The organism is Terrabacter sp. Soil811 (genome assembly GCF_001429655.1).
Classification (GTDB): domain Bacteria; phylum Actinomycetota; class Actinomycetes; order Actinomycetales; family Dermatophilaceae; genus Terrabacter.
Map to the genome: position 1 here is coordinate 229048 of NZ_LMSX01000007.1, position 56881 is coordinate 285928.

Genomic DNA, 56881 nt, shown 5'->3' on the forward strand with positions numbered 1-56881 from the left:
GGCCAGCTCGAGACCCACCGACGAACTACGCAGCCGTCGCTGGAGTGAGAGATAAGCAACTCGCCGCGCGTAGGTCAGCGCACGTGCACGCGCACCGGCACGGATGCGATGACTTCGACTCAGCAGACCCGGATAGGTCTCAGCCAGGACTTGGTGGAAGGACACGATCTGGCGGTACTGCTGGTCTGCGAGGGCGACGCTCCACTGGCTGTCGCTGAGACGGAAACTGGCAAGGGAGTCCGCCAGTCCGACAAAATCACCATGCATCAAGACCTTGGAGTATGTGTATTGGTCGATGACATACGGGAACGACGCGTCCCAGCTTCCAACCTCCATCAGCACGCGCCGTCGCAGCATCACGCAGGCAGGCTCCCCGAAGGGATTGGTACCCGCAAGGACGCCACGGCGAGCCGCTTCGGAGCCAGAGACCGTCCCCACAAGGCCCGATAGTCCCCATGAACGAAGCACAACATCACCGCAGGCAGTGACCACGTCACGGCGCGAGGCGACCATCACGGCCGCAGGGTTGTCACGCAGAGCCGCGACCTGCCGCTCAATGCTGTCAGGCGCCAACAGATCGTCGCCGCACACGAGTTTGAGGAATTCGCCAGTCGCGGCTGACGTCGCGTTACGCCAGTTGTCCTCGGCCCTCCCTGAGGCCTTGATGCGCATCAGTCGGACGCGAGGGTCGACCGCGAACGGCTGCAGCGCCTCCCAGGTGCCGTCCGTGCTCGAGTGATCACTGACGATGAGCTCAAAATCCTCGAAGGTCTGCGACAAGATTGAGCGCATCGTCTCGCGGACGAACGCGGCGTTGTTGTACGTCGGGACGACGACGGAGACCAGGGGCCATGGCAGCTCCGCACTCACGCTGCGACCTCGTTGCGGTGGAAGCTGAAGCGGCTGTGCCCCAACCAGCTGACGAAGGCGTTGAGCGCCGTGATGGCGCCCTGGGCGACGAGAACCGGCAGCCCCGCGACCTCGACGGCGAGGGGCAGCAGCACGGCATTGATGCCGAGGGCCACGAGGTAGACCGACTCGAAGCGCCAGAGGTCGCGCAGCACCGAGCCCGCCACCTGGAAGACGAGACGTCGGTGTGTCATGAACGCGAAGAGGACCGTTGTGATGTGCGCAAGGATGAGCGTCCACATGTAGCCGAAACGCACACCGACGAGGTACTGGTAGGCCACGAAGCACCCGAAGCCAAAGGCGGTGTTGAGCGCGCCGGTGAGGACGAACTTCACGCGCTTGTCGGCGAGAGCCCGGCGGCCAAGAGCCGCCAGCCGGTCGACCGGCCTCATGGCAGCAGGTCGCGCGACGAGAACCTCCACCCCGCTGTCCGCCTGTGCCGTCATGTGCCCTCCCCAGAGCCGGAGACGCTCCCCTAGTCGGCGTCCACCGCCGCCCAGCATGCCTTGGCCGTGTCCGCTACGTCCGCGAAATCAGAAACTTCGCCGGACCGGTCGACTCAACGGATCGGCGCCAAAATGGTGGACATCGTGAACCGCTAGGAGGACTCCCAGAGGAGGTCGGCGGAGTCGACCCGGATGGCCACGACGGTTCGCTCGAGTTGCTGGTGCGAATGATCTCCATACAGGGACGCGAACTCGCGCGCCGAGGCGGTCACCTGGGAGAGGGGAACGCCGGCTTGGGCGCCATGCCGAGCGGCAGGCGCCAAGAGCGCTCGACACCATCCGCAGTCCAGACAGTCAGTCGCAATGACTCGTACTTGTAGAGGGCGAAGGCCGCCAGCCCAAATCGCGATGGTTCGATGTCGAACGTAACGAACCGCAGACCGTCGCTCGCGGGCAAAGCGACCTTCTCACCGTGTACCGAGGCGGGCTGCAATGGGTCACCACCGGCTGTTGGGGCCGCCGGTGAAAGACGAACCTTGTCACCGACAGTAGTCACCGGCTCAAGGCGATGGATCATCTCGACCCAGGACGGACCGTCTTCGACATTCGGGTAGCTGTCATCGATCGGCTGCGGCGCAAAGAGCACCCACTCGGGAGCCGCTGACCCCGAGAGGTACTCACGGTTGCGCCCTGCCAACCCCTCCGAGTACGCCGAGTAGCTCTGGAACACCGGCCGGGCGACCAGCCCAAAGAGCGAGCCAGAACAGCGGCCTGCTTGTGGGAGTACGTGTCGACTTTGTCGTCGAGCGTGGGCAAGTGGAGCCCACAACCACCGATGCGACAGCCTCCCTGTACTGATCCGACAGTGACGGAAGCGATGCAGTCACCCGTCTGGCGGCTAGGCCAAACTGACGCGATCCCGCTCACCTGATGAACCGGCAGGATGATCGCGAGCGCACCCGGACCGAATCCGATCGACGCCACTAACAGCACCGCTAGAAGTTCCGCCAGGGCCCCCGTGCGCCGAAGCTGGCTGGAGACGCCTATCGAAACCGCACCGAGGCCCACGAGGGCGGAGAACGCAATGAGCACGTGCTGATCTGCTCGCACAAACCCTTGCTTCATGGCTGTGGCGACGGTGACCGCTCCGACGATTGCGAGCAGCAGGGAAGCGCCTGGCCTGATGCCTCGGATCTGCGTCACAGCAGCGCACATCACCAGCCCAGCGATCCCCAGCAGTAGGTATGCCGGCAGGCCGCCCCGAGGGTCTCCAAGACTCATCGCGTCGGTGTACCCGCTTGCAAGCTCCACTACTCCATCAAGGAACGAAGCCAAGGAGCCCAATGGTTGTCCCAAGAGCAGCCATAGGGCTGCGAGGGAGAGTGGTGGCGGGGCCATACACAACAACCAAAGCAATCCTCGTCTGAGACAGAGGAGAACGCTTGTCACGTAGGCGGCCACCGCAACAGCCGTGATCGAAAGGACGCTGAGCATGCTGGACTTGCGCGCGAGCGAGGAGGCAAGCCCCATCACGTCGAGCAATGGCACCACGAGGATCAAACCGACTCGTCAGAAAGGCCTGCGAGGAGGGCGGTGACGAGAACCGCGTGCAACCAGCGACTGTCACCGTGGGTCAGGCGCAGGGACGCCCACGCGACGACAGCAAGAACCGAGCAGAGCAAGACTGACCATGCATAGGGTGGCCGTGTGGAACATCGTGGTCACGACGCTCGACGCGGGACCACCCGAGAAGACGATGTCGCGCCCGAAAGACAGACCATTCGCAGCGGCTGCGTTCAACGACCATTGCCACGACGGGTCGAGCGCCGGTCCGGTAGTGCTGGTTGAAGTGGGACCAGAAGCGAAAGCATGTTTCCCCCTCTGCCCCTGAGTCGCGGGCTTCGACCAGTTGTGCCGTCGGGCCTCTGCTCCAAAACCGCCCCTTCCCCGTGGCGTCACACACAAGCGGCAGTTCGGCGCATATTCCACCATTCACGACCAGTCCGTCTTGTAGGTTCGCGCACGTTGGTACTGCCCAGTTCGGAGAGGAATCAGTGAGTATTTCCGCGACGAAGAGCAAGCCAAGAGATCCACGGCTTCCGCTCGGGCTGCTGCTCGCGATCGGAACCGCTGTGCGCATCCCCCAACTCGGCCACTCACTCTTCGAGGCGCATTCCTTTCGACAGACCCAGACCGCTTTCGTCATCCGGGAGTACATGCGACACGGCACCGACCTACTGACGACCCCATTACCTGTCTTTGGCGCTAGCGCGAATGTGCCCATGGAGATGCCGCTCTTCCAAGGCCTGGCAGCCCAGATCGCCAGGGTCGGTATCAGTGCGGAGATGGCGGGACGAATACTTGGGCTCATCGGTTTCCAGGTCGCCGCTGTGCTGTTGTGGGTGCTCGTCAGACGTTGGTTCGCAACCACGGCGGCGACCTTGGCGGTGGCGTTGATGCAGTTCTTGCCTTTCGGGCTTGCTTGGGGGGCAAGCTCGCTCATCGACTTCAGCTCTGTGGCCCTGGGTCTGGGGATGGTCGTTTCCCTGGATGGCTACGTGCGAAGGGGCGGGGCAGTTGGGCTCGCGCTCGGAGCCGGCTCGGCGTGGATCTGCGCGCTCGTCAAGGTCACGACGGCCTTCCCGTGGTGCGTGCTCCTACTCTTCGCGTTCGCAGCCGTCCGCGGAACGAGGAGGCCACTCGGTCGAATCGTGACTGCACTGGCCCTCGGTCCCGGCGTGGCAGTTCTCGTTGCTGGTCTGTGGACCCGTTTTGCAGACAACGTTAAGGGAGGGCAACCGGCAACCCGCTTCCTGACCAGCGACGAGTTAGCAGTGTGGAACTTCGGCGATGTCTCCATGCGGACATCTGGGTCCTCCTATTCGAGCCTCGGGCTCCACGCGTTCTTGGAGGTCGGGGGCCCGCTGGGCGTCGGTGTGCTTGTCGCGGTCTTCGGGGCCTTGGCCGATCGTGGCTCTGGCTGGCACCGGTGGGGGCTGGTCACAGCAACGGCGAGCGGACCGATCGTGTTCTTCAACCTCTATGCCGTGCACTCCTACTACTGGATTGCCGTCTTTCCGATGGTCTGCGCTCTCATGGCGCTTGGCATCGTCACGGCTGCCGAGAGGCTTCCCACACCGGCAACAGGCAAGGCCAGGCTCACCGCTCTGCTCGCCGGATTGATGGTCGTCTCAGCTATCGCGATCCCGCTGGGCTCGTCAGAGGCGCTCCAGTTCGCACGCTCACCCTCGACACCGGATCTCTCAGCTCGGCTGGCCGCAATGACACACCCCGACGAGCAGGTGCTCGTGATCGGATGCGACTGGGACCCCACGCTCCTGTACGGCGCCGATCGGCACGGCTTCATGATTCGCGATGGCTTGGCCTCATCCCGGCCCTCGGCTGCTTCGATCACGAACTACCGCTATCTGCTGAGCTGCGACGATGCCCTCAAGCCAGAGGACTATCTCCCAGCCGGATGGCGGGCCTCACGGACGGCTGACCCCGCGATGTACTCCATCGAACCAGTGACTCCGTGAGCGCTGGGCCGTCGTCGTGAACTAGCCACACCGACCGGCGCGACCACCTGTTAGAGGATCCCCGACGCGATGGCCGAACGGATCCACGGGATGGTTTCGTCGAGCATGTCACTGAGAGTCGTCGTCGCCTCGAACCCCAGCACCTGCTTCGCCTTGTCGACGCAAGGGACGCGCTTCTGCACGTCGTGCTCGAACGCCGGGTCGTTGACGAGCGACATCGGTCGCTCACCGTTCACCTTGGTCCAGATCTCGTGGGCCAGCTCGGTGACGGTCGTGCCCACGGCGGTGGAGAGGTTGAAGTCCTCGTTGGTCGCCTTGGGGTGCCCGACCGCTGTCACGATGCCCCGCGCGAGATCGCCGCCGTAGGTGTAGTGCCGCACCTGGGCCCCGTCTCCCAGGATGTGCAGCGGGTCCTGGCCCTTGACGACCTTCTGGACGAGGTCAGGGACGACGTGGCTCATGGCCAGCGGGACGTTCCCCGACCACACCTCGAGGTCACCGAGCGCTCGGCGCTCGCCGATGCCGACGCAGTTGAACGGGCGCAGGATCGTGAAGGGCAGCTCGTACTGGTCCCACGCGGCCTGCGCGAAGTACTCGACGGCCAGCTTCTGGAAGCCGTAGCTCGATCGCGGCGGCGGAACGAGCCGCTGGTCGCCCTCGGCCGAGGGCCAACGGTCCGTCGACTCGAAGACCATCGACGACGACAGGTAGGTGACTTTCTGCAGCGGCGCGCCCTCACGTCGGACGGCGATGGCCGCGTCGCACGTCGACGCGATGATCCGTTCGTTCTGGGCGAGGAGGTCGTAGGCGTACTTGTGGAAGTAGGTGATGCCGCCGATGAGGGCCGCTCCCGCGATGACGTGGTCCACGTCGCCCATGAGTCGACGCATCAGGTCCGTGTCCTGCACGTCTCCTTCGACGAAGGAGTAGCGCTCGTGGTTGTCGTAGGAGTGTCGGACCGGACCGTACTTCGAGTAGTTGTCGATACCCACGACGTCCCAGCCCTGCTTGAGCAGCTCCTGCACGACGTAGCCGCCGATGAACCCGGCGGACCCCGTGACCAAAACCTTCATCGTGAACCTCTCACCTTGGAGCTGACACGAGCGCGCACGCTCTCCTGCGGGACAGCCGGACCGAAGGCAAAGGCATACCAGTAGAGGTACTTCGGCAGCCAAGCCCTGATCTTGAAGTTCGACGCCCCGACTTCCCGGTCGAGCCAGATCGTCGGGATCTCCGCCACCGGCCGTCGTGCCCGACGAGCCTTGGACACCAGCTCGATCGCGATCTCGAAGCCTGATCGTGAGTCGATCCCGACCTCCCGGACGAAGGCCGTGTCGTATGCCTTGAAGGCGTTCGTCACGTCGCGCGTGCCGACGCGTGCCAGCAGGTTGAGACTCCGCCCTGCGGTCTCCGACATGAGCCGCTTGCCGACAGGTCCGCCCCTCTGTGCTCCACCCGGCATGTAGCGCGATGCGGACGCGACGACGAAGCCCCGCTCCACGAGGCGCACCAGGTCGTCGATGACGCGGACGTCGTCAGAGCCGTCAGCCATGGTCACGACCACGCATGGCGCCTGCGCCTGGTCGACGCCGTAGCGGATGGCGTTGGCGGGTCCACGGCCGTAGTCCTGCACGACGACCCGGGCATGCGGCATACGGCTGACTTCTTCGCGGGCCGCCGCGATGGTCGTGTCGGACTCGGAGTCGACCACGACGAGGATCTCGTGGGACAGCGAGACTGTGTCGTCGATACGTCGGAGGGCCGTGACGATGGACTCGTGTTCGTTGTAGGCAGGCAGGACGATCGTGGCTCGAGGAGCCGTCATACGAGGGTTCCGTTCCCCTGCAGGTCCCAGACATCGACGACAGGCTTGTCGGTGAAGAGCGCCTTGTACTCCGGGTGGGGAGCGCCGATTACGAGGATGTCGGCCTGGTCGAGGACGACGTCGAGCGGGCTGAGCGCCAGATCGCTCGTGACGTACGGGTCGCTCGTGAGCACTCGCTTGGCCCTGAAGCGCAGGGTGCGCTTGAGCTTGTAGGACAGGCTCGAACGTGAGTCGTCGGACCCTGCCTTGAAAGCCATTCCGAGGATGCCGACGGTCATGTTCTCGAGGTCGAACCGCGCGGCAAGTCGGTCCACCACGTAGAGGGGCATGCCCTCGTTCACGAGCATGGCCGAATGGCCGAGCGCAAAGGTGTTCTTGGCAAAGGCGGACAGCTGCATGGCGTCCTTGAAGAGACACGGACCAGCGGCAAATCCCGGGCCGGGGAGATCAGCAGCGCGGGGATAGTCGAACGTGATGGCCTCGCGAATCCGTGCGAAGTCGAGACCGGCGTCGTTGGCCATCTCCCAGAACTGGTTGGCTGCCGCGAACTTGATATAGCGCCAGGTGTTGGTGAAGAGCTTGGCGAGCTCGGCCTCCTCCGGCGTCACGATCATGCACTGGACGTCGAGGTGGTCGAAGACGGCAGTGGCTCGCTCAGCGCCCTCGAGCGACATGGCGCCCACGATCTGCGGCAGGGTGCGCAGCTCGCGGAGCGCATGCCCCTCGAGGATGCGCTCGGGGCAGAAGACGACCGGCGCCTTCACGCCGCGTTCCTCGAGCATGCGACCGACCGACCTCGTCACCCCCGGATAGATCGTGCTGCGCAGCATGACGAGCTGATCGTCGTTCAGGTAGGGCAGGCACTCCTCGATGGCACCGACGACCGCGTTGGGGTCGGGGTTGAGGTGGTCGTCGACCGGCGTGCCGATCACGACGACGACGACGTCCACGTCGGCGATGGCGCGAGCATTCGTCGTCGCAGAGAACCGGCCGGCGGCGCGAACCGCGAGGAGGGTGTCGTCAGCGCCCTCCTCCTGGAAGGGCATGACTCCCGAGTTGACCCGGGCGACCGCCTCGGCGTCAGTGTCCAGCGCCACGACGTCACAGTCCGCGGCCGCGAGCACCAGCCCCAAGGGCAGACCCACATGGCCGCAACCCCCAACGATGCAGATACGCATTCGTCCCCCTGAATCTCCCTGTAGAGGGATATTCAGCCCCTCAGCGGTGGAGTATTTCCCAGAGGTACTGCGGCGCGCAGGAGAATGCGGAGAATCGTGACGGCACAGAGGCGCGAACCGTCACGCGGACGCTCAGTGCGCTGCCTTGCGCCGCCGGAAGAGCGTGGTCACCCGAGAGCCACGGTGGGCGGCGGCCATCGACCGCGCAGCCTCGTCCTCACGCAACTGCTGGAGCAGCGTCTTGGGCTTCGGCGGCGGCCAGTCCTGGGCGCGCGGGTCCTTGGTGTCCATGTAGTACTCGGTCCACCCGTAGTCGTCGCGGTAGCGCAACGTGCCATCGCCGACGTAGTACCAACCCGCTGGCTTGTCGTTCATCGTCAAACCCCCATAACACTCACCCATGTGGGAGCCCCCCTCCCGAGCCATAATCTACGGCTGCCAACCGGCCGAATCCACCGATGTCTAATTAGTCCGATTTGACCGTGGCGCAGCGCGTTCCGTCCTGCGGCGCCGGCCGCCCGGCCACCTTCGGACCTCTGCATGCCACGCCGCCACCTCCGGCTCCCGGACGCCTCCCGTAAGGCCTCCCGGGCCGGCGGTCGCCGCCTCGCTAGAATCGAGGCGGCTCACGGCGACGACGCGAGTGGCCATGGTGTGCCGGGAAGTCTGGTCGGCGTCCCATGACCCATCCCCCGAAGGGACCCCAGGTGAGCGACCACGACCCCACCACGACCCCGCCGACACCCCCTCGAGACAGCGCCGGCAACCGGCTGCTCGGCCGAGGCAGCTGGCGTGAGGCCCGCTACGTCGCCGACCTCCTGCGCGCCGAGACGGTCGGCGGGGCGATCCTCCTCGCCGCAGCCGTGGCCGCCCTCATCTGGGCGAACTCGCCGTGGCGCGACGGTTACGCCGCTTTGCGTGACACCGTCATCGGCCCGCACGCCCTCCACCTCGACCTGTCGCTGGGGACCTGGGCGGCCGACGGGCTGCTCGCCGTCTTCTTCCTCGTCGCCGGCATCGAGCTCAAGCGCGAGTTCGTCGCGGGCGATCTGTCGGACCGACGTAAGGCGGCACTGCCCATCGCAGCCGCGGTCTGCGGCGTCGCGCTGCCCGCGATCCTGTTCGTCGTCACGGCCACGCTGATGAGCCGGGGCGACAGCGCGAGCGAGCTCAGCGGCATACTCCGTGGCTGGGCCGTCCCGACGGCCACCGACATCGCCTTCGCGCTGGCGGTGCTCGCCGTCATCGGCACGCACCTGCCGAGCGCGCTGCGCTCGTTCCTGCTGACCCTCGCCGTCGTCGACGACCTCATCGCGATCACGATCATCGCCGTCTTCTACACCGACACGGTCAGCTTCCTCTGGCTGCTCGCCGCGATCATCCCCCTGGCCGCGTGGCGCCTGCTCCTCAAGCGCAAGATCACCAACCCGCTCATCCTCGCGATCCCGGCCCTGCTCGCCTGGGTCTTCGTCCACTCCAGCGGCGTCCACGCCACCGTGGCCGGCGTCCTGCTCGGGCTCCTCGTCCCGGTCAACCGCGAGGTGGAGGACGACCCCGACCGCCACTCGCTCGCGGAGCGCATCGAGCACAAGATCCGTCCGTTCTCCGCGGGCTTCGCGGTGCCCGTCTTCGCGTTCTTCGCTGCCGGGGTCACGGTCGTCGGCGGCGGGTTCGGCTCCGCACTCGGTGACGCAGCCGCAGTCGGCGTTGTCGTCGGGCTCGTCGTCGGCAAGACGGTCGGCGTCCTCGGCGGCACCTGGGCGGTCGCCCGCTTCACCCGAGCCGAGCTCGACGAAGACCTGGCCTGGACCGACGTCCTCGGGCTGTCAGTGCTCTCGGGCGTCGGGTTCACGGTCAGCCTGCTCGTCGGGGAGCTCGCATTCGGCAACGGCTCGGAGCGCGACGACCACGTCAAGCTCGCCGTCCTCTGCGGCAGCGTCATCGCCGCGCTGCTCTCGAGCGTCGTGCTCCGGGTGCGCAACCGGCACTACGGGCTCGTGGAGGCCCGGGAGACCGCGGACCGTGACCACGACGGCGTGCCGGACGTCTACGAGACCGAGGGACGACTCGATCGGGCGTGATGGTGCCTGCCGTGCACGTTCGGGTAGGGACTGCGCAGTAGGGTTGCATCTGGTAGGCGCGACCGCGCAGTCACCGACGATCACCGAGGAAGTGAGCCGATGAGCACGGATCCCCGGCAGGAGCGGACACTCGGCCAGCTGGTCGCGTCCGCGACACAGGACATCTCGACGCTGGTCCGTAGCGAGATCGCCCTGGCCAAGGCTGAGGTCTCGGTGCAGGTCAAGAAGGCCGGAGTTGGCGGCGGCCTGCTCGCCGGAGCGGCCGTCATCGTCTTCTACTCGGTCTACTTCCTCTTCACGACGCTCGCCGAAGGCATCCAGGCCCTGGGACTGCCGCGCTGGGCGAGCTTCCTCATCGTCACCGTCTTCATGCTTCTCGTCGCGGCCGTCCTCGGCCTGCTCGGCGTGAGGAAGATGAAGACGGTCGAGCCCACCCCGGCGAAGACCATCGCCGAGGCTCAGGAGACGGTCGAGGCGATCAAGTCGGCGGTAGAGCACCCGGGCACGACGGTGCCGGCCCCGCGCCCCGAGTGGGACCGCCCCGGCCTCCCGGCCACCGTGCCGGCCGACACCACTGCTCCCATCACTCCCGCCGCGCCGCCGAGCAACGGGAGCGCGCCGACCACGCCTGACCCGTCTCGCGACGCCTGACCCGGGACCACCAGCCACACCCATGTCCGTCGACGCTGCCTTCGTCAACATCGACGGTCCGTGGGAACACCGCTACGTCTCCGCTAACGGCGCCCGCTTCCACGTCGCCGAGCTGGGCGACGGCCCGCTGGTGCTGATGCTGCACGGCTTCCCGCAGTTCTGGTACGTGTGGCGCGAACAGATGGTCGCCCTGGCCGACGCCGGCTACCGCGTCGCCGCCATGGATCTCCGTGGCTACGGCGGCTCCGACAAGCCCCCGCGGGGCTATGACACCTACATGGCGACCCTCGACGCCGCCAGCGTCATCCGCGCCCTCGGGGAGAAGGACGCCGTCGTCATGGGTCAGGGCCTCGGCGGCTGGATCGCGTGGTGCATGCCGATCCTTCGACCCGACGTCACCCGCGCCATCGCATCGCTGTCGATGCCACACCCGCGGATCCTGCGGCACGCGATGTGGTCCAACGCCAAGCAACGTCGCGCCTCGTCATGGATCGCCGGCCTGCAAAAGCCGTTCGTGCCGGAGCGCGAGATGGCGAAGTCGCACGACTACGTCGAGGAGCTCCTCCGCTCGTGGTCCTCACCCTTCGGCAGCTTCCCGACGCCCGAGGACGTCTCGCGCTACGGCGACGCCATGATGATCCCGTTCGTGGCCCACTCCGCCGCCGAGCACTACCGCTGGCTCGGCAGGTCGGCCGTGCGCCCCGACGGGCCGCTCTTCATGCGCCGCATCCGTCACGCGATCCGAGTGCCGGTGCTCCAGCTCCAGGGCAGCGACGACGGCTGCGTCATCGCCGCCGCCACCCACGGGTCGGGCGCCTTCGTGCCCGGCGACTACCGCCATGTCAAGGTCCCCGGCGCCGGCCACTTCCTCACCGAGGAAGCCCCCGACGAGGTGAACGCCGCCCTCCTCACGTGGCTCGGAACCCTTGGCTGACATGGAGCTCGAGCTTCCCGACGCCGGCGGCGTCACGTGGTCGGTGTGCGTCCGTGACGGCTTGGGTATGCCGTTGGCTGCCGCGGGTGCCGACGCGCCGTTGCGCACGGCGTCCGTCGGCAAGGTGCTGCTCCTCGTGGAGACGGCCCGACTCATCGCCGCCGGCGACCTCTCCCCCGACGAGCCGCTCACCCGCTCCGTCGACCTCTGGGTCGGCGACTCCGGCCTCTGGCACACGCTCTCGGTCGAGACGCTCCCCCTCATCGACGTCGCGGCCCTCGTCGGCGCCGTCTCCGACAACCTCGCGACCAATGTCCTGCTCCGGCGGGTCGGGCTCGCCGAGGTCGCGGCCCGCGCCACCTCCCTCGGCCTGCGTGCGACCGCACTGCACGACCGCGTCCGCGACGTGCGAAGCGCCGACCACCCCGCCACGTTGTCGACCGGAAGCGCCACCGAACTGAGCCAGCTCATGGCCCGGCTCGCCTCCGGCACAGCCGCCGGCCCAGACGCGGATCGCCTCGTGCGCCAGTGGCTCTCGGCCAACGTCGACCAGTCGATGGTCGGCTCGGCCCTCGTCGAGCAAGGTGGCCTAGATCCGATCGCCCACCACTCCTCGCTGGGCCTGCCGACGACGTTCTGGAACAAGACCGGGACGGACGCCGGGGTGAGGGCCGACGTCGGAGCTGTGACGTCGGCCGACCGGACGATCACCTGGGCCGCGGTCGCCAACTGGGACCCCTCCCCCGGCACGACGCTCGACCACCTCACGGTCTGGGCCGTCCTGCGCGGGATGCGCCACATCGGCGAGCAGGTCCTCACACAGCTCTGACGGTTCCCGGTGGGCCATCGGTGCGTGAACCGAAGCAACCGAGAGCAGACCGCGTCGATCTGAGGCAGTTGTCCCTCACTGAACGTCAACGACGGCGTCGTTGCGCGTGGGTTTCGGAGCGACTTCGGGGGACTTTGTCTCCCCACCGTATGACAAACCAGCCTAATTCGGACACAGCGAATTCTTATGGGCCCCAAAGGAACCCGGAAATGGGGATTCCGCAGACACATCGGTCGGGGCCGACCTAGTTTGTGCCTCACGTCGAGTCGCGGGGGCGAAGGTGTCGACGCTCTAAAGGGGAGAGGGACCCACCACCATGGCAACACGCCGACTTCTTGCTGCCCTAGCGGCAGCAATCACACTCACGGCCGCAGGCGCTCAAGCCGCACTGGCCGACGATGTCACCAACACTCTCGACGCGACGGTCGACTCCACTGCGGAGGTCATGACGCTCAACGCTGGCGGTGCCACTGGAAGCACGACGCTCGTTGTCAACCCGACCAACGGGGATGGCAAGAACGGCTGCAACCTGACGTCCTCGAGCACACTCGTGTTGTCGGTGAGCTCGAGCAGCGCAGCAGTGGCGGCGGTCTCGCCGTCCAGCGTGACCTTTGACAGTTGCGGTGCAGTACGGGTTCTCACCATTACACCCAAGATCGTCGGATCCACCACGGTTTCCTTGGGCCTCACGTCAAACAACACCGACGGAACCTTCAACTTGGTTCCCGCCACCTTCACCGTGAATGTCGCACCCGCGGCACCCTCCAACACGGCTCCCGTCGTCGCGGTCACGGGCGTCTCGGCCGGAGCCGACTACGAGTTCGGCAGCGTGCCCGTAGCTGCATGCTCGTTCACCGACCAGGAAGATCCGTCTCGAAGCTTCGCGGCGGACCTTTCGCCGATCTCCGGGCCCAACGCGAGCGAAGGCATCGGCAGCCAAACCGCCACCTGTAGCGCGTCCGACACCGGAGGCCTCGCTGCGACGGCCAGGTCGACCTACTCCATCGTTCCTGCCGCGACGACCACCACGGTGACTTGCTTGCCCGCGTCGGTCATCTACGACGGCACTGCGAAGAGCCCGTGCTCCGCGACGGTCACCGGGAACAGCCTCAGCGCGACCGTGCCGGTCACGTACTCGACTGACAACACCAGCGTTGGCACGGTCACGGCTTCGGCCACGTACGCCGGCACCGCGACCCAAAGGTCCAGCAACGGCAGTGCGACGTTCGCCATCACGAAGGCGTCGTCCACCACCTCCGTCACGTGCCCCAGCAGCACGCCGTGGACCGGTTCTCCCCTCACGCCGTGTTCCGTCGAGGTGACGGGGGCTGGCGGCCTTCACCTCACGCCTACGCCGTCCTACGCCGCCAACACGGCTGTCGGCACGGCGACAGCGACGTTCAGCTACGTCGGCGACACCAACCACACGGCCAGCAACGACTCCGCAGCCTTCGAGATCGTCCGCGCCGCGAGCCATGTTTCGATCACCTGCGAGCCGGCACAGGTCTACACCGGTCAACTCCTGTCGCCCTGCACGGCCACGGTGACATCCGCCGGTGGTTTCAGCCAGGACGTGCCAGTCTCCTACGGCAACAACACCGCGGCAGGCACGGCCTCTGCGTCGGCGTCGTTCTCCGGTGACGGGACACACGCCCCGGCCAGTGGCTCGACGACATTCGCCATCGACAAGGCTRACTCCTCGGTGACGATCATGTGCGACCCTGCCACGTACAACGGCGCTGCACTGCAGCCGTGCACGGCGACSGTTCACGGCGCCGGCGTCGTCACCGGCACAGCCACCGCGCAGTACACCGACAACACCAACGCCGGGACCGGCAGCGTCCGGGCAAGCTACGCCGGCGACGCCAACCACTACGACAGCTCCAAGACCGCGTCCTTCACCATCGACAAGGCTGAMTCCTYGGTGACAGTGACGTGCGCAGCAGGTCCGTACACCTACACCGGGACCGCGCAGACACCCTGCACCGCGACCGTCACCGGTGCGGGCGGCCTGTCCCAGGACCTCGACGTCGACTATGCCGACACGAACCTCAACGCCGGCACAGCCCGTGCCTACGCTGAGTACGAGGGCGACGCAAACCACACGGGCGACACGGACGACAAGTCCTTCGAGATCGGCAAGGCCACGCCCGTCGTAAGCCTGAGCTGCCCAATGGACGTCATCTACGACGGAGCAGCACACCCGTGCACCGCGGCGGTCCAAGGCGTCGGAACCGAACTCGCCAGCGCATCGGTCACGGTCGCGTACAAGCGCGGCGCATCCAGCACGAGCGACGTCACCAACTCTGGGACGCTCGATGTCAACGCGTCCTACGCGGGTGGCGACAACTACGCTGCGGCGAACCAGGCTGGAATGCTCGTCATCGGCAAAGCCACGCCCGTCGTGAACGTGGGCTGCCCCACTGGTGTCCTCTACGACGGAGCAGCACACCCGTGCACCGCCGCCGTGCAGGGCATCGGCACCGAGCTCGCCGGAGCCCCGGTCACAATGACGTACTCCCGTGGCGGGACCGTCACGACGGACGTGACAAGCGTCGGCACGGTCGCCGTGGTGGCGTCCTACGCCGGGGGCGCGAACTACACTCCCGCCAGCGAGACCGGCACGTTCACGATCGCCGCTTGGAGGACCCAGGGCTTCTACCAGCCTGTTGACATGGGCTCCACCGTTCTGAACACGGTCAAGGCCGGCTCGACCGTGCCGCTCAAGTTCGAACTTTTCAGCGGATCCACCGAGCTGACGAGCGTGTCGGCCGTGAAGTCGTTCGGTGCGAAGCAGATCATCTGCGGTACGACACCGGCTGAGGACGCGATCGAACTGACCACGACCGGCGGCACCAGCCTTCGCTACGACAGCACCGGTGGCCAGTTCATCCAGAACTGGCAGACGCCGAAGGCATCCGCAGGCACGTGCTACCAGGTCACCATGAGGGCCCAGGACGAGAGCACCATCACGGCATACTTCAAGCTGAAGTAGCCGGCGCAGCAGGGGAGGACGGGCGCACCACGACGACGTGGTGCGCCCGTTCTGCGTCTGCGCGGGATGCCCCTCAGTCGGGTGCGGCCGCTGGGATCAGCAGCGAGAAGGTCGCTCCCCCGCCAGGTGTCTCCGTCACATCGAGCCGGCCACCGTGTGACCGGACGATCTGCGTCACGAGCGCGAGACCGAGCCCGACGCGCCGCCCTCCAGAGCCGCCGTCACCGCGGGAGAAGCGGCGCGACAGGTGCTCGACATCAGCGGCATCGACCCCGTGACCGTGGTCGACGACGTCGACGCGGACCTGACCGTCCTCGACGCCCGAGCGCACCTCGACCTGGGTCCCCTTCTCGGAGTGGGCGATCGCGTTGTCGACGAGCGCCAGCACCGAGCGACGGAGGCTCGGCCTCACTCCCAGCACTGCGACCCCTCCAGCCCCGGCCACCTCGTCGACGAGCGTCACCCCGTGGTCCGCGGCATACGGCATGAGCGACGTGACGACCTCCGAGGCGAGGGCACCCAGGTCGACCCGCTCGGCCACCTCGTCGACGTGCTCGAGCTGCGCCGAGAGCAGCAGGTCGGAGACGACGTCGGCCATGGCCTGCGTGTCGTGGACGAGCTGGTCGACCTCGGCGAGCCGCCGCGCCGCCGCCGAGTCCCCGCCGCCAGCGACCGCAGCGTCCGCGGCGACATGTCGACGCAGCATCTGCGCCCGGGTGCTGATGACGGCAAGAGGCGTGCGCAGCTCGTGCGAGGCGTCGGCGACGAACTGGCGCTGCAGCTCCATCGCCTCGCCGAGCGGCCGCACCGCGCGCCGCCCCGCCAACAGCCCGGTCAGCGCCGCCAGGAGCACCCCCACCAGTCCGGCCGCCGCGGTCGACACGAGCAGCCGCTGCTCCTCGCCGGTGTGCAGGCGGATGTCGTAGACGGCGACGTAGCGCACGCCTTCGCGACGGTCGACCCAGGCGGGCCACGACCGCCCGTCAGCCGTGAGGCTCGTCGCGCCCGACACGTCCGGCCCCACGGCAGAGGCCGCGGCGGCCAGCTCGGGAGGCATCGACCGGGTCGCCTCGTGACCGGAGTCGGTCAGCTTGACGAGCCACGTGCCGGGCGGCGCGTCGACGACGTCGTCGGCCGTCCGGGCCGTCGTCTCGGTGCGCCCGCGGATCTCGGCGAGCTGCTGCCGGTCGAAGAGCACGGCCGTGCCAATGATGGCGAGCAGCACGACGAGGGCCGTGGTCGCACCGACGCGCAGAGCCACCGACCGCGATGCCCGTCGCAACGGGTCGCGCTCCCCCACGGCCGCCCGTGAGCGCCTCCCCATCAGGAGGCCCCGAGCCGGTAGCCGACGCCGTGCACGGTCTCGATGACGGACTTCCCGAGCTTGCGGCGCAGGTAGTAGACGTACGTGTCGACGGCGCCAAGCGTGTCGGCGTTGTCGAAGGCCGCGACGAGCAGCTCGTCCCGGGTGAAGACCCGCGTGGGCCGGCGCGCCAGCGTCTCGAGCAGGCGGGCCTCGCGGCCCGACAGCATGACCTCGCCGTCACCACCGACGAGCCGCTGCTCGGCGACGACGAGCCGTCGCTCACCGACGGCCAGCTCCCCGGCCGCACCACCCATCGGGCGCAGCAGGGCCCGCAGCCGCGCGAGCACCTCGTCGACGTCGAAGGGCTTGACGACGTAGTCCTGCGCCCCGGCATCGAGACCCTCGACGCGGTCGGCCACGGTCCCCCGCGCCGTGAGGAAGAGCACCGGCGCCGTCAGGCCCCGCGAGCGCAGGCGCGTCACGAGGTCGACCCCCTCGATGCCCGGCAGCCCACGGTCGACGACGAGCACGTCCCAGTCGTCGACGAGGCCACGGTGCAGGCCCGCCTGTCCGTCGCGGACGGCCGTGACGGCATACCCCTCCTCGCCGAGCAGCTCGGCGAGCATCTGCGAGAGGTCGGGGTCGTCCTCGACGAGGAGCAGCCGTGGGCGGATCGGCGACGCGGTCATGGCCCGAGCCTCCCTTTCGTGTCTCATAACTTTCTGAGATCGGCTGCCCACCATCGACTGTGTGAGCACCACCATCGCACCACACCGTGGGACCCCGAGCCGGGTCCGTCGAGCCCTGCGTGCCGGCGCGGACTTCCGCCGCTGGCAGGCCCGCACCGGCGACCTCCTCGAGACCCTGGCCATCGCGAGCCTGCTCGCCGTCGTGGCGCAGTTCCTCCTCGGCGGAGGCAGCCACGACCTCGTCGCGGGCACGAGCAGCACCACCCTCATCGCCGTCGGGCGCCTCACCGGCCTCGTCGCGATGGACCTGCTGCTCATCCAGCTGCTCCTCGCCGCCCGCGTGCCGTGGATCGACCGCGTCTACGGGATGGACCGGGCGCTCAAGGCGCACCGCATCCTCGGCCGCGTCACGGTGCCGCTCGTGCTCGTCCACGTCGGCGCCATCGTCATCGGCTACGCGGCGCGCGACGACCTGCACGGCCCGTTCGCTCCGGTCGTCGAGTCGTTCCGGCTCCTCACCGGTGGCAGCGACCTCCTCTTCGCCTTCATCGCCACCGCCCTGCTCGTCGTCATCGCGGTGACATCGGTCAGCATCGCCCGCCGGCGCCTGTCCTACGAGTGGTGGCACCTCGTGCACCTGACGGCGTATGCCGCCGTCGTCCTCGCGGTGCCGCACGAGCTGTCGATCGGCTCGGACTTCACCGCCTCGCAGTGGGTGCGCACCTACTGGTGGACCCTCTTCGTGATCGTCGCGGCGAGCGTCCTCTGGTGGCGCGTGCTCGTCCCCGTCGCCCGCAGCCTGCGCCACGACCTGCGCGTCACCGACGTCGTCGAGGAGGCCCCCGGCGTCTGGTCCGTGTGGATGAAGGGCCGTCACCTCGACCGGCTCCCGGTCCGCGCGGGGCAGTACCTCAACTGGCGCTTCGTCAGCCCGCGCCTGCTCGCGACCGCCCACCCGTGGTCGATCTCGAGCGCCCCCGACGGCCGCCGCCTGCGCATCACGGTGCGCGAGCTCGGTGACCACTCGAGCCGCCTGGCCCACCTGCGACCCGGCACGCGCGTCCTCTTCGAGGGCCCCTACGGCGCCTTCACCTCCCGCCAGCGCGTCCGCCGTCGCGTCCTGCTCCTCGCCGCCGGCATCGGTGTCACGCCGGTCCGCTCGATCCTCGAGGAGCTCGTGCGCCACGGCCACGCCGGCCCCGGCGACGTCACCGTCGTCTACCGCGCCAACGACGAGTCACAGCTCGCGCTGCGCGACGAGCTCGAGCACCTGACTGCGGTCGGCGGCCACCAGCTGCTCCTGCTCGTCGGCCCGCCCGTCGGCGGCTCCTGGCTGCCGCCCGACCACTCCGGCGGCCGGCCGGTCCCCGATGCCGAGCGCCTCGCCGAGCTCGTCCCCGACCTGCGCCGCCACGAGGCCTACCTCTGCGGCCCCGGCGGCTGGATGAACCTCGTCCACCGCAGCCTCCTCGAGGGCGGCATCCCCAAGGCCCACATCCACGACGAAAGGTTCTCCTGGTGAGGAAGGCAACGTCTGCCCTCGTCGGCCTGGCCGGCATCGTCACGCTGAGTGCGTCCTGGGCGACCGGGCTCGCACCGAAGCACGCCGCCGTCACGGGCGTCCACATCCTGTCGTCGGCCAAGGCCGGCACGCCCGTCGCCGCTGCGCCGCCGAAGCCGTCCGGCAGCTCGAAGGCCTCCGGCTCCAAGCCGACGGGCAGCTCGAAGACGTCGAGCGGATCGAAGACGTCGGTCGCCGCTCCCAAGGCCACCACTGCGGCACCCGCGTCCGGCACCGTCGACGGCGCCGTCGTCGGGACGCAGTACGGCTCCGTCCAGGTGCGGGTCAGCTTCACGGGCAAGAAGATCACCAACGTCCACGCCCTCCAGCTGACCGACAGCTCGCGCACGTCGGTGTCCATCAGCGCCGGCGCCGCCCCGACCCTGAGGCGCGAGGCGTTGGCGGCGCAGTCGGCGCAGATCGACGTCGTGAGCGGCGCGACCTACACGAGCGAGGCCTACCAGCAGAGCCTCCAGTCGGCGATCGACGCCGCCCACCTGGGCTGACGAGCCCCCTCGATCCGCACCCCGAGAGGGTGCCCGCGACGCGGCCCGCCGATCTTCCCCTGTGGTCGGCGGGCCGCACCTTTCCCCGCGTCGGACAGCACCCGGCACACACTCCCGACCGATGGCGTATGCCGTGTGCCGCGGTCCGCGTGCGGCGCGGGGTTCGCGAGCCGCTGCGGGTGCGTGCAGATGTCGGTGCATTCGAGGCATCCGGGACCTCGTGCTCTGTCATGATGCGCTCGCACCACCACTTCTCACAGGGGCTCCTCCATGTTCAGACGCCGGCCGTTGGCCGCTGCCCTGACGCTTGCGCTCGTCGCGCCCGTCACGGCCTTCGCCACCTCCCCCGCCGCGTCCGCGGCTCCGACCCCGACGGCGAAGAAGGTCGTGGCCAAGCACCTGCCGCGGCCCTCCCGCACCGGCGGCCACACCCGTGCCCACGACCCGCACACGGTCCTCGTCAAGTTCAAGACGACGGCGTCCAAGGCCAGCCGGGACCTGGCGCTCACGCGTCGAGGAGGACATGCCGGCGCGCAGCTCGGGGGCACGAGCTTCGTCAAGGTCACGACGAACGGTCGCGCCGAGGAGCTCGCGAGCAGGCTCGGCGCCGACCCGTCGGTCGCCGAGGTCACGCTCGACTACGTGCGCTCCGCCGCGGCCACGCCGAACGACCCGGCCTTCGGCTACGACCAGGACTACCTCAAGACCGTCCGCGTGCCGACCGCCTGGGATCGCTCGAAGGGCTCGCTCACCCAGATCGTCGCCGTCATCGACACCGGCGTCAACGGCAAGCACCCCGACCTCGTCGGCCGCACCGTTGCCGGCTACAACGCCATCAGGAACGTCGGCATCGCCGCCGGTGCCGCGAGCGACGACAACGGCCACGGCTCGATGGTCTCGGGCATCATCGCCGCCGCGACGAACAACGGTGTGGGCATCTCGGGCGTGGCCTGGAACGCCAAGATCATGCCGGTCAAGGTCCTTGACGGCACTGGCAACGGCACCGACTCGGACGTGGCCGAGGGCGTCAACTGGGCCGTCTCCCACGGCGCGAAGATCCTCAACCTCTCGCTCGGCGGAGACGGCGACAACCCGGCACTGCACGACGCCGTGAAGAATGCCGTCGCCAAGGGTGCCGTCGTCATCGTCGCCGCAGGCAACTGGGGTGACGACGTGCCGCAGTACCCCGCGGCCTATCCCGAGGCGATCGCCGTCGGCGCCACCGACTCGACCGGCGCCCTGACGGACTTCAGCAGCTACGGCCCGTGGATCGACGTTGCCGCCCCCGGATGGGGCATCCTGTCGACGCGCCTCGGCGACACGTACTACTTCGGCGACGGCACGTCGTTCTCCGCGCCGATCGTGGCCGGCGTCGCCACCCTGATCCGCACCCAGTCGCCGACCCTGACGCCGGCGCAGGTGCTCTCGCGGCTCAGGTCCACAGCGCGTGACGCCGGGCCCCGCGGCATCGACCCCTACTACGGTGCCGGCGTCGTCGACGCGACGAACGCGCTCGGCGGCGGCTGGGCCGCCGACTTCGCCCAGCCCGCCCCGCGGATCGGTGAGCCCAACGATGTGCCCGTGCGCGCCAAGACGCTGGACCAGGCCAACTACGGTCTCATCGACGTCGAGGGCGACGTCGACTGGTACCGCTTCACGCCCACGGCCCTGCGGGCGGCGAGCGTCACGGTAGGCCCCTCGTACAACAACGCCGACGACGCCCAGAACCTCGACCCCGTGCTCGCCGTCTACGACAAGAACCTCCGGCTCGTCGGGCAGGTCGACGCCAAGGGACCCGGCGAGAGCGAGACGCTGACGTTCCGACCATCAGGCGACGAGTACTTCTTCACGGTGCGCAACTTCAACGGCAACCGCACCGACGCGTCCTACGTCGTCGGCGTCGACTCCGCCCCCATCGGTGAGTTCGACCCGTCCGTCCTCTTCCCGGTCGCGTCCGTGGCCGGCGGCAACGCGGCACTGGGCGCCACCGCGGTCGGCGACCTCACGGGTGACGGCAGGGTCGACGCCGTGGCCACCGCGGCCGCGCCCGGCACCGGGGCGCAGCTCTACGTCTTCGCCCAGACCAGCTCGGGGACGTTCGGCGCCGCTCGCCCGTACGGGACCGTGGACTCCTCGCTCGCCCACAACGTGGTCGTCGCCGACGTCGACCGTGACGGACGCCGGGACGTCGTCGTCGCGACGGATCTCGGCGTTCAGGTTCTCCTGCAGACGGCAGCCGGCGACCTCGCACCCGCCACCCTCGTGCCTGGTACATCCGGCGTGACCTTCGTCGAGACCGCCGACCTCGACGGCGACGGTCGCACCGACCTCGTCACCTCCTCTCCTGCGGGCGTCACAGCGCTGGTGCAGCAGGTCGACGGGTCGTGGGCCGCCACGGTCGTCTCCGCCACTCACGCCACGGAGCTGGAGACCGGTGACCTCGACGGCGACGCACGCCCCGACGTGGCGGCCGTCGCGGCCGACGGCGTCCGCGTGCTGCACAACACGACCACTGGGTGGACGAGCACCACTCACGTCGCCGTCGCCGGCGCCGTCCACCGCGGCATCGAGGTGGCCGACGTCAACGGCGACTCGCGTGCGGACCTCGTGGTCAGCACCGGCGAGGTCGCACCCTCGTCGCAGATCGTCGTGCTGACGCAGACGAGCACGGGTCAGCTGGCCGACCCCGTCGTACGCAGCACCACCGACTGGCCGACTTCGGTCGAGTCCGGAGACGTCGACGGCAACGGGCGACCTGACGTCATCGCCCTCCACGAGAAGTGGGGCCACGTCACGGTCGAGTTCCAAGGGCAGGACGGCACTCTCGGCGCCACGGGCTATGGGCAGACCGACACGGTCCAGGACTTCGGTCCCGGGGCGCTGGCCGTCGGCGACGTCACCGGCGATGGCAGCCCCGATGCGGTCGTCGCGACCGACAGCGGCCTCCGCCTCGTCCGCAACGGCGGCGCCTCCACGCCGGGGACGACTCAGCTGTGGGTGAGGAGCACGTCGCCCAACGACTTCGGGTCGGGGATGACGCAGACCTACACGCCTACCGTGACGTTCGCCCGCGACGTCGTGCCCTCGAGCGTCACGACGTCGACGGTGCGGATCCTCAACGGCCGCAACGGATCCGCGGTCCCCGCCACGGTCAGCTACGACGCCGTGAAGCGCACCGCAACGGTCAGGCCGACGTCGCCGCTCTACGACGACGCCCCCTACCGGCTCACGGTCTCCGGCGTGAAGGACACGTCGGCAACGACGATGACGACGGCATACTCCTCGACGTTCCGCACGGTCGACGTGGCACCGAAGGGCGTCGGGGCGTTCAGGGCGACAGGCGCGCTGCGCGCGGCGACGCTGACCTGGACGGCGCCGGCGGTCAACGACCTCGACCGCTACATCGTCCGGATGGCCACGGGATCCACCCCGCCGGCGAACGTCACGGCCGGCACCGGCGTCTACTCGGGCACGGCGCTGAGCGCGAAGGTCAACCTCGCCCAGGGGACGACGTACAGCTTCCGCATCTGGGCCAAGGACCGCTCGGGCAGGTACAGCCCGGCATCGTCGGTCAAGCTCGTCGGCACCGCGGAGACCATCGGCTCCAGCACGACGTCGCTGACCAAGGGCCGCTTCGTCACGGTGAGCAGCAAGCTGACCCGCCGCGACACCGGTGGTCCGATCTCCGGCGTCCCGGTCCAGCTCTACTGGCGCAAGGTCGGCTCGACGACGTGGAACCTCACGGCCACGCGCACCTCGAGCTCCGTGGGCACGGTCTCCTACGCCCACGCCCCCAGCGCGTCGGTCGACTACATGTGGGTCTACCGCGGGTCGAGCGCCTACGTCGGCTCGAGCAGCGCACTGCGCCGGGTCACCGTCCGCTGACGCGCGGGAGTCCGCCCCGCCCCACTCGAGTGAGCGCCCAGCCCCACTCGAGTGAGCGCCCCGTCCCAGTCGAGTGGCCCCGTTCTCACTGCAGCTGCGTGAGAGCGGGGCCTTTCGACGGTGGGGTCAGTGCACGATCGGCCTGGCGGCTCGTGGTCGGCCGGCGCGGTCAGAGCCAGCGGTAGCGGCGCTCCGGGCGGCCAGTCGTGCCGTAGCGAAGGGTCACCTCGGCCTGGCCGAACGACACGAAGTGCTCGAGATAGCGACGGGCACTGACCCGCGAGATGCCCACGGCCTCAGCACATTCCGTCGCGGACAGCGTCTCGCGCGACTCGCGGAGCGCCTTCTCGACAGCCTCCGCCGTCTCGGCACTGAGGCCCTTCGGCAGCACGGCCACCGGACCGCGGCCGACCGGCTGCGAGGTGAACGCCGCGTCGATCTCCTCCTGCGTCAGGTCGTCGCTCAGGCCGCGGGCCCGCTCGGCGGCATACGTCCGCAGGCGTTGCTCGAGGTCGGCGAAGGCGAAGGGCTTGAGCAGGTAGCCGACGACGCCCTGCCGCACCGCGCCCCGCACCGCGTCGGCCTCCTTGGCCGCGGTGATGACGAGCACGTCGCAGGTGTGCCCGGCCGCGCGCAGGCGGGTGACGACGTCGAGCCCGAACGCGTCGGGGAGGTAGAGGTCGAGGAGCACGAGATCGGGCCGGAGCGACTCGACGAGGGCCACGGCCTCGTCGCCCGTCTGAGCCGTGCCGACGACCTCGAAGCCGTCGATCCGCTCGACGAAGCCACGGTGGATGCGAGCCACCATGAAGTCGTCGTCGACGACGAGCACCGTGGTCATCGCTTCTCCTCCGCGTGCCCGATGGCGGCCTCGACGGTGAGGCGGGCGACGAACTTCGCGCCCGTCGGGGTGTTCTCCACCTCGACCTCGCCGCCCCGACGTTGGCAGATCAGGCGCGTCAGCGCCAGCCCGATGCCACGCTCGCCCGCCCGGGCCGCCTTCGTCGTGTAGCCGTGGGTGAAGACCTCCGTCACGACCTCGGGCGCGATGCCCGGCCCCGAGTCGACGACGCTGACCTCGAGCGAGCTCGCGTCCTGGCGGATCGTCAGCTCGACCCACTTGTCCGGGCCGTCGGACGACGCCGCAGCGTCGATGGCGTTGTCGACGAGGTTGCCGACCACGGCGGCGACGTCGGCCGAGTCGCGCGGGCCGACGCGACCGAGGGACGTGTCGTCGGAGACCCGCAGCTCGACCCGCCGCTCGGTCGCCTGCGCGGCCTTGGCCATGACGAGCGCCGTGACGGCGGTGTCGCGGATGCGCCGCGAGACCGTGAGGTCGAGCTGGGCACGGTGCTCGCTCACGGCGTCGACGTAGCCGACGACCTCGTCGTACTCTCCGAGCTGGATGAGCCCCGAGATCGTGTGCAGCTGGTTGGCGAACTCGTGCGCCTGGGCCCGGAGCAGCTCGGTCGTGCTGCGGAACGAGCCGATCTCGCGCTCCAGGTCGGCGAGCTCGGTGCGGTCGCGCAGGGTCGTCACCGAGCCCAGCGGCCGGCCGTCCTTGCTGACCTCCATGCGGTTCATGACGAGGACCCGTCCGCGGCGCAGGACGACCTGGTCGCGAGGCCTCGTCCGGGCCCTGTCGCCCGCACCGTCGCCAGTCGCGTCATCCGCCTCGCCACCGTCGTCGGCCCCGACCACGGCATCCGAGGACTCGCTCTCGTCCGTCACCCCCCGGAGCACGTCACGCAGCCGTGGACCGATGGGGAGGTCGTCGAGACGCATTCCCACGGCGTGCTCCGGCAGATCGAGCAGACGCTGGGCGACGTTGTTGACCAAGGTGATCCGCTCGTTCGTGTCGAGCGCCACGACACCCTCGGCGAGCCCGAAGAGCATCGCCTCCCGACTCTCGGCGAGGCCCGTGATCTCGGCCGGCTCGAGCCCGAGCGTCTGCCGCTTGATGCGCCGGGCGAGCAGCCACGAGCCCACGCCTCCGAGCACGAGGGCGATGCCGAGGTAGGTCGGCAGGTAGGACGACGCACCTTGGAGGCGGTCGAGGGCGGACGGCATACGCACGGCGACCATGACGGTGCCGAGCTGGGCCCCCACCGGCAGCACAGCGGGGCCAGTCGCGGGCGGGTCGTAGAGAAGTGGGCTCTGCGCGACGAGCATCCGCTCGCCCTGGACGTCCATGACGCCCGTCCAGCTCGCCCCCTCACCGACGGCCGGCGCGCCGAGCGGGATGCGGGTCTTGTCGATCGTCGGGTCCGACGACACCCGGGCGACCTCGTCCGCGTCGGCCAAGGTCACCGATGTGACGTCGTACTGGGTCACGACGGACTGGGTGATGGTGGGCAGGACGTTGACGACGCCGCCTGGGCTCATCTCCGCGCGCACGATCGGGGTGCTGGCGACCTGCTCGGCGATAGCCGCGATGCGCCGGCCCTCGGTCCGGGTGAACGTCGACTCCGACTGCGCGAGGGACACGAGTGCGACGGTGACGAGCACACCGAGCAGGATGACCATCTGCACGACGAGCAGCTGCCCGGCGAGGGAGAGGCGACCGAAGCGGCCCGGTCTCTGCGTGACCAAAACGAACTCAACCTTCATTGCTGACACAAGGGCGACACGGCGTCGTGACGCAGGCCACGATCATGCCGTTCCAGCCACAGAACGCGAAAGTAGACCTCAACGATGAGCACTCGTACTCCCGCCCGCAGGTCCGTCCTGCTCGGCGTCACCGTCGGCGTCACCGCCCTGGCCCTCTCGGCCTGCGGCGCCACCGCCAAGAAGGACGACGCCGCCACCGGCGCGGCCGGTGGCTCCCCCGCCAGCAACCTCCAGATCATGGTCCCCAACGCCCCCGGCGGCGGCTACGACACGACCGCCCGCACCGCGGCGAAGGTCATGGAGGCCGCCAAGATCACCAGCGCGATCCAGGTCTTCAACCTCCCGGGCGCCGGCGGCACCGTGGGCCTGCAGCGCACGGTCAACGAGAAGGGCAACGGCAAGCTCGCCATGCAGATGGGGCTCGGCGTCGTCGGCGCGGCCTACACGCAGAAGAGCCAGGCCACGCTCAACGACACCACCCCGATCGCCAAGCTGATCGAGGAGGCCGGCGCGATCGTCGTGCCGAAGGACTCGCCCTACCAGGACGTCAACGCGCTCGTCGCGGCGTGGAAGGCCGACCCGAAGAAGGTCAACGTCGGCGGCGGCTCGTCCCCGGGCGGACCCGACCACCTGCTCCCGATGCAGCTGGCCAAGGCGGTCGGCATCGACCCCAAGACCGTCAGCTACATCGGCTTCGACGGCGGCGGCGAGCTGCTCCCGGCCCTCATCGGCAACAAGATCTCCTTCGGTGCCAGCGGCTTCGGCGAGTTCCTCGACCAGGTCAAGGCCGGCCAGGTCAAGGTCCTCGCGGTCACGAGCGAGAAGCGCATCGACGCCCTGCCCGACGTGCCGACCCTCAAGGAGTCCGGCATCGACCTCGTCTTCACCAACTGGCGCGGCATCGTGGCCCCTCCCGGCATCTCCGACGCCGACAAGGCCACGTGGATCGACGCGCTGACGAAGATGCACGCCTCGCAGGGCTGGAAGGACGAGATGGAGAAGCGCGGCTGGACCGACGCCTTCGTCACCGGTGACGCGTTCGGCACCTTCCTCAAGGAGCAGGACGCCTCGGTCGCCGAGATCCTCACCACCCTCGGACTGGCCAGCTGACCATGTCGGACCACACCCCCGACCCCACGCGCGACGCGCCCGCCGGTGCTGTGACCAGCACCGGCGGCACGTCCGCCGTCATGTCCGACGGGGTGGCCGCGCAGGGCCGCGGGGATCGCGCGCAGTACGGCATGTGCGCCTTCCTCGCGGTCCTCGGCGGGCTGCTGCTCTTCGACGCGGCCCGCATCGGCCACGCGACGAGCAGCAACGACCCCGTGGGTCCCCGTCCCGTGCCGATCATCCTCGGCATCCTGCTGCTCGTGACCGCCGTCCTGTATGCCGTCGACGTCTACCGCGGCGGCGTCGGCAGCGCCGAGGAGGGCGAGGACGTCGACCTCTCGACCGGCTCGGACTGGAAGACCCTCGGCCTGCTCGCCGGCTTCTTCGTCCTCAACGCCGTGCTCATCGAGCCGCTCGGCTGGGTCATCAGCGGCACCATCCTCTTCGCCGGCTCGGCCTTCGCCCTCGGCAACCGTCACCACGTGCGCGGTCTGCTCTTCGGCCTGGGCCTCGCGCTCGCCACCTTCTACGCCTTCGCCATCGGGCTCGACGTCAACCTGCCCGCCGGCGTGCTGCAAGGAATCCTCTGATGGACAACTTCGCCAACCTGATCGACGGGTTCGGGCACGTCCTGACCCCGATGAACCTGCTCTTCGCCCTCATCGGCGTCACCATCGGCACCGCCGTCGGCGTCCTCCCCGGCATCGGCCCGGCCATGACCGTCGCGCTGCTCCTGCCCGTCACGTACGGCCTCGAGCCGACCCAGGCCCTCATCATGTTCGCCGGCATCTTCTACGGCGGTATGTACGGCGGCTCGACGACCTCGATCCTGCTCAACACGCCCGGTGAGTCCTCGTCGGTCGTCACGGCCATCGAGGGCAACAAGATGGCCAAGGCCGGCCGGGCCGCGCAGGCGCTCGCGACCGCGGCCATCGGCTCCTTCGTCGCCGGCACGATCGGCACCCTGCTGCTCGCGCTCGTCATGCCGCAGGTCGTGAAGTTCGCGGTCAGCCTCGGCGCCCCTGAGTACTTCGCGATCATGCTGCTGGCCTTCGCCGGTGCGAGCGCGGTGCTCGGCAGCTCACGCATCCGCGGCTTCGCAGCCCTGCTCATCGGCCTCGCCATCGGGCTCATCGGCATCGACAAGGTGACCGGCCAGCAGCGCATGACCTTCGGGACCGCGCAGCTCGCCGACGGCATCGACGTCGTCGTCGTCGCGGTCGGCATCTTCGCCGTCGGCGAGGCGCTCTGGGTCGCGGCCCACCTGCGGCGCAAGGCCGCCGGCGTCATCCCGGTCGGCCGCCCGTGGATGGGACGGGACGACTGGGGCCGCTCGTGGAAGCCGTGGCTGCGCGGCACCGCCTTCGGCTTCCCGTTCGGCGCCCTCCCCGCGGGTGGCGCCGAGATCCCGACCTTCCTGTCCTACATGACCGAGCGCAAGCTCTCGAAGCGACCGGAGGAGTTCGGCAAGGGCGCCATCGAGGGCGTCGCCGGACCCGAGGCCGCCAACAACGCCTCGGCCGCCGGCACCCTGGTCCCGATGCTCGCGCTCGGGCTGCCGACCAACGCGACGGCCGCGATCATGCTCGCCGCGCTGCAGGGCTGGGGCCTCGAGCCGGGGCCGCTGCTCATGGAGAAGCAGCCGGTGCTCGTCTGGACGCTCATCGCGAGCCTCTTCGTCGGCAACACGATGCTGCTGCTGCTCAACCTGCCGCTCGCCCCTGCCTGGGCCAAGCTGCTCCAGATCCCGCGTCCCTACCTCTACGCCGGCATCCTCTTCTTCGCCTCCATGGGGGCGTATGCCGTCAACGCCCAGCCGTTCGACCTGCTCCTCCTGCTCGCGCTGGGCATGGTCGGCTTCGCGCTGCGCCGCTTCGGGCTGCCGGTGCTGCCGCTCATCATCGGCGTCATCCTCGGCCCGCTCGCCGAGCTGCAGGGGCGTCGCTCGCTCCAGCTCTCGGGCGGCGACCTCAGCGGTCTCGTCGGCGGCCCCGTCGCCTGGGTCTGCTACGCGATCATCGCGCTCGTCCTGCTGTGGCCGCTCGTCGGCAGGCTGATCGGCCGCGGTCGCGGACGCGGCGGCGACGGTCCCGGCACGGGCGTCGGCCCGAGCTCTCCGGAGACGACGGAGGTCATGGCATGACGATCCTCGTCGGCTACATCCCGACGTCGCAGGGCGAGGCGGCCCTCGCGGCCGCGATCGCCGAGGCGAAGGCGCACGACGAGTCGGTGCTCGTCATCAACATGTCCCGCGACGACAAGCTCGTCGACGCTCACCGCGCCGAGGGCTCGGACCTCGACCGGCTCGACGCCGACCTCGCCGAGTCCGGGGTCACGCACGAGGTGCGTCGCATCGAGCACGGCACCGACCCGGCCGACCAGCTCCTCGAGCTCGTCGACCGGGAGCAGCCCCGGATGCTCGTCATCGGCATCCGGCACCGCAGCGCCGTCGGCAAGCTGCTGCTCGGCTCGACCGCGCAGCGCCTGCTGCTCGACGCCACCTGCCCGGTCCTCGCCGTCAAGGCGAACTGAGCGAGCCGGCATACGCCCCCGTTCGAGGTGATACCGGAGGCCACGGTGCTGCCGGTATCACCTCGACGCGCGCCCGGCCCCTGACGGTTCGAGATGATGGCGGGCGCCCCCTCGGTGCCGTCATCACCTCGAACCGGGGACAGGTCAGGCGGGGGCTCGGGAGACGCCGACGTGGCGGGCGACCTCGGCGAAGCCGGCGCGCTGGTAGAGCCCGATCGCGGGCCCGCCGTCCTCGGCGACGATGACGAGCCGCCCGACGGCCGGGTCCTCGAGCGCCCACTCCCCCGCGGCACGCACGAGCGCCCCGGCGATGCCGCGCCGCCGGTGGCTCTCGAGGGTGACGACGTCCTGGTAGCGGGCGAGGTCGCCGAGCCGCACGATGCCGAGGTTCGCCACGAGCCGGTCGCCGTCGAAGGCCCCGAACCAACCCGCCCGCCCCGACTCGACGAGCCCGCGCTGCGCCGCCGCCCGCCGCCGCTCGAAGACGAGACGCCGGTCGCGCCGGTCCTCGGGGGTGTCGCTCCCGCCGACGTGGGCCGACTGCTCCCAGTCGTCGTCGGACTCGAGCGCCCGGATCCGTATGCCGTCCGGCACCTCCGCTGCCACCGGCACCGACGTCGTGGCGAGGTCGACGTCGACCTCGACGTCCCAGCCCTGGGCGGCCCAGGCCGCGGTGTCGCCGCCGTCGTGCGTGAAGGCGATCGCTCGGTGGTCGGCATCCGGGAGCTCCTCCTCGAAACGTGCGGTCCAGCGCTGGACCTCGTCCGAACGGGCCGCGGAGGGCACGAGCAGGAAGTTGCCCCACCAGAAGGTCGGGTTTGCCTCGGTGCGCACGACGAGGTGGTCGCCGTGTTCGGTCACGGTGGAGCCCTGCAGCCGCAGCAGGTCGAGGTCGGTGGTCAGCCCGGGACTGTCGATGCGCACCCCCCGATCCTTCCACCGTCGACATGCCACGCCGACGAACTTCGGCCCTTCGACGGTGAAGGGGCAGGCGGGTCAGCCGGCGACGCAGGCGCCGGTGTCGACCTGGGCTCCCGCCGACATGGCCTCGTCGAGCACCGGTTTGGCCTCGGCGAGCGTCAGCGCGTAGCCGGTCGCGTCGTCCTCGAGCGACTTGGCGAAGATGACACCGACGACCCGGCCATCGGTGTCGAGCAGGGGCCCGCCGGAGTTGCCCGGCTGCACGGTCGAGGCGAGCGAGTAGATCTCGCGGATGACGCGCTCGCTGCCGTAGATGTCGAGCCCGCGGGCCTCGAGCTGGGCCCGGACGCGGGCGGACACGACCCGGTAGGGGCCGTCGAGCGGAAAGCCCGGGACCGCGGCCGACTCGCCGCGCTTCAGCTCGCCGCCGAGCGGGAGCGCCGGCAGCGCCAGGCCCGGCACGCTGAGCACGGCGAGGTCGCGACGCGAGTCGAAGACGATGACACGCGCCCGGAGCGTCTGGTCGCCGCCCTCGACCCGCACCTCGTCGGCGCCGGCGACGACGTGGGCATTGGTGACGATGCGGCCCGGGGAGAGCACCCAGCCGGTGCCCTCCTGGCCGCGCTGGCACGACTGGGACTGGGTCGTCACCTTGACGACGGACCGGCCGGCCGCGCGGATCGCCGCCGACTGCGCGACAGCGGGGTCGGGGTCCTGCACCGGCGTGATCGGCTCGGGTGCGAGATCGCCGAACACCTGCGGGAAGCCCTGGCTCGACAGGAAGCCGCGGAAGCTCGCGAACACCTGGCCGGTCTGCTCGGGGACGACGGAGTTGACGACCTGCAGCACCTTCGAGTCGGCCATCGCCTTGGACAGCGCCGGGTTGCCGGCCGTGCGCAGCGCACCGCCGATGAACCAGATGATGAGGCTGGCGGCGAGCATGACGACGATGCCACCGAGGACCGAGTCGACCTGACGCAGCGAGGTCTGGCCGACGCGGCGCCGGATCCGCGCCCCGAGGAGGCTGCCGAGGTACTGGCCGAGCCACCCGAACGCGACGACACCGAGGATGAGCACGAGCACCCGGGTGCGGTCGTTGTCGGCAACCGACTGCCACCGTGCCAGCATCTCGGGCAGCTGCCACACCGCGAACATCGCGAAGGCGAAGAAGCCGACGAGCGAGAAGACGCTCTGGATCAGCCCCTGCCGGTAGCCGGAGTAGCCGTACGCCATCAGGAGCAGGACCAGGGCGATGTCGAGCACGACACTGCCGGTCATGACCGCCTCCCTCCGAGGTAGCGCTCGGGGAGCTCGCGCCGGATCTCAGGATCCCACGGCCGGGAGAGTCCGCCGAGCTCGAGGACGCTGCTGACGAGCCCGGCGGTGAAGCCCCACAGGAGCAGGTGGTCGAGGTCGAAGCCCGGTCCGACGTAGCCCGAGGGATGCGTCACCGAGAAGCGGGTGGCCGGGTCGACGAGGTGCGAGACGGGCACCGAGAGCACGTCGTGCACCTCGGCCGGGTCGCGGACCCCGATCGGCGAGGGCTGCGCCCACCAGCCGAGCACCGGCGCGACGACGAACTGGGCCGGCGCGAGGAAGAGCGACGGCAGCTGGGCGACGACGTCGACCCCCGCCGGGTCGATGCCCGTCTCCTCCTCGGCCTCGCGCAGCGCGGTGGCGACGAGGTCGTCGTCCCCGGGGTCGCGGGAGCCGCCCGGGAAGGCGATCTGGGCCGGCTGGGTGCGCATCGTGTGCGAGCGCTCGATGAGCACGACGTGCTCGCCGTCGTCGTCGGCGCCGGCGGGTGGGGGGCCGAAGAGGATGAGGACCGCCGACTCGCGGCCGCCCTCCTCCGGCGGCAGGAAGCGGGAGAACCACTCGGGAGCGACCTCCTCGAGGCGCACCGCGAGCTCGTCCATCCACGCCGGACGCGGCACGGTCCCCGCCCCGGGCGTCGGGGAGGGCTCGATGGAACCCGACCTGCCGGCATACGCGATCCGGCTGAGCGTGTGGGTCACTTCGGCGCCAGCTCGTACTTCAGGAGCTTCGCCGCCTTGTCGGGGTCGGTCTCGCCGGCGCCGTAGCTGGGGCACCAGCGCGCGACCGGGCACGCCCCGCAGGCCGGCTTCTTCGCGTGGCACGTGCGGCGGCCGTGGAAGATGACGACGTGGCTGAGCATCGTCCAGTCCTTGCGCATGAAGAGCGCGCCGACCTCGTGCTCGACCTTGACCGGATCCTCCTCCTCGGTCCAGCCGAAGCGGCGTGCGAGGCGGCCGAAGTGGGTGTCGACGGTGATGCCGGGGACGCCGAAGGCGTTGCCGAGCACGACGTTGGCCGTCTTGCGGCCCACACCCGGGAGCGTCACGAGGTCCTTGAGGCGCGGCGGCACCTCGCCGTCGAAACGCTCGACGAGGGCGATCCCGAGCTTGATGAGCGAGTCGGTCTTGGCGCGGTAGAAGCCGGTCGGCTGGATGATCGTCTCGAGCTCGGTGCGGTCGGCGTTCGCGTAGTCAGCGGCCGTCGGGTACTTCGCGAAGACGATCGGCGTCACCTTGTTGACCCCGACGTCGGTGGTCTGCGCCGACAGGATCGTCGCGACGAGCAGCTCGAGGGGCGTGCTGAAGTCGAGCTCACAGTGGGCGTACGGGTAGCGCTCATGGAGGGAGCGGTACATCTTCCGGGCGCGCCGGGTCCGCGCCACAGGGGTCTCGTCGTCGATCACGAGGGCTCGGGGGGACACGGACGACACTGTATGCCGCCGCGCTGTCACCCGCTGTCCGCCTCCGTGGGGCGGTCGGTCGGGTCGCGTTCGTCCAGGGTTTGGTGCGGTTACGTCCCGGGCGCGTCCAAGGTTGCGCAAGAAGCGAACCCGAGGTGGGTACGTCCTGCGTGCACGGGAGGAGTCCGACATGTCAACGGATACGCGCACCGCAGCACCCACCCCGACCGGAGCCTCCGCGATGGAGGTCCCCGAGGAGCACCACGGGCTCGAGACGACCCTCGACCTGCTGGCCGGAATGGACCTCGCCCACGCGTCCGACGCCGACGTCGTCCGAGCCCTCGAGCTCATGGTCACCCATGCCGAGTTCCCCTGCCTCGGGGCCAAGTCCGTCTTCCGTCGCGGCAGCGTCGCGCACGCCGTCCTCGACGACATGACCGATCCCGACGTCCCCGGCCAGCTGCTCGAGCGCCTCGAGACGTTCGCCCGGGCCATCGAGGGCGAGAGTGGCTTCCACTCCTTCATCGCGACCTTCCGTGGACCCCTGCCGAGCGACGAGTCCGCCTTCGAGTCCGCTCTCTTCGGGCTGCTCCAGCGGCTCCACGACGCCGACGACCGTTCTTGGGCCGACGGGGTGGGCTCGGACCCCAACGACCCGCACTTCGCCTTCTCCGCCGGCGGCACGGCGTACTTCATCGTCGGGCTGCACCCGGCCGCCTCCCGGGTGGCCCGCCGCGCGCCGCTGCCCACGCTCGTCTTCAACCCGCACGCCCAGTTCGAGGAGCTGCGCACCGAGGGCCGCTTCGACGGGATGCGCACGACGATCCGGCGGCGCGACGAGGACCTCCAGGGCTTCGTCAACCCGATGGTCGCCGACCACGGCGACAGCAGCGAGGCCATGCAGTACTCCGGGCGGCATCACCAGGCCGGCTGGGAGCCGCCCCTCGACGTCCACGACGCCGACTAGACGCACGCACGCACGCACGCACGACCCGACGACCCGACACACGACCGAGGACCACAGGGGAGCAAGGATGACGATCTCGCAGGACACCCGACTCATGACCGACCGACTCTTCGGCCCCGGCGGCCCGGTGCTGCAACCGGCCGGCGACTACCGTGACGGCATGGACCTGACCCGGCTCGCCCCCCAGACCGGAGCCGCCTTCGTCCTCAGGGCCGGGCAGCGACTCACCGTCATCGACCCGACCGGCGAGCAGGTCAGCGACTTCTTCGCCGTCATGGACGACGACCGCGACGAGTGGTTCAGCTCGGGCCGCACCATCGACTACGCCAACTCGACCGCCGTGACGACCGGCAGCGTGCTCTACAGCAACCGGAGCCGGCCGATGGCGACCGTCGTCGAGGACACGTGCGGTCACCACGACATCCTGCTGACCCCGTGCTCCCAGCAGACCTTCGACCTGCTCTACCCCGAGTTCGAAGGCGCCTACCACCCGAGCTGCTTCGAGAACCTCGCGACGACCATGGCGGAGTTCGACGTCGAGCCCGACCGCATCTCGACCACGCTCAACATCTTCATGAACGTGTGGACCGAGCGCGACGGCGAGCTGCACATCGACCCGCCGACGTCCACGGCCGGTGACCGTTTCGTGCTGCGGGCCGAGGCCGACCTCGTCGTCGGCCTGACCGCCTGCTCGGCCGAGAAGTCCAACAACGGGGTCTGCAAGCCGATCGACTACCGCATCGACGACTGAGACGCGCGGCCCGAAACCCCTGTGGTGGCAGGGCAACGGTGGAGGCGACGTGGCACACTGACCCCGTGGATCTCGACGTGGTGAGGCGTGCGCCCCTGTTCAAGGCTCTGGACGACGAGGCGGCCTCCGCGCTGCAGTCGGAGATGAGCCGGTCGCACATGGAGCGCGGCGACGTGCTCTTCCACGAGGGAGACCGGGGCGACACGCTCTACGTCATCGCCGAGGGCAAGATCAAGCTCGGCCGCACGAGCCCCGACGGACGCGAGAACCTCGTCGCCATCCTCGGCCCGGGCGAGATGTTCGGCGAGCTCAGCCTCTTCGACCCGGGCCCGCGCACCATGACGGCCACGGCCGTCGCCGAGACGCAGCTCCTCGGCCTCGGCAACGACTCCCTCACGGCGATCCTCACCGGCCGCCCCGAGGTCTCCAAGGCCCTGCTCGCGGCGCTCGCGCAGCGCCTGCGCCGCACCAACGCCCACCTCGCCGACCTCGTCTTCACCGACGTCCCCGGTCGCGTCGCCAAGGCCCTGCTCGACCTGTCCGAGCGCTTCGGCCGCCCCGTCGAGGGCGGCATCATGGTTTCCCACGACCTCACCCAGGAGGAGCTCGCGCAGCTCGTCGGCGCCTCCCGCGAGACGGTCAACAAGGCGCTCGCGGACTTCGCGACGCGTGGCTGGCTGCGGCTCGAGGCGCGCGCCGTGCTCCTGCAGGACGTCGAGCGGCTCAAGCGCCGCGCTCGCTGACTCGCGCCCCCCGCCGGTTGAGGTGGACACGCGGGCAGATCGCCTCGCCGAAAACCTCAACCGCTGAGGGACCAGCCGTGCGGACCGTTGAGCACGACGCGGTCGGCCTCGCCGGTGGCCAGGACGAGCGCCGCGTTGACGTCGTCGTTGCGTGCCACCCAGGCCTCGGCCTCGCCCGGCGCCTTGCCGAACCGGACGTGGCGATCGACGAGCCGCGACCGTCGCAGGTCGTCGTCCCCCGACACGAACCAGACCTCGGCGAGCTGTGCCCTGGCCCGCGCCCACCGCTCCTCGGGGAGCAGCAGGTAGTTGCCCTCGGTGACGACGAGACGGGCGGCCGGGGGCACGACCATGGCCGCCGCGATCGGCTGCTCGAGCGTCCGCTCGAAGCCGGGCGCGTAGACCCACGAGTCGGGCTGCTCGACGAGACGACGCAACAGGGCGGCATACCCGTCGGCGTCGAAGGTGTCCGGCGCACCCTTGCGCGACCGCGAGCCGAGCCGGTCGAGCTGGGCGTCAGCGAGGTGGAAGCCGTCCATCGGCACGTGGGCGACCCAGTCCGCACCCTTGCGAGCCGCGACGGTCTCGAGCAGCGCCTCCGCGAGGGTCGACTTGCCCGCCCCCGGCGCGCCGGCGATGCCGAGCACGACCCGGCGGCGGTCGGCCACGAGCGCCACCGCGGCAGCCGCGAGCTCCTCGATGCCGTGCACGGTCGGAGTCTCCCACCTCGTCACGGGTGGGTGCGGAGGTACTCCAGCTGCGCCTGCACCGACAGCTCGGCCGCCGGCCAGACGCTTCGCGGCACGTCGGCGTAGACCTCCTCGACGACCGCGTATGCCGTGTGCGCACCTCGGGCGACCGCGTCGCGCACCTGCCCCAGCCGTTCGGCGCGGTGCCTGAGGTAGAAGGTCACGGTGGCGGCCGCGTCGGTGACGAACGGCCCGTGACCGGGGAGCAGGCTCGTGACGTCCCCGGCCCGGGTCAGTGCCTCGATGCGGTCGAGCGAGGCGAGGTAGGCCTCGAGGCTGCCGTCGGGCCAGGCGACGACGGTCGTGCCGCGGCCGAGGATCGTGTCGCCGGTGAGCAGGGTGTTGTCGGCGGGAAGGACGAACGAGAAGGAGTCGCTCGTGTGTCCGGGCGTCTCCACGGCCAGGATCTCGAGCCCGCCGACCGTGATGGTCTCGCCGGCCCACAGGTCGTCGTGCCCGCGCCCGAACGCGCGCACCGGGGCGCCGGTCAGCTCGTGGAACCGGTCGGCGCTCTCGGCGTGGTCGTCGTGCCCGTGGGTGAGGAGGGTCAGCGCGACCCGGCGCCCGGTCTCGGCGACCCGCGTCAGCACGTGCTGGAGATGGCCCTCGTCGAGCGGGCCCGGGTCGACGACGACGACCTCGTCAGAGCCCGGCTCGGCGAGCAACCACGTGTTCGTGCCGTCGAGGGTCATCGGCGACGGGTTGGGGCAGAGCACGCACTCGGCGCGCTCGCTCGTGACGCCGCCGTGCCAGCCGGGGTCGGCCGCGGTGCCGATCACCGCGACACGTCCCGTGGCCTGCCCGACGACGCCACCCGGCTCATCGTTCGACGATCTCCATAGCCGGTCCGCCGGGGCCGTCGACGACCTCCGGCATGACGAGCGGAAGGTGCTCACTGTGCACGACCACGTCTGCGGCAGAAGGCGCGTCGCGGATCTCCTCCACGCACACGACCGTCGGGGGCAGCATGAGAGCCGACCCGGCGGCATACGCCCTCAGCAGCTCGGAAGGCACCACCCACGTGGCCTGGTCGGCCTCGGTGGTCTCGCCGTCGGCCACCTGGAGCGGCGGCATGAGAGCGGCGAAGAACCACGTGTCGTAGCGGCGCGGCTCGAAGACCGGGGTCAGCCAGTGCGCCTTGGCGACGATGAGGTCGGAGCGCAGGACGAGGCCCTTGTCGCGGAGGACGTCGGCCAAGGAGAGCCGGCGGTCGACGAGCGCGAGGCGGATGTCGAGCCACTCGGGGCCGTCGACCATGGCGAGCGGTCCGCTCGCCGACGGGCTCGCGAGGAGCACCCCGCACTCCTCGAAGACCTCGCGGATCGCGGCCGCGACGTACATCTGGGCCTCCGAGGGCGAGCAGCCGAGCCGGTCGGCCCACTCGGACGGTGAGGGACCCGCCCACGGCAGGCCGATCTCGCCGTCGCGGTCGTCGACGGAACCGCCGGGGAAGACCATCATGCTCGGCGCGAACTCCATCTCGGAGACGCGCCGCAGCATGAAGACCTCGGGTCCGTCGACGCCGCCGACACCGCCGACACCGCCGACACCGCCGACGCCGTCGCGCACGAGCATCACGGTGCTGGCGCGGCGGGGTTCGGCCTCGTCCCAGCGCTCCCCCGCGAGCCAGCGGGTGGCGGTGTCGGAGATGCCGGGCGTCGTGGTCAGGGGGAACTGGCGACCCACGGTGCCGGCCACCTGGCGCTCACCTGCCGTCATCGTGCCGTCACCCGCACTCACCGGGCGACGGAGACGATGACCTCGACCTCGACGGGTGCGTCCAACGGGAGCGCAGCGACACCGACGGCCGAACGGGCATGGATTCCCTTGTCACCAAACGCCTTGACGAGCAGCTCGCTCGCGCCGTTGATGACCCCGGGCTGGCCGGTGAAGCCCGGGTCGGAGGCGACGAAACCGACGACCTTGACGACACGGGTCACCGTGTCGAGGTCGCCGATCTCGGACTTGATGGCCGCGATCGCGTTGAGGGCACACGTCTCGGCGAGGGACTTGGCGGTCTCGGCGTCGACCTCGGCGCCGACCTTGCCGGTCGCGGCGAGGGAACCGTCGACCATGGGCAGCTGACCCGAGGTGAACACGAGGTCGCCCTCACGGACGACGGGGACGTAGGCGGCGACGGGCGGCACGACCTCGGGCACGGTGAGGCCGAGCTCGGACAGGCGGTCTTCGACTGCAGACATGGTGCGGTGACTCCTCAGGACTTCGGGCGCTTAAAGTAGGCGACGAGGCTCGTGCCGTCGGGACCGTTGACGATCTGGACGAGCTCCCACCCGTCCGCCCCGAAGTTGTCGAGGATCTGCTTGGTGTTGTGGATCAGAAGCGGTGCGGTGAGGTATTCCCACTGGGTCATGGCCATCACCCTACTCAGTGTCACCACGGCTCTCTCGGGGTGCGTCGGTGGCGCGGGTGGCACCATGACGCCCATGACGAGCAGCCCCTCGACGACGTCCCCCGCGAGCGCCTCGACGCGCTCCTACGGCAGCGACCCCGCGCAGGTCTACGACGTCATCCCGCCGGCGTCAGGCACGCCTGCGGCAAGGGGCACGGTCGTCGTCGTCCACGGCGGCTTCTGGCGGGCGCAGTACGACCGCGAGCACGCGCTCCCCGAGGCCCGCGCCTTCGCGGCGGCGGGCAACCACGTGGTGCTGGCGGAGTACCGCCGAGTCGGTATGCCGGGTGGCGGCGTCCCCGGGACCCTCGACGACGTGCGCGACCTCGTCGCGTCGGTCGCGTCCCAGCCGGACCTGCCGAAGCCGCTCGTCCTCGTCGGCCACTCCGCCGGCGGGCACCTCGTCGCGTGGGCGGCGGGCCAGCCGTGGGCGTCGGAGCGCGGCATCGCCGGCGTGGTCTCGCTGGCCGGGGTCGTCGACCTCGGCGCGGCGGATCGGCTGCACCTCGGGTCCGACGCCACGCGTGACTTCGTCGGGTCGGGACCGGGCACGGCGGCGTGGACCTCGGCCGACCCGATGTCGACGCTGCCTCCGAAGGTGCCGGTGCGGCTCGTCAACGGGGCCGACGACGACACCGTGCCGCTGGGCGTGGCCGATGACTACGTCGCGAAGGCGAAGGCCGCCGGCGGCGACGTGACGGAGCAGGTCGTGCCCGGAGCCGACCACTTCGCCGTCATCGACCCGACGACGCCGGCCTTCAAGGCCGTCCAGGCGGCAGTAGCCGCCCTCCTCCCACCCGGTTGAGGTAGACCCGCCGCCGTTTCCGCGGCGTGGATACCTCAAACGCGGCGTCGTCCACATCCGGTCGCACCGGCTCGGAGTTGTCCCCAGGCCGGTTCGCCGACCGCCCCCGGCGACCGGCGCGGCTGCAGGGTCGGGTCATGAGATCCACCCGGCGCCGTGAGAGGGCCCGCGTCGTCGACGCCGCAGACCTCGGCGTGGTCTCTCGCGCCTCGCTGCGAGCGCACGGGATCAGTGCCGCCGACGTGCGGGCAGAGGTCAGGGCCGACCGCTGGATGACGCACGGCCTGCAGACGGTGGCCCTGCACACCCGACCACTCGGTCAGGAGGAGCTGCAGTGGCGCGCGGTCTGGGAGACCGGTGCCGACGTCGCGGCCCTCGATGGCGTGACCGCTCTACTCGCGGCCGGGATGAAGGGCTACTGCGACGATCGCATCCATCTCTCCGTCGTCCACTCCCACACGGTCAAGCGACTACCGGGGGTTCGAGTGCACAAGATCACGCACCGCCACGACCGCGAGCTCGAGCCACACGGCATACCCCGAGTGCGGCCGGCCGTGGCCGCGATCCGGGCCGCTCACTGGGCCGACTCCGATCGGCAGGCCGCCTTGCTGCTCGTCCTGCCGACGCAGCAGGGGCTCGTTCGGGCGTCAGATCTTCTGGAGACGGCGCGGACGATCCGCGGGCGTCGACGGCGCGCCTTCGTGGGTGGAGTCGTCAAGGACATCGCGCTCGGTGCGCAGTCGTTGGGCGAGCTCGACTTCGCCCGACTCTGCCGTGCCCGGGGGCTCCCCGCGCCGGACCGGCAGATCGTATGCCGAGGACCGAAGGGCCGGATCTACCTCGATGTCCGCTGGCGCTGCGGGGTCGTCGTCGAGATCGACGGCATCCAGCACACGTGGGGCCTCGCACCCGTCCTCGATGCTCTGCGCCAGAACGGCGTGACGCTCTCGCGCGACACGGTGCTGCGCATCCCCAACATCGGGCTGCGCCTGCACGAGAACGACTTCATGGACCAGGTGGCGCAGGCGTTGCAGCAACGCGGCGCTTTGAGGTGATGCGGTCGACGCGTCCGCGGCGTGTTCACCTCGAACCGGGGCGCGTCCGGGCGCCACCTAAGGTGGAGGGGTGACGACCGGCCCCACCGACCCCTCCTGGGCGCGAGCGCGGCTGCACGTCGTCACCGGCAAGGGCGGCACGGGCAAGACGACCGTCGCCTCGGCCATCGCGCTGGCCCTCGCGTCGGCCCACGCTCACGTGCTGCTCACCGAGGTCGAGGGCCGGCAGGGCATCAGCCAGACCTTCGACGTGCCCCCGCTCGGCACCGACGAGACCCGCATCGTCCGGCTGCCGGGGGGTGGGGAGGTCGTCGGCCTGGCCATCGAGCCCAAGGCCGCGCTCCTCGAGTACCTCCAGCTGTTCTACAAGCTCGGCCGCGCCGGCAAGCTCCTCGAGAAGTTCGGCGCCATCGACTTCGCGACGACCATCGCCCCCGGCGTCCGGGACGTCCTGCTCATCGGCAAGATCTACGAGGCCAACCGCCGCCGCCGGGACGGCAAGCACAAGGGCGACGCACCCCCTGTCTACGACGGCATCGTCCTCGACGCGCCGCCGACCGGACGCATCGGACGCTTCCTCTCGGTCAACTCCGAGGTGGCCGACCTCGCCCGCGTCGGACCTATCGCCTCGCAGGCCGGCTCGATCACCCGCCTGCTCGAGTCCGAGCAGACCGTCGTCCACCTCGTGACCCTCCTCGAGGAGATGCCTGTGCAGGAGACCCTCGAGGCCATCGCCGACCTCAGGGCAAAGGGCCTGCACCCGGGCGCGATCATCGTCAACATGGTGCGCGAGCCGCTCCTCGACGACACGGCGCTCGAGCAGGCGCGCGCGGGCCGGCTGCACAAGCCGTCGATCCGCACCCAGCTCGGCGAGGCCGGCGTCAAGGCCACACCGGAGCTCGTCGACGGCCTGCTCGAGGAGGCCCGCGACCACGCGCAGCGGATCGACCTCGAGCGCGAGCAGCTCGCACTCCTCGAGGCCACCGGCCTGCCGATCGCCGAGCTGCCCGCACTCCCGGGCGGCGTCGACTCGGGCTCGGTCCGCGAGCTCGCCGACCTCCTCGTCCCGCTCTTCGTCCACCGCGCCGGAGCCCCGACCGGGAACGAGCAGGCCCACGCATGAGCCCCGGACCCGTCTCGACCAAGGCGCCCCTCCTCAACATCGACGCCCTCATCGACGAAACGGCGACGCAGATCGTCGTGTGCTGCGGTTCAGGCGGCGTCGGCAAGACCACGACCGCCGCCGCCCTCGGCCTGCGCGCCGCGGAGTCGGGCCGCAAGGTCGTCGTCCTGACGATCGACCCCGCCCGCCGCCTGGCCCAGTCGCTCGGGCTCACCGAGCTCGACAACACCCCTCGGCCGGTCACCGACATCGACACGGCGGCCGGCGGCAGCCTCCACGCGATGATGCTCGACATGAAGCGGACCTTCGACGAGGTCGTCATCGCCCACTCCGAGCCGGGCAAGGCCGAGCAGATCCTCGCCAACCCCTTCTACCAGGCCGTGAGCAGCTCCTTCGCCGGCACGCAGGAGTACATGGCGATGGAGAAGCTCGGCCAGCTCAAGGCGAGCGCCGGCACCGAGGACGCCCCGTGGGACCTCATCGTCGTCGACACCCCGCCGTCCCGCTCCGCCCTCGACTTCCTCGACGCCCCGAACCGCCTCGGCAGCTTCCTCGACGGACGCTTCATCCGTCTGCTCACCGCGCCGGCCAAGGCGGGCGGGCGCGCCGGCCTCAAGGTCTTCGGCGTGGGCATCCAGATTGTCACCTCGACGATGACCAAGATCCTCGGCGGCCAGATGCTCAGCGACGTGCAGACGTTCGTCAACGCGCTCGACACGATGTTCGGCGGCTTCCGCGAGCGTGCGGACGAGACCTACCGCCTGCTCTCCGAGGACGGCACGGCCTTCCTCGTCGTCGCCGCACCGGAGCGCGACGCGCTCCGCGAGGCGTCCTACTTCGTCGACCGCCTCGAAGCGGACGGTATGCCGCTCGCCGGGCTCGTCGTCAACCGCATCGGTCGCGTCTCGGCGACCGGGGTCACCCCGTCGCGCGCGCTCGCCGCCGCGGAGTCGCTCGAGGAGAGCGGCGGACCGAAGTCGGCATCCAACGCCGCCGGCCTGCTGCGGTTGCACGCATCGCTCGTGCGCACGGCCGAGCGACAGCGCGAGCTCGCGGACCGCTTCTCACGGTCACACCCCGGCATACCCGTCGTGCACGTGCCGGCTCTGGGACGGGACGTCCACGACCTCGACGGCCTGCGTGAGATCGGGCATGCGTTAGCGGGGTCGTGACCCACCCTCAGGTGGCCACGGCCCCGCTCACGTACGACGTGGACCGACCGGAGACCGGTCGGCGCAAGCCGGCTCAGTCGTGCTTGACCTGTGAGGCCATGCCCGCACGGAGCGCCGACTTCCAGGACGTGATGTCCGGACGCTTGCGGAGCAGGGCCCGGCGCTCGCGCTCGGTCATGCCTCCCCAGACGCCGAACTCGGTCCGGTTGTCGAGAGCCTCGGCCAGGCACTGCGCGAGAACAGGACACGTCTTGCAGACGGCCTTCGCGTCGTGCTGGGCCTTGCCTCGGACGAACAGAGCATCCGGGTCCACGCCTGAACAGCTGGCCTGACTGGCCCACTCGTTCACCCACGGATCCACGATTGCGACAGCACTCATTTTGTTTCCCCTCCCCGCCCGGCGCCTCCCATGACATCCGGACTGACCGCGGACCGTCCCACCGATCCTGATCATGTGGACCCCCCTAAGGCCCAAACGAGACATTACGAGCGCTGGGCCGCGCCGGACATAGCCTCTATGGACCATTTAGTTGAGGCGGTGACTAGTCACCTGGACCTCGGCCCCCTGGTCATCCAGAGGCGCGGGCGGGTGGTTTGAGACACCTGCAGACCCGGGTGTGCGCACAAATCCAGTGGCCATAGGGTGAGCGGTTACCCTTGGGCCCATGTCTTCACGCACTACCTCGATCGGTGGCGTCATCAGCCTGCTCGGCGCGTTTCTCGCGTCCGCGCTCGTGCTCGGACTGCTCGCCGCCGGCCTGGTGATGCCCGCGGTGGGCGCCACCGGCGCGCTCGCGCGCAGCGGCGTCGACGTCTTCAACGAGCTCCCGAGCGAGTTCACGACCGACCCGCTGGCCCAGACCTCCCGCATCCTCGCCGCTGACGGCACCGTCATCGCGACGCCGCAGGAGCAGAACCGCACCATCGTGCCGCTCAACAAGATCGCGCCGATCATGCGTGAGGCCCAGGTCGCGATCGAGGACCACCGCTTCTACGACCACGGTGGCATCGACATCCAGGGCACGGCCCGCGCCGTCATCTCCAACCTGCGCAACGGCTCCTCGGTCGGCGCCTCGTCGCTCACCCAGCAGTACGTCAAGATCTCGCTCCAGTACTCCGCCCTCAGCTCCGGCAACGAGGAGGCGGCCGCCGAGGCCGTCAAGAAGGACTACATGCGCAAGCTCAAGGAGCTGAAGTACGCCATCACGCTGGAGAAGAAGCTGACGAAGGACGAGATCCTCGAGGGCTACCTCAACCTCGTCTACTACGGCGACCGCGCCTACGGCGTCGAGGCCGCGGCACAGCACTACTTCAGCGTCCACGCCGACAAGCTCTCCCTGTCGCAGGCCGCGCTCCTCGCCGGGCTGACGCAGAACCCCGGCACCACCGACCCGGTGAACTTCCCGAAGAAGGCCCTGGCCCGACGCAACGTCGTGCTCGACCGCATGCACGAGCTCGACCGCATCACCGACAAGCAGTGGCAGGCCGCCAAGAAGCGCACGCTCAAGCAGGACATGCGCGTGACGCAGCCGAAGAGCACGTGCCTCGCCTCGCCGTACCCCTACTGGTGCGACTTCATCGTCAACTACGCCCTGACGATGCCCCAGCTCGGCAAGACGCTCGAGGAGCGCAAGCGCACCCTCTACCGCGGCGGCGTCACGATCACGACGACCCTCGACCCGAAGCTGCAGGACTACGCGCAGAAGGAGATCACCAAGAAGGTGCCGATCGGCAACAAGGCCCGGATCGGCTCCGCGGCCTACGTCGCCGACCCCAACACCGGCAAGGTGCTCGCCTTCGCCCAGAACACCGCCTACTCCGTCACCAAGGACGCCGGCGGCGAGACGGGCATCAACTGGGCCCTCGACAAGAAGTACGGCGGGTCCGGCGGGTTCCAGTTCGGCTCGACCGCCAAGGCGTTCGCCCTCGTGACGGCCATGCAGTCCGGCATGACGACGAAGTCGTCGGTCAACGCCAAGGCGGCCGGCGGCGAGAGCAAGGCGACGTACACGCCCAAGGAGTGGCCCGGCGGCACCGCCAACTGCGGTCCAGGCGACACGTGGAAGGTCCGCAACGACACCCCGTTCAAGGGCGGCAACATCTCGCTCATGGAGGCCACGGCGCTGTCGACCAACACCGCGTTCGTCGCCCTCGTCGAGCAGCTCGGCGGCTGCAAGGTCCGCGACACGATGATCCGCCTCGGTCTGCACCGCTCCGACGGCCAGACGATCGGCAGGTACGCCCCGCAGTACATCCTCGGTGGCGACGACGTCTCCCCGCAGGGTGTGGCGCACGCCTACGGCGTCCTCGCCGCGGACGGCAAGAAGTGCCCGATGGTGGCCATCACGAAGATCACGCAGGGCGGCAAGAACGTCGCCCTGCCGGCGTCGAAGTGCGACCAGGTCGTCGAGCCGGACGTCGCCAAGGCGACCGACAAGTTCCTCGAGTACAACATGACCCACGGCTCGGGCATCCGGAACCAGCTCAACGACGGCACCCGTGAGTCGGCCGGCAAGACCGGTACCGCCAACAACAACAACGAGTCGTGGTTCGTCGGCTACACGCCGCAGCTCGTGACGGCCGTCTGGGTCGGCACGCCCTACGACCCGGTGACCCGCGTCATGAAGAACGTCCGCGTCGGCGGCGAGTTCTACCCGGTCATGCACGGAGCGGCCATCGCTGCGCCGATCTGGAAGGCCATCATGAACAAGGCCCTCGACGGCCAGCCCGAGGTCAAGTTCGGCGATCCGGCCGACAAGTACCTCGGCACCGACACCGCCAACCAGACGGTGACTCCCGGCCAGCTGCCCGCCGTCGTCGGGCGGTCCGTCGCCGAGGCCGAGTCGCTGCTCCAGGCGGCGGGCTTCCAGACGCAGGTCGGCGGGACGATGTCCTCGCAGGTGCCGCAGGGCCTCGTGGCCGGCATCTCGCCCTACCAGTCGCCGCCGCCCGGCAGCATGATCACGATCTACACCTCGCGCGGCGGGTCCCGACAGGCGCTCCCCACCCCGCAGACCACCGTCTTCAACCCCGGGGGCACCGGTGGCGGTGGCGGTGGCGGTGGCGGAGGGAACGGCAACGGCAACGGAGGCGGCAAACCGACCAAGCCGCCGGGTCGCGGCTGACCCAGCGATGACGAAGGCCCGACGCGATCCGCGTCGGGCCTTCGTCGTCCGTCTGCGACGTGGGCGGGGCCTCAGCCCGCGAGCACCCGGCGCACGATGGAGGCGACGCGTCCACCCTCGGCGCGGCCGGCCACGGCAGCGTTGGCGGCCTTCATCGCGAGGCCCATCTGCGGCATACCCGTGGCGCCGGAGGCGGTGACCGCATCGCGGACGATCGCCTCGAGCTCGTCGTCGCCGAGCTGCTTCGGCAGGTAGGCCTCGAGGACGGCGAGCTCCGCGTCCTCCTTGGCCGCGAGCTCCGGGCGTCCCGCGCCGACGTATGCCGTCGCCGCCTCACGACGCTTCTTGGCTTCCTTGGTGAGGACCTTGAGGACGTCGTCGTCCGTCAGCTCGCGGTGCTCGGTGCCGGCGACCTCCTCGTTGGTGACGGCGGTGAGGGCCATCCGCAGCGAACCGGCCCGGACCTGGTCGCGCTCGCGCATCGCGGACGTCAGGTCGGACTTCAGCTGCTCCTTGAGGGTGCTCATGGGGCCAGTCTGTCAGGTCGGCCACGCGGGCCCCGACCGGTTCGTCGGGGGTCGCGGCCCCGGGTGCGAGGATGGGCCTCATGCGTGCCGTGACCAAGACCGTCCTGGGCCTGGGGATCGCCGGCGCCGGGGTGCTCGGCTGGGCCTCGCTCGTCGAGCGCAACGCCTTCGTGCTGCGTCGCTTCGACGTGCCGGTGCTGCCCGACGGCGCCGAGCCGCTGCGGGTGCTGCACCTGTCCGACCTGCACCTGCTGCCGCGCCAGCGCGCGAAGCGCTCCTGGGTGCACAGCCTCGCCTCGCTCGACCCCGACCTCGTCATCACGACGGGCGACAACATCGCGGCCCCCGATGCCGTGCCCGCGCTGCTCGACGCGTACGACCGGCTCCTCGGCATCCCCGGCGTCTTCGTCCTCGGGTCCAACGACTACTTCGCCCCGAAGCTGAAGAACCCCCTCGGCTACCTGACCCGCAACTTCGCCAAGGGCGTGGGCACGACCCACCGGCTGCCCACGGCCGACCTCGTGCGCGGGCTCGGATCCCGTGGCTGGGTCGACCTGACGAACCGTCGGGACTCGCTCACCGTGCGCGGCCTGCGGATCGACGTGCGTGGCGTCGACGACCCGCACCTCGGCTACGACCGGCTCGACCTCGTGCGGGGGCCGGCGTCCCCCGAGGCGGACCTGACGCTCGGCGTGACGCACGCGCCCTACCAGCGCGTGCTCGACGCGTACGCCTCCGACGGCGCCGAACTCGTCATCGCCGGACACACGCACGGCGGCCAGGTCTGCGTGCCCGGCTACGGCGCGCTCGTGACGAACTGCGACCTCGACACGGGCCGCGTCAAGGGCCTGTCGCGCTGGTGGCCGGGAGCCGGCTCCACGCCGTCGTCAGAGGCCCCTGAGGGCGCTGCGTGGCTCGAGGTGTCCGCCGGTCTGGGCACCGCGCCCACCGCTCCCGTACGCCTCGCCTGCCGTCCCGAGGCGACCCTCCTGACGCTCGTCCCCCGCTCGCAGGCCTGAACCGGCACCGTCCCCAGCGGCGGTCGACGAGCCCGATTCGGAGATGGGCCGGGGGCTGCGCTAGCATCTCTGCTTGCTGCCTCCGGTCCACGGATCAGGGGTAGATGCAGCACCGGGGTGTGGCGCAGCTTGGTAGCGCGCTTCGTTCGGGACGAAGAGGTCGCAGGTTCAAATCCTGTCACCCCGACCATCCGCGAAGGGCCTGCTGGAAACGACGACGTCGTTCCAGCAGGCCCTTCGGCGTCCTGTCACCCCGACCAGCCGCGGAACGAGAGACGAGACGCGGCGGCGTCGACCAGGGCAGCGGCCGATGTGGGGTCTCAGTGCTCGACGACGTGGTCGCCGTGCTGGTAGTGGCGGTGCCCATCGTGCAGGTGATCCACGTGGCTGCCGTGCTGGACCGTCTCGCACCCGTCGCCCTCGGTGTGGGCATCGCTGTGGTCGGTGTGCACGGCCTGCTCGGCGTGACGTTCGGAGTCATGGACGTGGTCGAGGTGGTCGCCATGCTCGACGGTCTCGCAGCCGTCGTCAGGAAGGTGCTCGTGGTCGGACGCGATCGTGTGATCGGACATCTTTCCTCCAGTGACAGGTCGGTTCACCCGAATCTTCCTCCAGCCAACCCGGGGGGCGTCAAGGGTGGGTCGCGAGCGGTGTCGACCCCTACCGGTCGGTGCGGCCGTCGATGCACTCGCGCAGCAGGTCGGCGTGCCCGCTGTGCTGGGCGTACTCCGAGATCATGTGGCCCACCACGGCCCGCACGGACATCTGTCCGCTGCCGGTCGCGAGGACGTCGTCCAACGAGACCCTCGCGAGCGCCGCCTCGGCCAGCCGGCACTCCTCGAGCAGCCGGTCGTAGTCGGCCTGCGCCCGGGCCGGGTCGAGGTCCTCGAAGTCGGCGTCGGGTCCCAGCGCCGGGTCGTACATCGGCTCGAGCGCCTCCCCGCCGATGAACTCGCGGAACCACCCGCGCTCGACCTTGGCCATGTGCCGGACCAGCCCGAGCAACGACAGGTTCGACGGCGGGACCGAGCGCTGCCCGAGCTGCTCTCCGGTCAGACCCGCGCACTTGTCGCGCAGCACGGCGCGACGCCAGGCGAGCCTGGCCTCGAGCAGGGTCCGCTCGTCCCCCACCGGCTCGAACTGCGGCAACGACACCTCAGGCGCGGTCCACGTCATCCGGACATCCTGACAGCCCGCCCCCACGCCGTCCGGGTGGCGTGCCGACCCGGCCGACCGAAAACCCCGGGTGTCGAGCCCGGCGCGGCGCGACACTGGTGCGGAGGTGCCGGCCGGGCGGCCGGCCCCCGAGCATGGGACGGAGACCGCGATGAGCGACGTGCCCCCTTCGGCAGGCCGGTCCGTCGACCCCGAGGGAGCCACCGAGGGAGCCACCGAGGGAGCCACCGAGGGAGCCACCGACCCGCCCCGCCTGCGCGACTCGACGACACCCGGCCTCCCCGTCTACCTGTCGACGGAGCACTGGAGCCTGCTCGGCACCCGCTCCATGACGTGGTCGGAGATCATGAGCCGGATCACGATCTACCTCACCGTCGTGTCGGCGTTCCTCGTCGTCCTGGCCCTGACCGCGCAGGCCACCGGCTTCGGCACGCCGTTCCGGGTCATGGCCGTCGGCTTCGCGTCGGCCGCCCTCGTCATGGGCTCGCTCACGGCGATCCGGGTCAACCTCGCGAGCCGGGAGGACGCCGACCTCATCCGGGCGATGAACCGGCTCCGGCACGCCTACGTCGAGCTGGCGCCCGAGCTCGCGCCCTACCTGACGGCCTCGATCCACGACGACACCCGCGGACTCCTGCAGACGTACTCGCTGGGCCACCGCCGCCACCTCGTCCTGCACGTCGTGGGCAGCACCGCGTTCTTCCTCATGGTCGTCAACGGGATCGTGGCCGGCACCCTGGGCGCCCTCATCGCCGACATCGCCGGTGCGAGCACCGCGGTCATCGCCGTCGTCGGGGCCCTGTCCGGCGTCTCCTACCTCGTCGGCCACCTGGCGATCGAACGTCGGGTCTTCGCGGGACCGAACGACGACGAGCGCTTCCCGACGCCCGACTGACGCCCGACTGACGCCCGACCGACGCCCTACCGATGCCCGCTTGGACGCCCGGCTGACGCCCGGCGGGAGCGCTACGGCTCGTCCGCCAGTGCCGTCTCGCGGACCGCCTCGGCGACGACGTCGACGAGCCGACCCGTGTGCGCCAGCATCGCGCGCTGCCGGACGGCCCCGTTGCCCTCCTCCCGCACCCGCGCGAGCCCCTCCTGCACGACCGCGAGGTCGCCCGCCGCCTGGAGTGCGGGTCCGACGTGGTCGAGCAGCGACTCGAGGACCGTCCAGCACGGCACGGGCAGACCGGTGCGCCAGTCGAGGAGCCGACCCTCGAGACCCTCGCGCCCGGCCTGCCAGGTCGCGAGCCGGAGCATCGTCGTCGCCACGTCGGGCACCGGACGGCCGAGAGCCCAATCCTGCGCGGCCGTCTCGACGAGCCCCCGGCACAGGGCGGCGACGACGACGGCCTCGTCGACCGTGAAGCAGACGTCGGCGGCCCGGACCTCGACGGTCGGGTAGTGCTGGGCCAGGCGGGCGACGAAGTAGACCATCCCCTCGTCGAGGACCACGGACGACAGGACCATGTCGCGGACGAGCCGGCGGTACGCCTCCGCCGACCCGAAGGGCCCCGTCGGACCCCACGACGGCCACCGGGCGAGCTCCTGGCTCCGGTAGCTCGCGAAGCCCGAGTCCTCCCCGTTCCAGTAGGGCGAGTTCGCGCTGAGCGCGAGCAGCGCCGGGAGCCAGACCCGGATCCGGTCGAGGACGCCGACTCCCTCCTCGTCGCCCTCGACGGACACGTGCACGTGGCAGCCGCAGATGAGGTGCTCGCGGGCGGTCAGCTGGTAGCGCTCCTGCAACCACGCGTACCTCGGCGACGTCACGGCGACCGGGCGGACGGGCAGCGGCGAGGTGGCGAGCGCAGCCACGCTCGACCCGGTCCCCCGGGCTGCCGCGACGGCCTCCGTGCGCCAGTGCCGCACCTCGTGGCGCAGCGCGTCGAGATCGGCGGTGGGCGGCGTGTGCGTCTCGATCTGCTGCTGCTGGAACTCCCCCTCGACGGCCCCCCGCACGCCGGCGCCCGACTCCTCGGGATGCCGCCGCGCGGCCCGTACGAGCAGCTGGCCCGACACCGACCGTGGCCGTCCGTCGTGGACGTCGACGAGCAGCATCTCCTCCTCGACACCGAGGGTCCGCACCATGGTGCTCCTTCCGGAGCACGACCGCGGACGTATGCCGTGTGGCCCGGTGACGCGCCACGGCACCGTGTGGCGCCCGGCGCGCCGGACGGCATACGCCCGTTGCTCCGCGTGACCAGTGTGGCCCGTGGTGGGCTCCGGCGGGAGGGACGAAGGGCCCGGATGTCGGACCTGCGGGAATGAACGGCGGGCGCGTGCGTTGTCCCTCTTTGTCGCCCCAACCGGCAGGAGCATCGTGTCGACCTCGTCCACCCTCGGATTTCGCTCGGAACGCGGGCCCATCCTCATCGCCCTCATGCTGTCGACGTCGCTCATCGCGCTCGACTCCACGATCCTCGCCACGGCGGTCCCCTCCATCGTCGCGGACCTCGGCGGCCTCACCCAGTTCCCGTGGCTCTTCTCGGTCTACCTCCTCGCGCAGGCGGTGTCGGTCCCCGTCTACGCCAAGCTCGCCGACACGGTCGGGCGCAAGCCGGTCATCCTCGTCGGCATCGGGCTCTTCCTGATCGGCAGCATCCTGTGCGGGTTCGCCTGGGACATGGGCTCGCTCATCGTCATGCGAGCACTGCAGGGGCTCGGCGCCGGTGCAGTCCTGCCGATGACGACGACGATCGCCGCAGACATCTACACCGTGGCCGAGCGGGCCAAGACGCAGGGCTACATCGCGAGCGTCTGGGCCGTGTCGTCCGTCGTCGGCCCGACGCTCGGTGGCGTCTTCTCCCAGTTCGCCTCGTGGCGCTGGATCTTCTTCGTCAACATCCCGTTCTGCCTGCTCGCCGCCGGCATGATCTGGCGCAAGTACGACGAGTCCGTCGAGCGTCGCCGGCACCGCATCGACTACGCCGGGGCCACCGTCCTCACGGTCGCCCTGACCCTGCTCATCCTCGCCGTCCTCGAGGGCGGCCAGGCCTGGGCGTGGAGCTCGTGGCAGAGCATCGGCTCCTTCGCCGTCGGCGGCGTGCTCCTCCTCGCCTTCGGTCTCATCGAGCGCCGGGCGGCCGAGCCGATCCTGCCGCTCGAGGTGCTGACCCGGCGGCTCATCGTCGCGACGTGCCTCATCGGCATCGGCGTCGGTGCGGTGCTCGTCGGGCTCACCTCCTACGTGCCGACCTTCCTCGAGCGCTCGACCGGCGCCACCCCCATCGTGGCGGGGCTCGCGGTCGCCGCCCTCACGATCGGCTGGCCCATCTCGGCCTCGCAGTCGGGTCGGCTCTACATGCGCATCGGCTTCCGCCCGACGGCGCTCATCGGCCTCGTCGTCGCGACCGTGGGCGCCCTCGCGCTGTGGCTCACCTCGGCCACCCCGAACGTCTTCGCCACAGCCGCATCGTGCCTCGTCGTCGGCTTCGGCCTCGGCCTCGTCGCCACGCCGACGCTCATCGCGGCGCAGGCCTCGGTGCCGTGGAACGAGCGTGCCGTCGTCACGGGCACCAACATGTTCATGCGCTCGGTCGGCAGCGCCGTCGGCGTCGCGATCTTCGGCGCCATCGCGAACGCCGTCATCGCGTCCCATGGTGGCGAGGCGTCGAGCGAGGCGGTGCAGGCCGGCTCGACGGCCGTCTTCCTCGCCGTCCTCGTGGTCGCGCTCGTCACCGTCGCCGCCGGGCTGCTCATGCCCCACACGCGGGCTGAGGACGTCGCCCACGGCGGCTCGTCGGACACCGAGTCCACCGACGTCGCACAGACCGAGCCCTCCACCGCCTGAGCCGTGGCCACCGGCCGGCCAACCCTCGCCAGGAACGAGTAGCGCTCGAAGGCATCGGGTACGTCGCGAAGGACAGCGTCACGACCCGACGACGAGGAGAACGCGATGAGCGAGCACGACGACGGCACCCAGAAGGTCGCCGACCTGATCAAGGACATCCGGATCGCGATGCTGACGCACGCGGACTCGAACGGCATCCTCGTGAGCCACCCGATGGCGACGCAGGAGGTCGAGTTCGACGGCGACGTGCTCTTCGTCGCCGAGCGCGACAGCCACAAGGCGCGCGACATCGCCGCGCAGTCGCCGGCGCGGGTCAACGTCGCCTACAGCTCGAAGAGCTCGTGGGTGTCGCTGTCCGGCACGGCGACCATCGTCGACGACAGCGCCAAGCTCGCCGAGCTGTGGAACTCCTTCACGGGAGCCTGGCTCGAGGGCGGCCCGGAGAACCCGAACAACATCATCATCAAGGTGAGCGCCGACTCGGCCGAGTACTGGGACTCCCCCGGCGCCAAGGTCACGCAGATCGCCAACTTCGTCAAGGCGAAGGTCACCGGCGAGCGCATCGAGGGTGACAACGAGGTCGTCGACCTCTGACCGCCTGAGACAAGGCCGTATGCCGTCGGGCCCCCTTCGCGTTGAAGGGAACCCGGCGGCATACGTGCTTTCAGGCGTGCCGCAGACGAGCCTCAGGCAGCGCCCTTGACGAGCCGCATGACGGCCCGCTCGAGCGCGTCGCGGTCGCGCACCCGCACGAGCTCGCCCAGCTCGAGTCGGGTGCGGTCGGCCTTGGTCAGGCGCGACAGGCTGCGTGCGATGGTGCGGCCGACGGCGTACTCGTCGAGGACGCGGGGGTCGACGTACGAGCTGCGGGCGACCGCGGGCGTGTTGCCGAGGTGCTCGGAGACGACCTTCATCGCGTCCTTCTCGGCGCGCTTGAGCTCGCGCTCGGAGTCGACGGGGCCGGTCCGCGCGAGCGCGACGGCGGCCGTCACGGTGGCCGCCCAGGTGCGCAGGTCCTTGACGGTGTACTCCTCGCCGACGAGCTCCTTGAAGGCGACGTTGAGGTCGCTCGAGCGCAGCTCGTGCCAGCCGTCCGTGTCGCGGTAGGCCAGCAGGCGCTCACCCGGATAGCCACTTCGCTTGAGGGACAACACGATCCGCGCCAACAGCTGGTCGGTCATGACGGCCTCGCGGGTGACGCCCGACTTGGCCGGGAACTCGAAGGTGACGTCCTCACCGCTCACCGTGACGTGGGAGCGGAGCAGCGTCGCGACGCCGTGCGAGCCGTGCTCGGCCTCGTACTCCTCCCCGCCGCTGCGGAAGAGCCCGGCGTCGAGCATCCGCAGGCCGGCGGCGGTGACGCGCTTCCGCGTCAGGCCGTTGGTGCGCAGGTCGGCCGCGATCTGCTTGCGGGCGGCCGGCAGCTTGCGGGCCAGCACGATGACGCGGTCGTGCTTCTCGCGGCCGCGCGCCTCGTGCCAGGCGTCGTGGTAGAGGTACTGACGCCGCCCCGCGTCGTCGGTGCCGACGGCCTGGATGTGGCCGTTCGGGTGCGGGCTGATCCAGACGTCCTGCCAGGCCGGCGGGATGACGAGTGCGGTGACCCGTTCACGCGTCTCGGCATCGACGGCCCTGCCGTCGGCGTCGACGTAGCTGAAGCCCTTGCCCCGTCGCACGCGACGGATCCCGGGCTTGTCCATGGTGCTCCGGCGCAGTCTCACACCGAGGAGATACCCGCACCGGGTCGAGGCCCAACCGCACCCCCACCGCACCGCGCCGCGGTGCTGCGCGGCTCGGCGTGGTGGGCGGACGGGTGGTGCTCAGTCAGCGGGGTCGGGGCGCACGCCCCCGACCTCGGACGTCGCGTCCGTGGTCTCGCGGGTCGACGCCTCGGTGTCGGGACCGTCCGGGGAGGCGACCGGCACGATGTCGGGCACCTTGATCTCCGCCTGACCGGGCGGCGGAGGGGGGTCGGGCGTGACGGGCGGGAAGACCGAGCCGTCGCTCTGCAGATGTGATTCGTGAGGGGTCACGTCAGTCATTACCTATCGCCCCGAGTAGGTGGTTGTCGTGCTTCCTCTTCGACCATACCCGCGGCTCACTGAGGCGAACCTGTGCCTTTCGGCGCCGCCCCGGGGCGCCGGACCATCGCGACGAGAGTCAGGTGATGGCCCGGCGCGTCCCGTCAGCGGGTGAGGACGCCGACCCGGCCCTGCTCGCCGGACGCCCAGCAGGCACCGTCGTGCGTGCACTCGACGGAGTCGAAGCTCCCGGTGTCGAACGTCGACCACGTGCGGCCGCCGTCGGTCGAGACGTCAGACCCCGACGGGCCCACGGCCAACACCGTGCGCGCCGTCCGCGGCACCCAGGCCGACCCGGACCGGTAGCCCGACGGGTTGGTCGTCGACTTCGTCCACGTGCGCCCGCCGTCGGCGGTCCACGCTGCGTTGTCGACCGCTCCGGTCGGAGCCGCGAAGTCGCCGCCGACGATGACGCCGCGCCGGGCGTCCCGGAAGCTCACCGAGAAGATGCCGGCCGACGCACCACCGGCGACAGGGCTGTCGGCGACGGTCCACGTGCGGCCGTGGTCGGTCGAGGTGAAGACGCGGGCCGGGTCGACGCCCCCGCTCACGAGGTAGGTGCGGCCGTCGACACCCGACGAGAGGCAGGTGCCCGACGCCGCGAAGGCGAACTCGCCCGCCTGGGCGGCCGGCATCCCGGCCGTGTCGACGGGGGTCCACGAGCGGCCGCCGTCGGAGGTCTGGACGAGCCGGAACCTCCCGTCGACCGGGTCGCTCATCGCGAGCCCGCGCCGCGGCGAGCTGAACGCCATGCAGTCGTAGAAGGCGGCCGGGTCGGTGTTGCGGAAGCTCTCGGTCCAGGTCGCGCCACCGTCGTCGGTGACGAGGATGCGCGAGTCCTCCCCCTCCCCGATCGAGAGGAGGACGGCGTGCCGCGCGTCGGAGGCCTCGATGTCGCGGAACTCCAGCGCGTCGGTGCCGAGCCCCTGCGGGCTGACGTCGCCCCACGTGCGGCCGCCGTCGGTCGTCCGCAGCACGGTGCCCTTCGTCCCGCTCACCCACGCCACGTCGCGTGAGACGGGCGCGAGGCCGCGGAAGCGCTCGGTGGTCCCGGTCGGCGTGACCGTCCAGCCGTATGCCGTCACCCCGGCCTTCGCGGGAGCGTCACGTCCCACGGCACCGGGCGACACGGCATACGCGGTCGTCGCGGAGGCGACGAGCGCGGTGGTGGCGGCTGCGAGCAGGACGGATCGCGTCGGGAGTCTCATGCCTCCCGAAACTAGCCGCGATCGGGCCGGTCGGCGCGCTCAGCGGCCGGTGCCGCCGTAGACGATGGCGTCCTCGGTCGAGTCGAGACCGAAGGCGGTGTGCACGGCGCGGACGGCGTCGTCGAGGTCCTCGGCCCGGGTCACGGCCGAGACGCGGATCTCGGACGTCGAGATCATCTCGATGTTGATGCCGGCCTCGGCGAGCGCGCCGAAGAACTTCGCCGAGACGCCGGGGTGGCTCTTCATGCCGGCGCCGACGAGGGCGATCTTGCCGACGCCGTCGTCGAAGCGGAGGTCGGCGTACTCGACCTCGTGCTTGATCGACTGGAGCACCGACATCGCCTTGGGGCCGTCGGCCTTGGGCAGCGTGAAGGAGATGTCGGTCTTGGCCGTCTCGGCGGCCGACACGTTCTGCACGATCATGTCGATGTTGAGGCCGGCCTCGGCGATGGCCCCGAAGATCTTGGCCGCGATGCCGACCCGGTCGGGCACGCCGACGATCGTGATCTTGGCCTCGCTGCGGTCGTGGGCGATGCCGGCGATGATCGGTGCCTCCACGGCGCCTTCTCCTTCGTAGGGGTTGTCCTTGATCCACGTGCCGGGCTTTCGCGACCACGACGAGCGGACGTGGATCGGGATGCCGTAGCGGCGGGCGTACTCGACGCAGCGCAGGTGCAGGATCTTGCTGCCGTTGGCGGCGAGGTCGAGCATCTCCTCCATCGAGAGGACGTCGAGCTTGCGGGCGTTGGGCAGCACGCGCGGGTCGGCGGTGAAGACGCCGTCGACGTCGGTGTAGATCTCGCAGACGTCGGCGCCGAGCGCCGCGGCGAGGGCGACGGCGGTCGTGTCGGAGCCGCCGCGGCCGAGAGTCGTGATGTCCTTCGTCGTCTGGCTGACGCCCTGGAAGCCGGCGACGATCGCGATGTGACCGGCGTCGAGCGCGCTCTGGATGCG

General features: G+C 70.2%; 54 protein-coding genes and 1 tRNA gene (2 of these 55 running past the window's edge). 26 read left to right on the forward strand and 29 right to left on the reverse strand.

Annotated features, from left to right (window positions below; all coding sequences use genetic code 11):
- The 3 genes from ASH01_RS07965 to ASH01_RS07975 form a co-directional block, all read right to left on the reverse strand.
- Positions 1–870, reverse strand: the 5' portion of a protein-coding gene (locus ASH01_RS07965) for a glycosyltransferase family 2 protein (protein WP_235509571.1). It extends 60 nt beyond the left edge of the window; 870 of the gene's 930 nt are visible here — the first part of the coding sequence; the start codon lies at positions 868–870; its stop codon lies off the left edge, out of view.
- The gene (locus ASH01_RS07970) at positions 867–1355 is read right to left on the reverse strand and encodes a GtrA family protein (protein WP_200961779.1); all 489 of its coding nucleotides are present in this window, start codon (positions 1353–1355) and stop codon (positions 867–869) included. Before ASH01_RS07970 ends, ASH01_RS07965 begins: the two co-directional genes overlap by 4 nt.
- 268 nt (positions 1356–1623) lie before the next feature.
- Positions 1624–2085, reverse strand: coding sequence for a hypothetical protein (locus tag ASH01_RS07975; RefSeq protein ID WP_056773963.1), 462 nt, complete (start codon positions 2083–2085; stop codon positions 1624–1626).
- 1552 nt (positions 2086–3637) lie between these two features.
- Here ASH01_RS07975 and ASH01_RS07980 point away from each other — a divergent pair.
- Positions 3638–4894: a hypothetical protein gene (locus tag ASH01_RS07980; protein ID WP_156415496.1), complete on the forward strand. Its 1257-nt coding sequence runs from the start codon at positions 3638–3640 to the stop codon at positions 4892–4894.
- 50 nt (positions 4895–4944) lie between these two features.
- Here ASH01_RS07980 and ASH01_RS07985 read toward each other — a convergent pair whose 3' ends face one another.
- The 4 genes from ASH01_RS07985 to ASH01_RS08000 all read right to left on the reverse strand — a co-directional run bounded on the left by ASH01_RS07985 (position 4945) and on the right by ASH01_RS08000 (position 8272).
- Positions 4945–5967, reverse strand: coding sequence for an NAD-dependent epimerase/dehydratase family protein (locus ASH01_RS07985; protein ID WP_056773969.1), 1023 nt, complete (start codon positions 5965–5967; stop codon positions 4945–4947).
- Positions 5964–6719 carry a glycosyltransferase family 2 protein gene (locus ASH01_RS07990; protein WP_056773973.1) on the reverse strand — a complete coding sequence of 252 codons (756 nt, stop codon included), beginning with the start codon at positions 6717–6719 and terminating at the stop codon, positions 5964–5966. The genes ASH01_RS07985 and ASH01_RS07990 overlap by 4 nt, the downstream gene beginning before the upstream one ends.
- Positions 6716–7897 (reverse strand): nucleotide sugar dehydrogenase, encoded by a 1182-nt coding sequence (locus tag ASH01_RS07995; protein ID WP_056773976.1) that lies wholly within the window; start codon positions 7895–7897, stop codon positions 6716–6718. The genes ASH01_RS07990 and ASH01_RS07995 overlap by 4 nt, the downstream gene beginning before the upstream one ends.
- Positions 7898–8029: 132 nt before the next feature.
- Positions 8030–8272 (reverse strand): hypothetical protein, encoded by a 243-nt coding sequence (locus ASH01_RS08000; protein WP_056773980.1) that lies wholly within the window; start codon positions 8270–8272, stop codon positions 8030–8032.
- Positions 8273–8604: 332 nt separating this feature from the next.
- Between ASH01_RS08000 and nhaA the strand changes: the two genes are divergently transcribed.
- The 5 genes from nhaA to ASH01_RS22910 all read left to right on the forward strand — a co-directional run bounded on the left by nhaA (position 8605) and on the right by ASH01_RS22910 (position 15387).
- Entirely contained in the window at positions 8605–9978 is a 1374-nt protein-coding gene (gene nhaA, locus ASH01_RS08005; protein ID WP_056773982.1) for a Na+/H+ antiporter NhaA, read from the forward strand.
- A 99-nt stretch (positions 9979–10077) separates the two neighbouring features.
- The gene (locus ASH01_RS08010; protein ID WP_056773985.1) at positions 10078–10629 is read left to right on the forward strand and encodes a phage holin family protein; all 552 of its coding nucleotides are present in this window, start codon (positions 10078–10080) and stop codon (positions 10627–10629) included.
- Between the two features lie 22 nt (positions 10630–10651).
- Positions 10652–11563: an alpha/beta fold hydrolase gene (locus tag ASH01_RS08015; protein WP_056773989.1), complete on the forward strand. Its 912-nt coding sequence runs from the start codon at positions 10652–10654 to the stop codon at positions 11561–11563.
- 1 nt (position 11564) lies between these two features.
- Entirely contained in the window at positions 11565–12392 is an 828-nt protein-coding gene (locus ASH01_RS08020; RefSeq protein WP_056773991.1) for a serine hydrolase, read from the forward strand.
- A gap of 316 nt (positions 12393–12708) precedes the next feature.
- Complete coding sequence (locus ASH01_RS22910; protein ID WP_156415497.1) at positions 12709–15387, forward strand: PxKF domain-containing protein; 2679 nt, start codon at positions 12709–12711, stop codon at positions 15385–15387.
- Positions 15388–15460: 73 nt separating this feature from the next.
- On the opposite strand, the gene ASH01_RS08040 is transcribed toward ASH01_RS22910, so the two are convergent.
- The gene (locus tag ASH01_RS08040) at positions 15461–16648 is read right to left on the reverse strand and encodes a sensor histidine kinase (RefSeq protein ID WP_235509572.1); all 1188 of its coding nucleotides are present in this window, start codon (positions 16646–16648) and stop codon (positions 15461–15463) included.
- A 62-nt stretch (positions 16649–16710) separates the two neighbouring features.
- Positions 16711–17382, reverse strand: a complete 672-nt coding sequence (locus ASH01_RS08045) for a response regulator transcription factor (protein ID WP_056774000.1) — start codon at positions 17380–17382, stop codon at positions 16711–16713.
- A 61-nt stretch (positions 17383–17443) separates the two neighbouring features.
- Here ASH01_RS08045 and ASH01_RS08050 point away from each other — a divergent pair, with 61 nt between their 5' ends.
- The 3 genes from ASH01_RS08050 to ASH01_RS08060 all read left to right on the forward strand — a co-directional run bounded on the left by ASH01_RS08050 (position 17444) and on the right by ASH01_RS08060 (position 23334).
- Positions 17444–18904, forward strand: a complete 1461-nt coding sequence (locus tag ASH01_RS08050) for a ferredoxin reductase family protein (RefSeq protein WP_056774003.1) — start codon at positions 17444–17446, stop codon at positions 18902–18904.
- On the forward strand, positions 18901–19449 hold the full coding sequence (locus tag ASH01_RS08055) for an FMN-binding protein (protein ID WP_056774005.1): 549 nt from the start codon (positions 18901–18903) through the stop codon (positions 19447–19449). Before ASH01_RS08050 ends, ASH01_RS08055 begins: the two co-directional genes overlap by 4 nt.
- A gap of 270 nt (positions 19450–19719) precedes the next feature.
- Positions 19720–23334, forward strand: coding sequence for a S8 family serine peptidase (locus tag ASH01_RS08060; protein ID WP_082619602.1), 3615 nt, complete (start codon positions 19720–19722; stop codon positions 23332–23334).
- Between the two features lie 169 nt (positions 23335–23503).
- Here the strand turns inward: ASH01_RS08060 and ASH01_RS08065 are convergent, their stop codons facing one another.
- Complete coding sequence (locus ASH01_RS08065; protein WP_056774011.1) at positions 23504–24175, reverse strand: response regulator; 672 nt, start codon at positions 24173–24175, stop codon at positions 23504–23506.
- Entirely contained in the window at positions 24172–25926 is a 1755-nt protein-coding gene (locus ASH01_RS08070; protein ID WP_327191914.1) for a sensor histidine kinase, read from the reverse strand. Before ASH01_RS08070 ends, ASH01_RS08065 begins: the two co-directional genes overlap by 4 nt.
- A gap of 102 nt (positions 25927–26028) precedes the next feature.
- Between ASH01_RS08070 and ASH01_RS08075 the strand changes: the two genes are divergently transcribed.
- Genes ASH01_RS08075 through ASH01_RS08090 form a run of 4 tightly spaced genes read left to right on the forward strand, consistent with a single transcriptional unit; the run spans position 26029 to position 29586 of the window.
- Positions 26029–27054 (forward strand): Bug family tripartite tricarboxylate transporter substrate binding protein, encoded by a 1026-nt coding sequence (locus ASH01_RS08075; RefSeq protein WP_056774014.1) that lies wholly within the window; start codon positions 26029–26031, stop codon positions 27052–27054.
- A gap of 2 nt (positions 27055–27056) precedes the next feature.
- Complete coding sequence (locus tag ASH01_RS08080; RefSeq protein ID WP_200959135.1) at positions 27057–27644, forward strand: tripartite tricarboxylate transporter TctB family protein; 588 nt, start codon at positions 27057–27059, stop codon at positions 27642–27644.
- Positions 27644–29197: a tripartite tricarboxylate transporter permease gene (locus tag ASH01_RS08085; RefSeq protein WP_056774015.1), complete on the forward strand. Its 1554-nt coding sequence runs from the start codon at positions 27644–27646 to the stop codon at positions 29195–29197. Before ASH01_RS08080 ends, ASH01_RS08085 begins: the two co-directional genes overlap by 1 nt.
- A complete protein-coding gene (locus tag ASH01_RS08090) occupies positions 29194–29586 on the forward strand; it encodes a universal stress protein (protein ID WP_056774018.1) in 393 nt (130 codons plus the stop codon). Before ASH01_RS08085 ends, ASH01_RS08090 begins: the two co-directional genes overlap by 4 nt.
- Before the next feature lie 144 nt (positions 29587–29730).
- Here ASH01_RS08090 and ASH01_RS08095 read toward each other — a convergent pair whose 3' ends face one another.
- The 4 genes from ASH01_RS08095 to nth all read right to left on the reverse strand — a co-directional run bounded on the left by ASH01_RS08095 (position 29731) and on the right by nth (position 33181).
- Positions 29731–30510 (reverse strand): GNAT family N-acetyltransferase, encoded by a 780-nt coding sequence (locus tag ASH01_RS08095; protein ID WP_056774021.1) that lies wholly within the window; start codon positions 30508–30510, stop codon positions 29731–29733.
- A 72-nt stretch (positions 30511–30582) separates the two neighbouring features.
- The gene (locus ASH01_RS08100) at positions 30583–31785 is read right to left on the reverse strand and encodes a MarP family serine protease (protein WP_056774024.1); all 1203 of its coding nucleotides are present in this window, start codon (positions 31783–31785) and stop codon (positions 30583–30585) included.
- Positions 31782–32525 carry an NUDIX hydrolase gene (locus ASH01_RS08105; protein WP_056774027.1) on the reverse strand — a complete coding sequence of 248 codons (744 nt, stop codon included), beginning with the start codon at positions 32523–32525 and terminating at the stop codon, positions 31782–31784. Before ASH01_RS08105 ends, ASH01_RS08100 begins: the two co-directional genes overlap by 4 nt.
- Positions 32522–33181, reverse strand: a complete 660-nt coding sequence (nth, locus tag ASH01_RS08110; RefSeq protein ID WP_235508717.1) for an endonuclease III — start codon at positions 33179–33181, stop codon at positions 32522–32524. Before nth ends, ASH01_RS08105 begins: the two co-directional genes overlap by 4 nt.
- A 235-nt stretch (positions 33182–33416) precedes the next feature.
- On the opposite strand from nth, the gene gntA reads away from it, so the two are divergent.
- From gntA to ASH01_RS08125, 3 genes are all read left to right on the forward strand, one after another.
- Positions 33417–34193: a guanitoxin biosynthesis heme-dependent pre-guanitoxin N-hydroxylase GntA gene (gene gntA / locus ASH01_RS08115; RefSeq protein WP_082619604.1), complete on the forward strand. Its 777-nt coding sequence runs from the start codon at positions 33417–33419 to the stop codon at positions 34191–34193.
- 67 nt (positions 34194–34260) lie between these two features.
- Complete coding sequence (locus ASH01_RS08120) at positions 34261–34944, forward strand: DUF1989 domain-containing protein (protein ID WP_082619605.1); 684 nt, start codon at positions 34261–34263, stop codon at positions 34942–34944.
- A gap of 65 nt (positions 34945–35009) precedes the next feature.
- The gene (locus tag ASH01_RS08125; RefSeq protein ID WP_020145792.1) at positions 35010–35687 is read left to right on the forward strand and encodes a Crp/Fnr family transcriptional regulator; all 678 of its coding nucleotides are present in this window, start codon (positions 35010–35012) and stop codon (positions 35685–35687) included.
- Between the two features lie 56 nt (positions 35688–35743).
- Here the strand turns inward: ASH01_RS08125 and ASH01_RS08130 are convergent, their stop codons facing one another.
- Genes ASH01_RS08130 through ASH01_RS22915 form a run of 5 tightly spaced genes read right to left on the reverse strand, consistent with a single transcriptional unit; the run spans position 35744 to position 38807 of the window.
- Complete coding sequence (locus ASH01_RS08130) at positions 35744–36397, reverse strand: nucleoside/nucleotide kinase family protein (RefSeq protein WP_056774034.1); 654 nt, start codon at positions 36395–36397, stop codon at positions 35744–35746.
- 20 nt (positions 36398–36417) lie between these two features.
- On the reverse strand, positions 36418–37215 hold the full coding sequence (locus tag ASH01_RS08135) for an MBL fold metallo-hydrolase (RefSeq protein WP_056774037.1): 798 nt from the start codon (positions 37213–37215) through the stop codon (positions 36418–36420).
- A 40-nt stretch (positions 37216–37255) separates the two neighbouring features.
- Positions 37256–38176: an NUDIX hydrolase gene (locus ASH01_RS08140; RefSeq protein ID WP_235509573.1), complete on the reverse strand. Its 921-nt coding sequence runs from the start codon at positions 38174–38176 to the stop codon at positions 37256–37258.
- Entirely contained in the window at positions 38173–38637 is a 465-nt protein-coding gene (locus tag ASH01_RS08145) for a RidA family protein (RefSeq protein WP_020145788.1), read from the reverse strand. The genes ASH01_RS08140 and ASH01_RS08145 overlap by 4 nt, the downstream gene beginning before the upstream one ends.
- Before the next feature lie 14 nt (positions 38638–38651).
- Positions 38652–38807, reverse strand: coding sequence for a DUF4177 domain-containing protein (locus ASH01_RS22915; RefSeq protein WP_142179199.1), 156 nt, complete (start codon positions 38805–38807; stop codon positions 38652–38654).
- 73 nt (positions 38808–38880) lie between these two features.
- Between ASH01_RS22915 and ASH01_RS08150 the strand changes: the two genes are divergently transcribed.
- From ASH01_RS08150 to ASH01_RS08165, 4 genes are all read left to right on the forward strand, one after another.
- On the forward strand, positions 38881–39651 hold the full coding sequence (locus ASH01_RS08150; protein WP_056774041.1) for an alpha/beta hydrolase family protein: 771 nt from the start codon (positions 38881–38883) through the stop codon (positions 39649–39651).
- A gap of 137 nt (positions 39652–39788) precedes the next feature.
- Positions 39789–40706, forward strand: a complete 918-nt coding sequence (locus tag ASH01_RS08155; protein ID WP_056774043.1) for a hypothetical protein — start codon at positions 39789–39791, stop codon at positions 40704–40706.
- 70 nt (positions 40707–40776) lie between these two features.
- On the forward strand, positions 40777–41829 hold the full coding sequence (locus ASH01_RS08160; RefSeq protein ID WP_056774046.1) for an ArsA-related P-loop ATPase: 1053 nt from the start codon (positions 40777–40779) through the stop codon (positions 41827–41829).
- On the forward strand, positions 41826–43001 hold the full coding sequence (locus ASH01_RS08165) for an ArsA family ATPase (RefSeq protein ID WP_056774049.1): 1176 nt from the start codon (positions 41826–41828) through the stop codon (positions 42999–43001). Before ASH01_RS08160 ends, ASH01_RS08165 begins: the two co-directional genes overlap by 4 nt.
- Positions 43002–43074: 73 nt before the next feature.
- On the opposite strand, the gene ASH01_RS08170 is transcribed toward ASH01_RS08165, so the two are convergent.
- Positions 43075–43380 (reverse strand): WhiB family transcriptional regulator, encoded by a 306-nt coding sequence (locus ASH01_RS08170; protein WP_056774052.1) that lies wholly within the window; start codon positions 43378–43380, stop codon positions 43075–43077.
- 286 nt (positions 43381–43666) lie between these two features.
- Between ASH01_RS08170 and ASH01_RS08175 the strand changes: the two genes are divergently transcribed.
- Entirely contained in the window at positions 43667–46126 is a 2460-nt protein-coding gene (locus ASH01_RS08175) for a penicillin-binding protein (RefSeq protein ID WP_056774054.1), read from the forward strand.
- Between the two features lie 71 nt (positions 46127–46197).
- On the opposite strand, the gene ASH01_RS08180 is transcribed toward ASH01_RS08175, so the two are convergent.
- Entirely contained in the window at positions 46198–46653 is a 456-nt protein-coding gene (locus ASH01_RS08180) for a GatB/YqeY domain-containing protein (protein ID WP_056774057.1), read from the reverse strand.
- A gap of 80 nt (positions 46654–46733) precedes the next feature.
- Between ASH01_RS08180 and ASH01_RS08185 the strand changes: the two genes are divergently transcribed.
- Positions 46734–47672: a metallophosphoesterase gene (locus ASH01_RS08185; RefSeq protein ID WP_056775237.1), complete on the forward strand. Its 939-nt coding sequence runs from the start codon at positions 46734–46736 to the stop codon at positions 47670–47672.
- Positions 47673–47785: 113 nt separating this feature from the next.
- Positions 47786–47862: transfer RNA gene (locus tag ASH01_RS08190), tRNA-Pro, on the forward strand.
- A 130-nt stretch (positions 47863–47992) separates the two neighbouring features.
- Here the strand turns inward: ASH01_RS08190 and ASH01_RS23610 are convergent.
- Together ASH01_RS23610 and ASH01_RS08200 are read right to left on the reverse strand one after the other, a co-directional pair.
- On the reverse strand, positions 47993–48244 hold the full coding sequence (locus tag ASH01_RS23610; protein ID WP_056774063.1) for a hypothetical protein: 252 nt from the start codon (positions 48242–48244) through the stop codon (positions 47993–47995).
- An 88-nt stretch (positions 48245–48332) separates the two neighbouring features.
- Positions 48333–48848 (reverse strand): DinB family protein, encoded by a 516-nt coding sequence (locus ASH01_RS08200; RefSeq protein ID WP_056774067.1) that lies wholly within the window; start codon positions 48846–48848, stop codon positions 48333–48335.
- A gap of 151 nt (positions 48849–48999) precedes the next feature.
- On the opposite strand from ASH01_RS08200, the gene ASH01_RS08205 reads away from it, so the two are divergent.
- Entirely contained in the window at positions 49000–49743 is a 744-nt protein-coding gene (locus ASH01_RS08205) for a hypothetical protein (protein ID WP_056774070.1), read from the forward strand.
- 71 nt (positions 49744–49814) lie between these two features.
- Here ASH01_RS08205 and ASH01_RS08210 read toward each other — a convergent pair whose 3' ends face one another.
- On the reverse strand, positions 49815–50936 hold the full coding sequence (locus ASH01_RS08210; RefSeq protein WP_200961780.1) for a carboxylate-amine ligase: 1122 nt from the start codon (positions 50934–50936) through the stop codon (positions 49815–49817).
- 292 nt (positions 50937–51228) lie between these two features.
- Here ASH01_RS08210 and ASH01_RS08215 point away from each other — a divergent pair, with 292 nt between their 5' ends.
- Together ASH01_RS08215 and ASH01_RS08220 are read left to right on the forward strand one after the other, a co-directional pair.
- Positions 51229–52638 (forward strand): MDR family MFS transporter, encoded by a 1410-nt coding sequence (locus ASH01_RS08215; protein WP_443081115.1) that lies wholly within the window; start codon positions 51229–51231, stop codon positions 52636–52638.
- Between the two features lie 105 nt (positions 52639–52743).
- Positions 52744–53232, forward strand: coding sequence for a pyridoxamine 5'-phosphate oxidase family protein (locus tag ASH01_RS08220; RefSeq protein WP_056774077.1), 489 nt, complete (start codon positions 52744–52746; stop codon positions 53230–53232).
- A gap of 92 nt (positions 53233–53324) precedes the next feature.
- On the opposite strand, the gene ASH01_RS08225 is transcribed toward ASH01_RS08220, so the two are convergent.
- The 4 genes from ASH01_RS08225 to ASH01_RS08240 form a co-directional block, all read right to left on the reverse strand.
- Positions 53325–54338, reverse strand: a complete 1014-nt coding sequence (locus ASH01_RS08225; RefSeq protein ID WP_056774081.1) for a DNA topoisomerase IB — start codon at positions 54336–54338, stop codon at positions 53325–53327.
- 120 nt (positions 54339–54458) lie between these two features.
- On the reverse strand, positions 54459–54671 hold the full coding sequence (locus ASH01_RS08230) for a hypothetical protein (RefSeq protein WP_156415499.1): 213 nt from the start codon (positions 54669–54671) through the stop codon (positions 54459–54461).
- Positions 54672–54823: 152 nt separating this feature from the next.
- Positions 54824–55927 (reverse strand): WD40/YVTN/BNR-like repeat-containing protein, encoded by a 1104-nt coding sequence (locus ASH01_RS08235; RefSeq protein WP_056774088.1) that lies wholly within the window; start codon positions 55925–55927, stop codon positions 54824–54826.
- Between the two features lie 39 nt (positions 55928–55966).
- Positions 55967–56881, reverse strand: the 3' portion of a protein-coding gene (locus tag ASH01_RS08240) for an aspartate kinase (RefSeq protein WP_056774091.1). Its footprint extends 357 nt past the window's final position; the window shows 915 of its 1272 coding nt (coding positions 358–1272); its start codon lies beyond the right edge, outside the window — the gene reads right to left on this strand; it ends in the stop codon at positions 55967–55969.

Excerpts from the sequence above, each read along its gene's own strand:
- ASH01_RS08150 (WP_056774041.1), top strand. The coding sequence starts at position 38,881 with ATGACGAGCAGCCCCTCGACGACGTCCCCCGCGAGCGCCTCGACGCGC.
- ASH01_RS07990 (WP_056773973.1), bottom strand. The coding sequence starts at position 6,719 with ATGACGGCTCCTCGAGCCACGATCGTCCTGCCTGCCTACAACGAACAC.
- ASH01_RS07995 (WP_056773976.1), bottom strand. The coding sequence starts at position 7,897 with ATGCGTATCTGCATCGTTGGGGGTTGCGGCCATGTGGGTCTGCCCTTG.
- ASH01_RS08060 (WP_082619602.1), top strand. The coding sequence starts at position 19,720 with ATGTTCAGACGCCGGCCGTTGGCCGCTGCCCTGACGCTTGCGCTCGTC.
- ASH01_RS08090 (WP_056774018.1), top strand. The coding sequence starts at position 29,194 with ATGACGATCCTCGTCGGCTACATCCCGACGTCGCAGGGCGAGGCGGCC.
- ASH01_RS08000 (WP_056773980.1), bottom strand. The coding sequence starts at position 8,272 with ATGAACGACAAGCCAGCGGGTTGGTACTACGTCGGCGATGGCACGTTG.
- ASH01_RS08075 (WP_056774014.1), top strand. The coding sequence starts at position 26,029 with ATGAGCACTCGTACTCCCGCCCGCAGGTCCGTCCTGCTCGGCGTCACC.
- ASH01_RS08120 (WP_082619605.1), top strand. The coding sequence starts at position 34,261 with ATGACGATCTCGCAGGACACCCGACTCATGACCGACCGACTCTTCGGC.
- ASH01_RS08020 (WP_056773991.1), top strand. The coding sequence starts at position 11,565 with ATGGAGCTCGAGCTTCCCGACGCCGGCGGCGTCACGTGGTCGGTGTGC.
- gntA (WP_082619604.1), top strand. The coding sequence starts at position 33,417 with ATGTCAACGGATACGCGCACCGCAGCACCCACCCCGACCGGAGCCTCC.
- ASH01_RS08200 (WP_056774067.1), bottom strand. The coding sequence starts at position 48,848 with ATGACGTGGACCGCGCCTGAGGTGTCGTTGCCGCAGTTCGAGCCGGTG.
- ASH01_RS08065 (WP_056774011.1), bottom strand. The coding sequence starts at position 24,175 with ATGACCACGGTGCTCGTCGTCGACGACGACTTCATGGTGGCTCGCATC.
- ASH01_RS08015 (WP_056773989.1), top strand. The coding sequence starts at position 10,652 with ATGTCCGTCGACGCTGCCTTCGTCAACATCGACGGTCCGTGGGAACAC.
- ASH01_RS08215 (WP_443081115.1), top strand. The coding sequence starts at position 51,229 with ATGCTGTCGACGTCGCTCATCGCGCTCGACTCCACGATCCTCGCCACG.
- ASH01_RS07985 (WP_056773969.1), bottom strand. The coding sequence starts at position 5,967 with ATGAAGGTTTTGGTCACGGGGTCCGCCGGGTTCATCGGCGGCTACGTC.
- ASH01_RS08085 (WP_056774015.1), top strand. The coding sequence starts at position 27,644 with ATGGACAACTTCGCCAACCTGATCGACGGGTTCGGGCACGTCCTGACC.
- ASH01_RS08165 (WP_056774049.1), top strand. The coding sequence starts at position 41,826 with ATGAGCCCCGGACCCGTCTCGACCAAGGCGCCCCTCCTCAACATCGAC.
- ASH01_RS08100 (WP_056774024.1), bottom strand. The coding sequence starts at position 31,785 with ATGACCGGCAGTGTCGTGCTCGACATCGCCCTGGTCCTGCTCCTGATG.
- ASH01_RS08010 (WP_056773985.1), top strand. The coding sequence starts at position 10,078 with ATGAGCACGGATCCCCGGCAGGAGCGGACACTCGGCCAGCTGGTCGCG.
- ASH01_RS08220 (WP_056774077.1), top strand. The coding sequence starts at position 52,744 with ATGAGCGAGCACGACGACGGCACCCAGAAGGTCGCCGACCTGATCAAG.
- ASH01_RS23610 (WP_056774063.1), bottom strand. The coding sequence starts at position 48,244 with ATGTCCGATCACACGATCGCGTCCGACCACGAGCACCTTCCTGACGAC.
- ASH01_RS08080 (WP_200959135.1), top strand. The coding sequence starts at position 27,057 with ATGTCGGACCACACCCCCGACCCCACGCGCGACGCGCCCGCCGGTGCT.
- ASH01_RS08045 (WP_056774000.1), bottom strand. The coding sequence starts at position 17,382 with ATGACCGCGTCGCCGATCCGCCCACGGCTGCTCCTCGTCGAGGACGAC.
- ASH01_RS08180 (WP_056774057.1), bottom strand. The coding sequence starts at position 46,653 with ATGAGCACCCTCAAGGAGCAGCTGAAGTCCGACCTGACGTCCGCGATG.
- ASH01_RS08155 (WP_056774043.1), top strand. The coding sequence starts at position 39,789 with ATGAGATCCACCCGGCGCCGTGAGAGGGCCCGCGTCGTCGACGCCGCA.
- ASH01_RS08145 (WP_020145788.1), bottom strand. The coding sequence starts at position 38,637 with ATGTCTGCAGTCGAAGACCGCCTGTCCGAGCTCGGCCTCACCGTGCCC.
- ASH01_RS08185 (WP_056775237.1), top strand. The coding sequence starts at position 46,734 with ATGCGTGCCGTGACCAAGACCGTCCTGGGCCTGGGGATCGCCGGCGCC.
- ASH01_RS07970 (WP_200961779.1), bottom strand. The coding sequence starts at position 1,355 with ATGACGGCACAGGCGGACAGCGGGGTGGAGGTTCTCGTCGCGCGACCT.
- nth (WP_235508717.1), bottom strand. The coding sequence starts at position 33,181 with ATGTACCGCTCCCTCCATGAGCGCTACCCGTACGCCCACTGTGAGCTC.
- ASH01_RS08205 (WP_056774070.1), top strand. The coding sequence starts at position 49,000 with ATGAGCGACGTGCCCCCTTCGGCAGGCCGGTCCGTCGACCCCGAGGGA.
- ASH01_RS08235 (WP_056774088.1), bottom strand. The coding sequence starts at position 55,927 with ATGAGACTCCCGACGCGATCCGTCCTGCTCGCAGCCGCCACCACCGCG.
- ASH01_RS08170 (WP_056774052.1), bottom strand. The coding sequence starts at position 43,380 with ATGAGTGCTGTCGCAATCGTGGATCCGTGGGTGAACGAGTGGGCCAGT.
- ASH01_RS08210 (WP_200961780.1), bottom strand. The coding sequence starts at position 50,936 with ATGGTGCGGACCCTCGGTGTCGAGGAGGAGATGCTGCTCGTCGACGTC.
- ASH01_RS08225 (WP_056774081.1), bottom strand. The coding sequence starts at position 54,338 with ATGGACAAGCCCGGGATCCGTCGCGTGCGACGGGGCAAGGGCTTCAGC.
- ASH01_RS07980 (WP_156415496.1), top strand. The coding sequence starts at position 3,638 with ATGGAGATGCCGCTCTTCCAAGGCCTGGCAGCCCAGATCGCCAGGGTC.
- ASH01_RS22915 (WP_142179199.1), bottom strand. The coding sequence starts at position 38,807 with ATGACCCAGTGGGAATACCTCACCGCACCGCTTCTGATCCACAACACC.
- ASH01_RS08175 (WP_056774054.1), top strand. The coding sequence starts at position 43,667 with ATGTCTTCACGCACTACCTCGATCGGTGGCGTCATCAGCCTGCTCGGC.